Here is a 57,671-nt window from a genome sequence, read left to right on the forward strand (position 1 = left end):
CGTCATATCTGGGAAGATTACATTGAAGAATGTGAGGATATAAGGTACACAGAAGGAATGAAGGATCTCTATTCTCACAGAAAAGAAACAATAGAGAGAATCTTTGGAACAGCAAAAGAGAACCACGGATTCAGATATACGCAGATGTATGGCAAGGCGCGGATGGAAATGAAGGTCGCGCTTACCTTTGCGTGTATGAATCTAAAAAAGCTTGCAAGAATCAAGCATGAATGGCGGTTAGAGATGGCCTGATAGAGGACGTTTCTATCCTTTATTATCAATAAAACACTCGCGAAAAAGAAAAATGGTCTTGAGAGCTACGCTCTCAGGACCACTTTGTCTACAGTCTGAAGCCATAGCGAAGAATGCTATGGCTTTTTGCTACCCTCTTAGAAATTTACGTACGAAGGCGTACAATGATAAATTACATCTAAAGAGTGTAAAACGAATCTTGTTTTTGAAATCGGATTGCTTTGACATTTCTCTTGCTATCTTGCAAAACTCTTTATATTGCGTTTCCATCCGCTGCTTGGATTTGCTATCTTTTAGAATCTTGCGATAATCAATAAATTGTCTGGTTGTTCTCCCGAAATCTCGGTATGCCAGGCTATAGTAACCATGGGGAACCGTATAATTCAGGAGATTTATATATGCATCAAAGGCATCTAAACTTTTGTATGTTACTTTGCCACGCATAATACTATCAGCCGATAATTCCTGCTTATATACCAGTTTGCTGGACACATAGATTTTTGAACAATTAGAGACAAGTTGAGGAAGTATATAAGTATCTTCATTGTTCTTTCCTACAGGATAACGAAGGTTTTGCCACACTTCTTTTTTATAAAGCTTGCCCCATGCGACTGTGGCCATGTATAGTTTTTCGGATTCTCTTATATGCCATAGACCTTTTTCATCTACAACTGTATCTTTGTATCCTTCAGGAATTTCGGATATATCAACAAGTTCTCCTTCCGGAGTGAGTCTGGCAAAGCTCCCTATGCAATAGTCAACATCATATTTTATGCATGCTTCCAAAAGATATTGGAGAGAATTCTCATAAAGATAATCGTCACTATCAAGGAAAAAGAAATAGTCACCATGGGCATGATCCATACCATAATTGCGTGCATCACTAAGGCCACCATTTTTTTTATGGAGAGTGATTATATTGGGATATTTTAAAGAGTAATTATCACATATTTGACCGGAGTTATCAGAACTGCCATCATCGACCAAAATAATCTCAAAATTGACATTTTCTTGGTTAATTACACTTGATATGCATCTGTCTATGTATTTTTCTCTATTATATATTGGAATGATAACTGAAATTAGATTTGATGACATTTTTATACATCCTGTTTCTAAGTATCTAAAATTAGTAGTATTTATCATACATACTTGGCTCTAGATATTATAAACATGATTGAATGACGTGTAAAGAAAATGACTATCAAATGTTTCCAAAGAGTACACGCTTTGTAAATACAATAATTCAATTGAAAAGAATAATTCTGTAGGGTATTATTGTGTTTTGTGAGGAGTGATGGATATGGATTTGATAAGAACGCACTTAATGATAATTAAGGGAAAAATAAAACAAAAAATCATTAGATTTCGAGAGAAAGTCTATTTAAATGGGATTAGATTAGAAAAAGAAATCATAACCTCAATCCGACAATAGTTTGCAATAACTGTGTTGCAGGAGTGATTTATCATAATCTGGGTCTTCAATTTCAGTCTCCTACGATAAATCTTTTTATTGGATCGGAGGATTACCTGGAATTTGTTAAGAATTTCGAGTATTACAGTAAATGTGATGTTGTGGATATCTCTGACGAAAAATATCCATATCCAGTCGGCAAGATAGTTCCTATTGATGATGAGCATAAGGAGATCAAGCTCTTTTTCCAACACTATAAGACGTTTGAAGATGCTAGAGAAAAATGGATCGAACGTTATAGAAGAGTTAATTGGGAAAATGTTTATTTCCTATGGGAATTCTATGATACTTTGTTTGACAATAAATTGATGTATGAGTTTGACGAGCTTGATAATATAAATCATCTTTTGATCATGCATAGATATTTTCCGGGGCTTAAGAATGCTGTGAGAGTTTCCTGTTATGATAATGACAAACCAACAGCAAAGATTTTGAAATACGATGGAATTACTGGAAAACGCTATTTGGAAGAGTTTGATTATGTAGCTTATTTGAATAATCGCGAATTATATTTGTAATATGTATAATTTGTATTTTTGGGATGCAACCTAAACATAGGTTGCATCTTTTTTAATTTCAAATGTAATCCCTTCCAAAAATCAATTGTCTATATTGAACAAAAATCTCTATATATTTTCTCTGTAACCGCTTACACAAAATCATTGATTCTCCTATGACTAAAACGTATGATTAATAGGCAAACAAAGGGCTGCTCTGCAACGGGGATTGAGGGTAGCTCCGTTATAAAATTCTATTATTCATAGGGAGGTAATATGTTGGGGAAAAGTTTTAAATCCGGACTTGGGCTTGCAATGGCAGGAGTTCTTTTGGCTACTTCTGCGTTTGCGGGTAGCAAGGTGAATGCTTTGGCAGCAGCTGAAATGCCTGCAGTGACGGGAACAGGGGCATGGCTTGAGTCTGCGTATGTTACTTGGAATGCATCAGGAGATGCAAATGGCTACAATGTTTATGTTAATGGGGACAATGGACAGGTACAGCTTGATGATGAGCTGATTCGCTTGTATTCTGACGGCGCAGGCAATCAGTACTACAGAGCTGATGCCCTGGGTCTTTCTGCAGGCAATTACTCTTTTACCGTGGTTCCTGTTGAGGATGGCCAGGAGCAGAGTGATCTGTCTACATCTACAGATTCTGTTTATGTACAGAGCCATGACAGATCAGGCTTTGCTTTTGTAAACGGTACCTCTAACGGTGCTTATAATTCTGACGGAACACTTCGCAGTGATGCGGTAGTTCTTTATATTACAAAGGATACCAAGGACACTGTATCTATGGATGTTGTGACAAACGCCAAGGGTGCAACCACATCTGCATCCGGACTTCAGAATATTCTTAATTTGTATAAAAAAGGATACGATTCACGTCCACTTGATGTGAGATTTGTTGGTCAGATCACTGACTTTGCCACAATGGAAGGCGGCGACATTGTTATCAGTGGATCCGGTGATAGCAAAAGAGTATCCTGCGGCATTACCTTTGAAGGTGTCGGCGAGGATGCTACAGCTGACGGATGGGGACTTAGAATCAAGAATGCTTCTAATGTTGAGGTAAGAAACCTTGGATTTATGAACTGTGACAGCTCAGAGGGTGATGACCTTGGACTTCAGCAGAGTAATGACCATATTTGGGTTCACAACTGTGATTTCTTTTACGGATATGCCGGCGGAGATTCCGACCAGGCTAAGGGTGACGGCGCGCTTGATACAAAGAAGTCTACATTTGTAACTCATTCTTACAACCACTTCTACGATACCGGTAAGAGTAACCTTCAGGGAATGAAGTCAGAGTCTACAGAGAACTACATCACATACCACCACAACTGGTATGACCACTCTGATTCAAGACATCCACGTATCAGAACCTGCAGCGTTCATATTTATAACAACTACTACGATGGAAATGCCAAGTACGGTGTTGGCGTTACAATGGGTGCTTCTGTATTCGTGGAGAATAACTATTACAGAAACTGCAAGTTCCCTATGCTTATTTCCGAGCAGGGATCAGACGTAATGGCTGATTGGGAGACACTTACTAGAAATGAAGATTACGGCACATTCTCAAGTGAAGCCGGCGGTATCATTAAGTCTTTTAACAACTATATTGAAGGTGCTCAGTCATACGTAACATATCAGGAGAACAATACAGAGTTCGATGCTTACGAAGTATCATCTGCTGACGAACAGGTCCCTTCTGAGGTTGTTGCATACAAGGGCGGTTCAAGTTACAACAATTTCGATACATCAGGAATTATGTATTCATACTCTGCGGATTCTCCAGAGGAGGCAAAAGAAAAAGTTACAGCCTTCGCTGGTAGAGAAAATGGCGGAGATTTCAAGTGGGAATTCAACAACGAGGTAGACGATACTGACTACAGCGTAAACCGAGAGCTTAAAGCTTCTCTTAATTCATATCAGACTAAGATGATTGCAGTTGGTGGTGGTTCTGCCACAGGTGAGAACTCCGGTTCAGAGAGCTCAAGTGAAGCTTCTTCAGAGAGCTCAAGTGCTTCAGAGGCTTCATCAGATAACTCAGGAGCAGGAGAGGCTTCTTCAGAAGGAAGTTCAGAGGCAGCAGGTGAAGCATCAAGTGAGACAGCATCAGAAGCTTCCAGCACAGAAACAGAGGAGACTCCTGTAAATGTAAGTAGCTATGTTCAGAACTTTACAGCATCCGGAAAGGTTAGTGATTTCTATACTATAGAAGGAAACCTTTCTACAGGAAAGGGAACTGTAACATATGGTGGTAAGCTTCTTACTCAGTGCCTCAAGATTGAGTCTAAGACCAGCATCAAGTTCACAGCTCCTGAAGATGGACAGCTTATTCTTGTGTTTGGTGACAAGGATTCATCAATAAAGCTTGATGGAAAGGCAGTAAAAGAATCATCTAATGTTATGACACTGGATATAACTGAGGGCACTCATGAGCTTACCAAGAAGGATGTTGAGAATCTTTTCTATATTGAATATGTAAGCAAGACTGAGGCTCCATCAGAAGAGCCTGGAAATGATGACCCTGCAAGTGAGGCATCAAGTGCAGCCAGTGAAGCATCGAGCGAGGCATCAAGCGCAGCCAGTGAAGCATCGAGCGAGGCAGCATCAGAAGCATCAAGTGAGAGTTCTGAAGAAGTTGACGAGCCTGAAGAACCTGAAGAACCAGCTGTTTTATCCGGAGAATGGCAGAATAAATGGGGCGTGGTATCATACGTTTATTCAAATGGAGCCAAGGCAATTGGCATTAGGGAGATTGACGGTGATATTTACTACTTCAATGAAAAAGGAGTTTTAAAGAAGAACCTTTTTGTTGAAGATAATGGATATACATATTACTTTGATGGCAATGGTAAGATGGTGACAGGATGGATGACCAAGAATTTTGCAAGATACCATTTTGCAGAAAATGGCAAGATGGACAAAGGCCTTACCTACGTAGATGATGACTACTATTTCTTCAAAGATAATGGTGCGATGATCAAAAATGATTTCGTGAAAGTAGCTACAAACACCTATTATTTTGACGATAATGGTAAGATGATAACAGGATGGCTTAATAAGTGGACTGTTACCTACTATTTAGATGAGCTTGACGGATTGGTTACCGGAATGAGGGTAATTGATGGTGCGACCTATTTCTTTAATGAAAAAGGTCAGATGAGTAAAGACAAGTTTGTTAAACTTGATGGCAAAACCTATTTCTTTGGTAAGGACGGTAAGATGGTAACCGGTGAGATGACCAGATGGTTCCATAAATATGTCTTTGATGAGAATGGAGTTTTGATTCAGGGCTGATGAATACTTGCAGCACCAAATTTACATCGAACCTAAATAATCGTTTTTGCAAATTTGGTGTTGACAATAAAAAAAGAATATGATAATTTATACAAGGTTGTCAGATAAAACCATGAGACAACCAGCCGAAGACAGCAGGTGTTCCTTTATGAGGAACATAATGAGAAATCGCCTGCCGAGGAAAAGTTTGATTAGACTTTTTTACCTCTCGATGTCTTCGAGAGGTTTTTTTTCGGCGGTACATTCTATAAGGAGGTAAAAAAATGGCAAAGGTTGAACTTAAACAGCCTGTAGTAGCTGAGATTTCAGAGAAAATCAAAAACGCTCAGGCAGTCGTACTTGTAGATCACCGCGGACTTACTGTAGCACAGGATACTGAGCTTCGTAAGAAACTTCGTGAAGAAGGCGTAACTTACAAGGTTTACAAGAATACGATGATGAACTTCGCATTCAAGGGAACAGACTTCGAGCAGCTTTCAGACCTCTTAAATGGTCCTAGCGCAATGGCTGTATCTGAGACAGATCCAGCAGCTCCAGCTCGTGTACTTTACGAGTTTGCTAAGAAGGCTAAGGCTCTTGAGATTAAGGGTGGTGTTATAGAAGGAAAGCTCTATGACGCAGCAGCAATGACAGACATTGCACAGATCCCTTCAAAGGAAGTTCTTCTTTCAAGATTGCTTGGTTCTATGCAGTCACCTATCGCAAACTTCGCTCGCGTTATCAATCAGATCGCAGAGAAAGGTGGCGAGGCAGCTCCAGCTGCAGAGGAAGCTCCTGCTGAGGCAGAGGCTCCAGCTACAGAAGAAGCTCCTGCAGAAGCACCTGCAGCAGAGTAATCTGTACAAAATAATAAGTAATACTAACAAAACAAATTTAGAAATTATACTATATGGAGGTATATAATAATGGCAAAGTTAACAACAGCAGAATTTATCGATGCTATCAAAGAGCTTACTGTTCTTGAGTTAAATGATCTTGTAAAGGCTTGTGAGGAAGAGTTCGGCGTATCTGCAGCAGCAGGCGTTGTAGTTGCAGCAGCAGGTGCTGGCGCAGCAGCAGCTGGTGAGGAGAAGACTGAGTTCAACGTAGAGCTTACAGAGGTTGGTCCTAACAAGGTTAAGGTTATCAAGGTTGTTCGTGAGCTTACAGGTCTTGGACTTAAGGAAGCAAAGGATCTCGTTGATGGAGCTCCTAAGATGGTTAAGGAGAACGCTGCTAAGGCAGAGGCTGATGACATCAAGGCTAAGCTTGAGGCTGAGGGCGCAAAGGTTACTCTTAAGTAATTGATATACGAGTTAAGAGCAAAAGGCTTACTACATGCTTGCATGTGGTAAGCCTTTTATTTTTAACCGTAACATATATGAGGAAGTAGCACGATAGTGCGGATTCCGAATATATGTAGAATTGCGAGAGTGCAAAGCACAGAGCAATTCGTATATCAATTACGTGTGGTGAGATTTAAATTTCGAGTCTGCTTGTCGTTAAAAAAAGTTCTTGACATTCAAATTTCTTTGCAGTATGATTTAGGGTGCACTATTGTGGTGTGGTGGGCCTTTTTGCGCACTTTTTTAAAAGTACTCTAAAATTCCCATTTCATCGCAAAAAATAAAATTTAGAACGGGGTGAATGTCAATGGAAAAAAACAGATTACATCCTACCGGCTCTGGTAAAAACATTCGTATGAGTTTCCAGCGTCAGAAGGAAGTCCTGGAGATGCCAAACCTGATTGAAGTACAGAAGAATTCATATCAGTGGTTTCTTGACGAAGGCTTGAAGGAAGTCTTTGACGATATTTCTCCAATTGAGGACTACAGCGGCAAGCTCAGTCTGGAATTTGTTGATTTCAAACTTTGCGAGGATGAGATTGACAAGAACAAAAACACGATTGAGAAATGCAAGGAGAGAGATGCAACATTTGCTGCACCTTTAAAGGTAAAGGTTCGTCTTCATAATAAGGAGAAAGATGAGATCACAGAACATGAGATTTTCATGGGCGATCTTCCTCTTATGACAGCAACTGGTACCTTTGTTATTAATGGCGCGGAGAGAGTTATCGTCAGCCAGTTAGTTCGTTCACCCGGTATTTATTATGATATTACATACGATAAGATCGGTAAGGAGCTTATGGCTTGTACTGTTATCCCTAACAGGGGTGCATGGCTTGAGTACGAGACTGATCCTAACGATGTATTCTATGCAAGAGTTGATAGAACAAGAAAGGTTCCTGTAACTGTTCTTATCAGAGCTCTTGGTATAGGTACAAATGAAGAGATTCTTGAACTCTTTGGTGATGAGCCTAAGATTCAGGGAAGCTTTTCTAAGGATTCTTCTACTGATTATCAGAGTGGTCTTCTTGAACTCTATAGGAAGATCCGTCCTGGTGAGCCACTTAGTGTTGAGAGTGCTGAGTCTCTTATCAACGCTATGTTCTTCGATCCTAGAAGATATGACCTTGCTAAGGTTGGTAGATACAAATTTAATAAGAAATTACATTTCAAGAACCGTATTAATGGACATGTTCTTGCTGAGGACGTTGTTGATGAGACAACAGGCGAGATGATCGCATCTGCAGGTACTAAGGTTGACCGTGCACTTGCTACAGAGATTCAGAATGCGGCTATTCCTTATGTTCTTTTGCAGGAAGAGGAGAGAAACGTTAAGGTTCTTTCTAACATGATGGTTGATATTACACACTTCATCGAGTGTGATCCTGCTGAACTCGGAATTAATGAGGACGTTTATTATCCAGTGCTTAAGGAAATTCTTGACGAGTACACAGTTAAGAATGATCCTGAGGGACTTGCAGATACAATTAAGAAGCGTGTTCATGAGCTTATTCCTAAGCATATTACTAAGGAAGATATCATTGCTTCTATTAACTACAATATCCATCTTGAGTATGGTATTGGTAACGATGATGATATCGACCACTTAGGAAACAGACGTATCCGTTGCGTAGGTGAGCTTCTTCAGAACCAGTACAGAATCGGTCTTTCAAGACTTGAGAGAGTAGTTCGTGAGAGAATGACTACTCATGATACAGAAGAGGTATCTCCTCAGACACTTATCAACATTAAGCCTGTACAGGCTGCTGTTAAGGAGTTCTTCGGATCATCACAGCTGTCACAGTTCATGGATCAGAATAACCCTCTTTCTGAGATTACACACAAGAGACGTCTTTCTGCCCTTGGTCCTGGTGGTCTTTCACGAGACAGAGCCGGATTCGAGGTTCGAGACGTTCACTATACTCACTATGGACGTATGTGTCCTATCGAGACACCTGAAGGTCCTAACATCGGTCTTATCAACTCACTTGCAAGCTATGCAAGAGTTAACGACTATGGTTTCGTAGAGGCTCCATATCGTGTAGTTGACAGAACAGATCCAGAGAACCCAAGAGTAACTGATGAGGTTGAGTACCTTACAGCTGATGAAGAAGATAACTACCATGTAGCTCAGGCTAATACTCCACTTGATGAGGAAGGCCACTTCGTTAAGAAGACTGTATCAGGACGTTTCAGAGAAGAGACTTCTGAATATCCTAAGACAGCTGTTGAGTACATGGACGTATCACCTAGAATGGTATTCTCAGTTGCTACAGCACTTATCCCATTCCTTGAGAACGACGATGCTAACCGTGCTCTTATGGGATCAAACATGCAGCGTCAGGCGGTGCCACTTCTTATGACAGAAGCTCCTGCAGTAGGAACAGGCATGGAGAAGAAGGCAGCTGTTGACTCAGGTGTTTGTGTAGTTGCAAGAAAAGCCGGAACTATCGATTTCGTTGATAGTAAGCTTATTCAGATGACATATGATGATGGTGAGAAGGAAGAGTTCCATCTTATTAAGTTCCAGAGATCTAACCAGAGTAACTGCTACAACCAGAGACCTATCGTATTTAAGGGCGATCATGTTGAAGCAGGACAGGTTATTGCAGATGGTCCTTCAACATCACAGGGAGAACTTGGTCTTGGTAAGAACCCTCTTATCGGTTTCATGACTTGGGAAGGTTATAACTACGAGGACGCTGTTCTTCTTTCAGAAAGACTTGTACGTGATGATGTTTATACATCTGTACATATTGAAGAGTACGAGGCAGAGGCTCGTGAAACAAAGCTTGGACCTGAAGAAATCACTCGTGATGTTCCAGGTGTAGGTGATGACGCACTTAAGGATCTTGATGATCGCGGAATTATCCGTATCGGTGCAGAGGTTCGTGCCGGTGATATCCTTGTTGGTAAGGTTACACCTAAGGGTGAGACAGAGCTTACAGCAGAGGAGAGACTCCTTCGTGCAATCTTCGGTGAGAAGGCTAGAGAGGTTAGAGATACATCTCTTAAGGTTCCTCACGGTGAATATGGTATTGTTGTAGATGCTAAGGTATTTACAAGAGATAACGGCGATGAGCTTTCACCTGGTGTTAATCAGGCAGTTCGTATCTATATCGCTCAGAAGAGAAAGATCTCTGTAGGTGATAAGATGGCTGGTCGTCATGGTAACAAGGGTGTCGTTTCACGTGTACTTCCTATTGAGGATATGCCATATCTTCCAAATGGTAGACCACTTGATATCGTACTTAATCCTCTGGGCGTTCCTTCCCGTATGAATATCGGACAGGTCCTGGAGATTCACCTTTCTCTTGCTGCTAAGGCACTCGGATTCAACATCGCAACACCAATCTTTGATGGTGCTAACGAGATAGATATTCAGGATACACTTGAACTTGCTAATGACTATGTAAATAGCACATGGGAAGAGTTCGAGAAAAAATATAAGGATCTTGTACATCCTGAGATTATGGATTACCTCTATGAGAACAGAGATCACAGAGAACTCTGGAAGGGTGTTCCAATCAGATCAGACGGAAAAGTACAGCTCCGTGATGGTAGAACAGGTCAGAAGTTTGATAGCCCAACAACTATCGGACACATGCATTACCTTAAGCTCCATCACCTGGTTGACGATAAGATCCACGCTCGTTCAACCGGTCCTTACTCCCTTGTAACACAGCAGCCTCTGGGTGGTAAAGCTCAGTTCGGTGGACAGCGTTTCGGAGAAATGGAAGTTTGGGCTCTCGAGGCTTATGGCGCAGCTTACACACTTCAGGAAATTCTTACAGTTAAGTCTGATGATGTTGTAGGACGTGTTAAGACCTACGAGGCAATTATTAAGGGTGATAACATTCCTGAACCAGGCGTTCCTGAGTCATTCAAGGTTCTTCTTAAAGAGCTTCAGTCACTTGGTCTTGATATCAAGGTTCTCCGCGAGGATAACACTGAAGTTGAAATTATGGAAAGCGTTGATTACACAGATTCAGATTATCGCTTTGAGATGGAAGGCGATAACTCACGCGATTACAGCCAGGAATCTTTTGAGGCTAATGGCTATTCCAAGCAGCACTTCGATGAGAGTGGCGAGCTTGTAGCAGAAGCTGAAGAAACAGATGAATTCGAAGCAGAGGATTCTTTTGACGATTTTGATTCATCTGATGATGAGTAATCAGAAATAAACTGTTTGGCCGGGACAACCCGGTCAGACAGATTGCTGTAACTTAAACTCACATTAACATATAGAAAAGAGGTTACGAATGTCTGATTCAACAATGAATAAAGCAATAAATGAAGCTTCAAATGGCAGAGGCAGCACACTTCAGCAGACTTATCAGCCAATGACATTTGATTCTATCAAGATAGGACTTGCATCACCTGAAAAAATTAGAAGCTGGGCTCATAGAAACGATAATGACCCACATAGCGGTGAGGTTACCAAGCCAGAGACAATCAACTACAGAACACTTAAGCCAGAGAGAGATGGTCTGTTCTGTGAAAAGATATTTGGACCTACCAAGGACTGGGAATGTCACTGTGGTAAGTACAAAAAGATTAGATATAAGGGCGTTGTCTGCGATCGTTGTGGCGTAGAGATCACAAAGAGCAGCGTACGTCGTGAAAGAATGGGATACATTGAGCTTGCAGCTCCTGTATCACACATTTGGTATTTCAAGGGGATACCTAGCAGAATGGGTCTTATCCTTGACCTTTCACCACGTGTACTTGAGAAAGTTCTTTACTTTGCTTCATATATAGTACTTGATCCAGGTGAGACTACTCTTGAGTACAAGCAGGTTCTTTCTGAGAAAGAATATCAGGATGCAAGAGAAGAGTGGGGCGGCAAGTTCCGTGCAGGAATGGGTGCTGAGTCCATTAAGGAACTTCTTCTTGATATCGACCTTGAGAAGGAATATGCAGAGTTAAAAGAAGGACTTGATACATCAAGCGGACAGAAGAGAGCAAGAATCATCAAGAGACTTGAGGTTGTAGAAGCTTTTAGAGAATCCGGAAATGAGCCAGCATGGATGATCATGGATTGCATCCCTGTAATCCCACCGGATCTTCGTCCTATGGTACAGCTTGATGGTGGTCGTTTTGCAACATCAGATCTTAACGATCTTTATAGAAGAATTATCAACAGAAATAACCGTCTTAAGAGACTTCTTGATCTCGGTGCTCCTGATATCATCGTACGTAACGAGAAGAGAATGCTTCAGGAAGCTGTTGATGCTCTTATCGATAATGGTAGAAGAGGAAGACCTGTAACAGGCCCTGGTAACAGAGCGCTCAAGTCTCTTTCAGATATGCTTAAGGGTAAGTCAGGTCGTTTCCGTCAGAACCTCCTTGGTAAGCGTGTAGACTACTCAGGACGTTCAGTTATCGTAGTAGGACCAGAACTTAAGATTTACCAGTGTGGTCTTCCTAAGGAAATGGCTATCGAGCTTTTCAAGCCTTTCGTTATGAAGGAACTGGTTTCAAGAGGAATTTCTCAGAATATTAAGAATGCCAAGAAGCTTGTAGAGCGTCTTGATGAGCAGGTTTGGGATGTACTTGAGGATGTAATTAAAGAGCATCCTGTTATGCTGAACCGTGCCCCCACACTTCACAGACTTGGTATTCAGGCATTTGAGCCTATTCTTGTAGAAGGTAAGGCTATTAAGCTTCATCCACTTGTATGTACACCTTTCAACGCCGACTTCGATGGTGACCAGATGGCTGTACATCTTCCATTGTCAGTTGAAGCTCAGGCTGAGTGCAGATTCCTTATGCTCTCACCTAACAATATTCTTAAGCCTTCAGATGGTGGCCCAGTTAATGTTCCTACACAGGATATGGTACTTGGTATCTACTATCTTACACAGGAAAGACCTGGAGCTCTTGGAGAGGGTAAGTGCTTCAAGAACATTGATGAAGCTATTCTTGCTTATGAGAATGGATACATTACACTTCAGTCAAGAGTTAAGATCAGAATCAACAAGAAGGATGCTGATGGTGTAGAGTCTACAGGTATTGTAGAGTCAACACTCGGAAGATTCCTCTTTAACGAGCTTATTCCTCAGGATCTTGGTTTCGTAGACAGATCAGATCCAGAGAACTTCTTCAAACTTGAAGTTGACTTCATGGTTGGTAAGAAGCAGCTCAAGCAGATTATTACTGCTATTATCAATACACATGGTACATTTGCAACTGCAGAAGTACTTGATAAGATCAAGGATACAGGTTATCACTATTCAACTCGTGCTGCCATGACTGTTTCAATCGCAGATATGACAGTGCCTAAGCAGAAGCAGGCAATGCTTGATGAAGCACAGGCTACAGTTGATAAGATTGCTATGAACTTCCGTCGTGGTCTTATTACAGATGAAGAGCGTTACCGTGCAGTTGTTGATACTTGGATGGAGACAGATAAAAAGCTGACAGAAGAGCTTCTTGCAGGTCTTGATAAGTACAACAACATCTACATGATGGCTGACTCCGGTGCCCGTGGATCTAACCAGCAGATCAAGCAGCTGGCAGGTATGCGTGGACTTATGGCTGATACAACAGGTCGTACAATCGAACTTCCTATCAAGTCAAACTTCCGTGAAGGTCTTGACGTTCTGGAGTACTTCATGTCAGCTCATGGTGCTCGTAAGGGTCTGTCAGATACAGCTCTTCGTACAGCCGATTCAGGATACCTGACACGTCGAATGGTTGACGTATCACAGGAGCTCATCATTCGTGATGTTGACTGCTGTGCAGATAAGGAAGTAATTCCTGGAATGACTGTTAAGGCATTCATGGATGGTAAGGAAACAATCGAGCCATTAAAGGATAGAATCACAGGAAGATATTCTTGCGAGACTATTAAAGATAAAGATGGAAATGTAATCGTTAAGAAGAATCACATGATTACTCCATCTCGTGCAGCTAAGATCCTTTCAGTTGGTGTTAATGCTAAGGGAGAGCCGGTTGAGGCTGTTAAGATTCGTACAATCCTCACATGCCGTTCACACAATGGTATCTGTGCTAAGTGCTACGGTGCTAACATGGCTACAGGTGAGGCAGTACAGGTTGGTGAGGCAGTTGGTATCATCGCTGCTCAGTCAATCGGTGAGCCTGGTACACAGCTTACAATGAGAACCTTCCATACCGGTGGTGTTGCCGGTGGCGATATCACTCAGGGTCTTCCTAGAGTAGAAGAGCTTTTCGAAGCTAGAAAACCTAAGGGACTTGCTATTATCTCAGAGCTTGATGGTAAGGTTGAGATCAGAGATACCAAGAAGAAGCGTGAAGTTATCGTTACTAACGATGAGACCGGTGAGTCTAAGGCTTATCTGATTCCTTATGGATCAAGAATTAAGGTTCAGGACGGTGTTACAATCGAAGCCGGTGACGAGCTTACAGAAGGTTCAGTTAACCCTCATGATCTTCTTAAGATTAAGGGAATCCGTGCTGTACAGGATTATCTACTTAGAGAAGTTCAGAGAGTTTACCGTCTGCAGGGTGTTGATATCTGCGATAAGCATATCGAAGTTATCGTACGTCAGATGCTTAAGAAGGTAAGAATCGATGAGAGTGGTGATACAGAATTCCTTCCAGGAACTCTTGTAGATGTTCTTGATTTCGAGGACAGCAACGAAGCACTTGTTTCAGAAGGCAAAAAGCCTGCTGAAGGTAAACAGGTAATCCTTGGTATTACCAAGGCAGCTCTTGCTACTAACTCATTCCTTTCAGCTGCTTCCTTCCAGGAAACAACTAAGGTTCTTACAGATGCAGCTATCAAGGGTAAGGTTGATCCGCTTATCGGACTTAAAGAAAACGTTATCATTGGTAAGCTGATTCCTGCAGGAACAGGTATGAAGAGATATAGAAACACAACTCTTAATACTGATGTTAACTTCAAGGATCCTGAGAAGCTCATCCTCAAAAAGAGAAGAAGAGACTTCGATGATGAATTCGCTGATACTGTAGAAGACATCGATGATGATGAGCTTACAGTAGCAGATGACGAAGAGTAATTCATAAAGTTTTACTAAAGCGGTTGTTATAAATATTTTAGTTGACAACCAAAATGATAGTATTTATAATTCATAATTGCGTGTATCGACAAAGGGGTGAAATTCTGCCCCTTTGTCGTATGCATATAAGTAAAATAGGAGGTAAAAAGAATGCCAACATTTAACCAGTTAGTTAGAAAGGGTCGTCAGACATCTGTTAAGAAGTCTACAGCTCCTGCTCTTCAGAAGGGCTTCAACTCTCTTCACAAGAAGGCAACAGCTACAGCTTCTCCTCAGAAGCGTGGTGTCTGCACAGCTGTTAAGACAGCTACCCCTAAGAAGCCTAACTCTGCTCTGAGAAAGATCGCCAGAGTACGTCTTTCTAACGGTATTGAGGTAACAAGCTACATTCCTGGTGAGGGACACAACCTTCAGGAGCACAGCGTTGTTCTTATCCGTGGTGGAAGAGTTAAGGATTTACCTGGTACAAGATATCACATCATCCGTGGTACTCTTGATACAGCAGGTGTAGCCGACAGAAAACAGGCTCGTTCTAAGTATGGCGCTAAGAGACCAAAGGCGTCTAAGTAATCTATTAATTTGATCTAATTTTATAGTGTTGGGATTCTTTTAACATAGTTATAAGTAACACCCCATTTTATGGGTAGTATTATTTTTTCTAAGTTAGAAAACCGCACGTACACTAAGATTAGTGAGTACCGATGATTTATAGTAAGCAGTGACTTATTTTAATCATTGCAATTCTAAAGGAGGGAAGAACCGTGCCGCGTAAAGGACATATTGTAAAACGTGACGTATTAGCGGATCCTTTATACGATAACAAGGTTGTTACTAAGCTTGTTAACACAGTTATGCTTGATGGTAAGAAGGGCGTAGCTCAGAAGATCGTATACGGAGCATTCGCACAGGTAGAGGAGAAGGCTGGTAAGCCTGCTCTTGAAGTATTCGAAGGAGCCATGAATAACATCATGCCTGCTCTTGAGGTTAAGGCTAGACGTATCGGTGGTGCTACATATCAGGTTCCAATCGAGGTTAGACCAGACAGACGTCAGGCTCTTGCACTTCGCTGGCTTGTAAACTTTTCACGCGCTAGAGGCGAGAAGACTATGGTAGATAGACTCGCTTCAGAGATTATGGATGCATACAATAACACTGGTGCAGCTGTAAAGCGTAAGGAAGATATGCACAAGATGGCAGAAGCAAACAAGGCGTTCTCACACTACAGATTCTAATCTGCAGCGTAGAGATGTGTGTTTAGATTTAATTAGGAGGAAGAACCTTTGGCTGAAAGACAATACCCATTGGAGAGAACCAGAAACATCGGTATCATGGCTCATATTGATGCCGGTAAGACTACTCTTACAGAGCGTATTCTTTACTATACCGGTGTAAACTATAAGATTGGTGAGACTTACGAAGGTACTGCTACCATGGACTACATGGCTCAGGAGCAGGAAAGAGGTATCACAATCACATCTGCAGCTACAACATGCCATTGGACACTTCAGCAGAATGGTAAGACAAAGCCAGGCGCTCTTGAGCACCGTATCAACATCATTGATACACCTGGACACGTTGACTTTACCGTTGAGGTTGAGCGTTCACTTAGAGTACTTGATGGTGCTGTAGGTGTATTCAGCGCTAAGGAAGGCGTTGAGCCTCAGTCTGAGAACGTATGGCGTCAGGCTGACGGATTTAATGTTCCTCGTATGGCATTCATCAACAAGATGGATATCATTGGAGCAAACTATTTCGGAGCTGTTGAGCAGATCCGTAATAGACTTAAGAAAAATGCAATCATGATCGAGATTCCTATCGGAGCTGAGGATCAGTTCATGGGAGTTATCGACCTTTTCGAGATGCAGGCTTACATCTACAATGGTGATAAGGGTGAGGATGTTCAGATTGGTGAAATACCTGCTGATCTCAAGGATGATGCTGAGCTTTATCACTCAGAGCTCGTTGAGAAGATCTGCGACCTTGATGAGGATCTCATGATGAAGTACCTTGAGGGTGAGGAGCCTTCAGTTGATGAGCTTAAGGCTGCACTTCGTAAGGCAACTTGCGAGTGTAAGGCATTCCCTGTTTGCTGTGGTTCAGCCCACAAGAACAGAGGTATCCAGAAGCTTATCGATGCAGTTATCGAGTTCATGCCTTCACCAGTTGATATCCCTTCATGTAAGGGTACAGATATGGATGGCAACGAGATCGAAGTTGAGTCAACAGATAATGGCCCATTCGCAGCTCTTGCATTCAAGATTGTCAGCGATCCATTCGTAGGAAAGCTTGCATTCTTCCGTGTATATCGTGGTACTGCAAATTCAGGTTCTTATGTACTTAACAGTACTAAGGATACTAAGGAGCGTCTTGGACGTATCGTTCAGATGCACGCTGACAAGCGTACAGATATCGAGAAGGTTTACTCAGGAGATATCGCTGCAGCTGTAGGTCTTAAGAATACAGTTACTGGTGATACACTTTGTGATGAGAAGAACCCTGTAATTCTCGAGTCTATGGAATTCCCTGATCCTGTTATCGAGCTTGCTATCGAGCCTAAGACTAAGGCTGGTCAGCAGAAGCTTGATGAGGCTCTTATGAAGCTTGCTGAAGAAGATCCTACTTTCAGAGCTCATACAAACCCAGAGACAGGTCAGACAATCATCGCTGGTATGGGTGAGCTTCACCTTGATATCATCGTTGACAGACTTCTTAGAGAGTACAAGGTTGAGGCTAACGTAGGTGCTCCTCAGGTTGCTTATAGAGAAGCTCTTACAAAGGCTGTAGACGTTGAGTCTAAGTATGCTAAGCAGTCCGGTGGACGTGGTCAGTACGGACACTGTAAGGTTCGTTTCGAGCCTATGGATGCAAACGGCGACAACCTTTACCAGTTCGATAGCGAAGTTGTTGGTGGTGCTATTCCTAAGGAATTCATCCAGCCAATCAGCGAAGGTATCGAAGAGGCTATGAAGGCTGGTACACTTGGTGGATATCCTGTTGTTGGTGTTCATGCAACAGTTTACGATGGATCATACCACGAAGTTGACTCTTCAGAAATGGCATTCCACATCGCTGGATCTATGGCGTTCAAGGATGCTATGCAGAAGGGTGCTCCTGTTCTTCTTGAGCCTATCATGAAGGTTGAGGTTACTATGCCTGAAGAGTACATGGGAGATGTTATCGGTGACGTTAACTCTCGTCGTGGACAGGTTGAAGGTATGGATGACCTTGGCGGCGGTAAGATCGTTAGAGCACATGTTCCGCTTGCTGAGATGTTCGGTTATGCTACAGACCTTCGTTCTAGAACACAGGGACGTGGTAACTACTCAATGTTCTTTGAGAAGTACGCTCCAGTTCCTAAGAACGTACAGGATAAGGTCCTTTCAAATAAGGGCTGATAATTAAAAAGCAAATGTTTTGCCGTATAAATCAAGCAAAATGCTTGATTTAGCGGCTGACATTTAATATAATCGATATAGTCGGTTAAATTATGTATGAAAATGTTGGATAACATTTCACTTAAGGAGGATATTTAGAAATGGCAAAAGCTAAGTTCGACAGAACCAAACCACATGTAAACATTGGTACTATCGGTCACGTTGACCATGGTAAAACAACTCTTACAGCTGCTATCACAGCAGTACTTGCTGATAGAGGATTCAGCCCTGCAGTAGCATTCGATCAGATCGATAAGGCTCCTGAAGAGAGAGAAAGAGGAATCACAATCAACTCTGCTCACATCGAGTATGAGACAGAGAAGAGACACTATGCTCACGTTGACTGCCCAGGTCACGCTGACTACGTTAAGAACATGATCACTGGTGCAGCTCAGATGGATGGTTCTATCCTCGTTGTTGCTGCTACTGATGGTGTTATGGCTCAGACAAAGGAGCACGTTCTCCTTTCTCGTCAGGTAGGTGTTCCTTACATCATCGTATTCATGAACAAGTGCGATATGGTTGACGATCCAGAGCTTCTTGACCTCGTTGAGATGGAGATCAGAGACCTTCTTACAGAGTATGAGTTCCCTGGAGATGACACACCAGTTATCCGTGGTTCAGCTCTTAAGGCTCTTGAGGATCCTAAGTCTGAGTGGGGCGACAAGATCATGGAACTCATGAACACTGTTGATGAGTACATCCCTGAACCTACTCGTGAGAACGACAAGCCTTTCCTTATGCCTGTTGAGGACGTATTCACAATCACAGGACGTGGAACAGTTGCTACTGGTAGAGTAGAGAGAGGTCACCTTAACCTCAACGACGAAATCGAAATCGTTGGTATCAAGGAAGAGACATCTAAGTCAGTATGTACTGGTATCGAGATGTTCAGAAAGACTATGGATTACTGCGAAGCTGGTGACAACGTTGGTCTTCTTCTTCGTGGTGTTGACCGTGACGGCATCCAGAGAGGTCAGGTTGTAACAAAGCCTGGCACAGTTACATGCCACACAAAGTTCACAGCAGAGGTTTACGTACTTACAAAGGATGAGGGTGGCCGTCATACACCTTTCTTCACAAACTACAGACCTCAGTTCTATTTCAGAACAACTGACGTTACAGGTGTTTGCCACCTTCCAGAGGGTGTTGAGATGTGCATGCCTGGTGACCACGTTACAATGAATATCGAGCTTATCCACCCAATCGCTATGGAGCAGGGTCTTAAGTTCGCTATCCGTGAGGGTGGACGTACAGTTGGATCAGGTAAGGTTGCTACAATCGTTGAGTAATTCTTATCGGATTGCATAAACACAGAGTTTATAAAGAGCTTCAAGCCTTGTGCTTGGGGCTCTTTTTTCGTACAATAAAGAAACGTATTGAGTATATTGGGGAGTAAAAAGCCTATGCGTATCATTATTTGTGGTTTAAATGGAGCTGGTAAAAGTACTTTGGGGAGAGCATTGGCAGGGCAGCTTCATTATGAATTCAGAGATATCGAAGATTATTATTTCCCGAAAACAGACGATAAATATGAATACAGTGTTCTAAGAACAGAGGAAGAAGTGGCAGCTCGTTTGCTAAAAGATCTGGAAGAGAATGAAAACGTTGTTCTTGCTTCAGTTCGTGGTAATTACAGTAAGCAGATAGAAAAACTATTCGATCTGGCTGTATGCATAGATATACCAAAAGAGATAAGAATGGCAAGAGTAAGAAAGCGTTCAAATGATAAGTTTGGAAACCGTATGCTACCGGGGGGAGACCTTTACGAGAGTGAAGAACGTTTCTTTAAAATGGTTGAGGCGAGATCTGATGATCATGCAAAAGGTTGGCTGAAGGATTTAACATGTCCTGTAATTAGTATAGATGGAACTGCCGAAATAGCTACTAATGTTGAAACACTTTTAAATGTTATTTCTTGATTAGTGAATGCGAGTCAAATAGTAAAGGTAATGGTAAAAAGATGGATGGAATAAAATGGCTATTTTTTGATATAGGCTCTACGTTGGTAGATGAGAGCTTAGTTTATGACGATATTTACAAGAAGATAGCAAAGGTAGCGAATAAGACATATGATTTTGTCTATGATAAAGCACTTGAGTATTATAAGCAGAACAAGCGAGGAGATAAAGAGGTTAGTAATCTTTTGGGAGTGGAAAGGCCTATTTGGGAACCACAGTATGAAAGATTATATGATGATGCAGAAGAATGTCTTGAGCAACTTAGTAGAAAATACAAAATAGGCATTATTGCGAATCAGATACCTGGCACAGCGCAGAGATTGGAAAAGTTTGGGATAAGAAAGTACTTTGACGTTATAGTGGCATCAGCAGAAGAAGGTGTTGCAAAACCAGATAGAAGAATATTTGAGATTGCTCTTGAGAGGGCAAAATGCTTAGCTGATCAGGCTGTTATGATTGGCGACCGGATTGACTATGATATTGTGCCTGCTAAGAAAATGGGTATGAAAAATATTTGGATTAAGCAGGGAATGGGGAAATATTGGACCTTTTCCGATGAAAGCGAAAGACCTGATTATGAAGCGACAAGCTTATCAGAACTCTTGGGAGTACTATAAAATAGGGGAATTGTACTACGAAAATAGCAGTATTGGCTGATGTTCACAGCAATTATATTGCATTGTCTACATGTTTGGATGAGGCAAAGAAAAAAGGGGCTGAGGAGTTTATTTTCCTTGGGGATTATCTTGGAGATTTAGCTTACCCAAGAAAAACATTGGATATTCTGTATGAGCTTAGGAAACAGTATCCATGCACATTTATTAGAGGCAACAAAGAGAATTGCTGGATTAATCATCGTAAAGATACGGAAGAGGTTTGGGAATATGGAAAGACCACGCAGGGAATGCTCAAGTATAACTATGACCAGCTAACAGATTCGGATATAGTTTTTTTTGAAGAAATGCCTATTGTTAAGGAAATGAAATATGCTGGAATGCCTGAATTTACAGTTTGTCATGGTTCGCCCTTTAAGGTTAATCAGAGTATGCGGAAAGACTATGATTACATTGATGATCTGGTAAAAGAGCTTCCTAATGAACTTACTATATGTGCGCATTTTCATATTCAGTCGATATATGTACGGTTTGGAAAGACTGTCATTAATCCTGGTGCAATTGGAGTGCCGCTTCATAGTGGAGGAAAAGCTCAGTTTATGATGCTTGAGTCGGGTGAAATAGACTGGAAATATGAATTTGTTACGCTGGCTTATGACGTGCCAAAAACATTAGAAGGCATGGACAAAGAAGAACTGTTTACGAAAGCTCCTGGGTGGTACAAGATTACTAAACATCTTTTAACCACGGGGGAAGTGTCTCATGTGGCTGCACTTTCTCATGTTGCAGATAGTTACTGCGCGTCACATGGAGAGTGTACTTGGGATGATATTCCTGAAGATTATTGGTCAAAGCAGCTAGAAGTATTACTTGGGGAGAATGCTACATGTTAAGACTTGAGAAGATAAATGGTAAAAATGTTTGGGATATTTTAAAACTATCTGTTAATGACGACCAGAGAGAATTCGTTGCTTCTAATGAGGATAGTATCATTGAGGCTTATACAACCATCACAAATAATGGTTATGCTTTTCCTTTTGGCATCTATGATGAGGATATTCTGGTTGGATTTGTCATGATCGGATATGACAAAGATGATTATTGGGACGATGCTCCAGCAATTGCAGACAACAACTATAATCTTTGGCGGCTGATGATAGATAAGAGATATCAGCAAAAGGGCTATGGCAGAAAAGCAATTGAACTTGCTCTTGAGTTCATAAAGAAGTTTCCTTGTGGCAGAGCAGAATATTGTTGGCTATCATATGAACCAGACAATAAGGTGGCAAAAGATCTTTATGAATCTTTCGGATTTGAAGAAACCGGGGATGTGGACGGAGAAGAATTAATTGCAGTTTTAAAACTATAAAGCATAAGCATGATGAGGAAAACATGAGCAGAACAGAAATAGTAGAATTAACAGTTCTTTGCCTTATTTCAAATGGTAACAAAGTACTGCTTCAGAATAGAATCAAAGATGATTGGAAAGGGTATACTCTTCCCGGTGGACATGTCGAACCAGGCGAGTCTTTTGTTGACGCGGTAATACGTGAGATGAAAGAAGAAACAGGACTCGAGATTAGTAATCCTAAGCTGGTAGGAGTCAAGCAGTTCCCAATCAAGGACGGCAAATACGAAAATGGTAGATATATAGTTTTTCTTTTCAAAACATGCGAGTTTGTCGGAAATGTTATCTCCTCAGATGAAGGCCAGATGGAGTGGGTAGAGAAAAGTAAACTGTCAGAATTTGAAACAGTTGATGATCTGGAGGAGCTTTTGGAAGTAATAAATAATCCGGAACTTACTGAGTTTCAATATCTTGTTGAGAGTGATAACTGGATGGTATCTGTTAAATGAGAGTACTCATGTATCGGTAATCTTTCGTGAAGAGTACAATACAAAGTAATTGAGATGATTATGAGGAATTTGAACTATGCTCCGTGATGCGGATATCAGAGACGGTCTATGTGACTATCTTGAAACAGAATATGGGAAAATCCGCTTCTTTGAAGAGCTTACCATGGGTAAATCAAGGGCGGACATAGTCATGGTTACAGAAACTGGGCTGTATGGTATAGAAATCAAGTCAGATGTTGATACCTATGAGCGGCTCACAAGGCAGGTTAGGGACTACGACAGATTTTTTGACTATAACTTTGTTGTTGTGGGAAGTAGTCATGCTGGCCATATAAAAGAACATGTTCCGAACCATTGGGGAATTATTACTGTGGAAGATGTGGACGGAAATCTTGATTGTTACCAGATGCGTTCGCCAAAGCGTAGTCCAAAGGTGAAGCTGAATAACCAGATGGGTCTTTTGTGGAGAAGTGAACTGGCTATTTTGCAGGAGCAGAATGGGTTGTATAAGTACCCTGATAAAAGCAAGATGTATCGCAAGAAGTACCTGATGGAGAGCGTCGACAAAGAACTTCTTAGGAAGCAAATGTTAGACGTCCTTTTTGAAAGGGACTATTCTATATTTGAGGATTAACAATGATGAAAATAGATTATTATGATACAATTCCGGATTTAGATACATATTATGATGTCGAAAAAGCAATTAGGAGATTACTGTGATCATAGAATTATTTTTTACGTTTGCCAGGATAGGGCTTTTTACTTTTGGTGGTGGTTATGCCATGATCTCACTTATACAGGACATCTGTGTAGAAAAGAAAAAGTGGATTACTCATGATGAGATGATGGATATTACGATTATTGCTGAATCCACACCTGGTCCGATAGCAATAAACTGTGCAACTTATGTTGGATATAAAAAGAGAGGAATGATAGGAGCTGTAGCTTCTACTATAGGAATGGTGTTGCCATCTTTTATTATCATCTATCTTATTTCGCTGTTCCTGGACAGTTTTTTGGAAATAGCATGGATATCCAGTGCATTTAAAGGAATAAAGATAGCAGTAGGGATACTTATATTGGATGCGGCACTTAAGATGATAAGAAAAATGCCCAAGAAACCGTTCCAGATGACGGTTCTCATAACTGTTTCAATTCTTATGATGGCTGTAAATCTTTTTTCCATAAAAATATCATCTATTACGCTAATGGTGGCAGCAGCTCTTTGTAGTCTAATAGCATTTTGTATCAGGAATTTCATGAAAACAGGGGGAAGGAACTTATGATATATATTGACCTTTTTCTTGGATTTCTGAAAGTGGGCATGTTTTCTTTTGGCGGAGCCTATGCTGCAATACCACTAATAAGAGATGTGGTTTTGCACTATGGATGGATTGATGATGAGAAGCTTGCCTACATGATTGCAGTAAGCGAGAGTACTCCGGGACCAATTATGGTTAACATGGCTACATATATAGGCAGCGTGACAGCAGGGATTCTCGGTGCTTTGATAGCGACTTTTGCTGTCGTTATGCCAGCGTTCATAATTATCATACTTATTATGATTATGCTGAAGGGATTGTTAAAGAATCCCTATGCGCAGGCTGTGCTCAGAGGGTTGAAACCATGTATTATGGGAATAATCCTGGCCATGGGTATAAGCATGATCATGCAGAACACTATTATTAAAAATGCGATATTCTCTCCGGATTTAAAAGCAGTAGTGGTATGTTTGGTTTTAGCCGCTGTTTATTTTGGCTCCAGGAAAGTGTCAAAATCTGGGATATCCCCAATTAAGCTGATTTGTATTGCTGCAGTAATCGGAATAATAGTGTATTAACAAGGGAGTATATGTACTGAATTTAGAAAACAGAAAGTAGTTTATAAGAGGATAAAAATGGGTTCTTTATTATTAGCAGTAATATATTTAATATTCATAAGTCTTGGACTTCCGGACTCCCTTTTGGGATCCGGATGGCCCAAAATGCAGGTGGTATTTGGAGTTCCATCTTCATATGCAGGATATGTGTCAATGACAATATCCTTTATGACCATTATTTCGGCGCTTCTAAGCCCCAAATTCATCAAGAAATTTCACACTAAATGGATTGTGATCTTCTCGATATTCCTGACAATTTTAGGACTTCTTGGATTCTCAATATCAGGCCAATATGCGATGCTTTTCTTATTTGCTGTTCCGTATGGACTTGGAGCAGGAGCTATAGATGCGTCGGTTAATCACTATGTAGCCAACAATTATTCCGGTTCAGTAATGAACTTTTTACATTGTTTCTATGGTGTGGGAGCAGTGATAAGCCCGTCAATCATGGCGCTGGCTCTAAAGAATGCAAGATGGAATGAAGGCTACAGATGGACTGCGTTTCTTCAGATAGGTATTCTTTTGGTGTGCATTTTATCACTTCCTCTATGGAAAAAGAATGAAGCTGAAAGCAATGAAGAAGAAATAAAAAACAGTGCCGGCATAAGGGAAACTATGAAAGTTCCCGGAGTAGTGCTGACACTGATTGCATTCTTTGCATATTGCGCAGGTGAGGCAACGTGCTTTTTGTGGACACCAAGCTATTTTGCCGGAACAAAGGCGGGGCTTTCTGACGAGGTTGTAGCTTCCTTTGGATCACTTGTTTTCGGAGGTCTTATGCTTGGAAGGCTTATATCTGGTTTTGTTTCAAATAAGCTTGGAGACAGACTCCTTATAAGAATTGGAATAATAGTAGAGCTTGTGGGTATACTGATGGTATTTATGCCGGCACCAGGGTATCTACTGGCTGTTGCTGGCTTTGTAGTAATTGGCACCGGTATGGGACCAGTATATCCCGCAATTCAGCATATGGCGCCAACTAATTTTGGTAAAAGATATTCTGCAGCCGTTATAGGATTGCAGATGGCTTCAGCTTACGTCGGAAGTACCTTTATGCCAATGGTTTTCGGACACCTTCAGCAGGCGGTGGGAATAGCAATAATGCCTGCGTATTTACTTATTTTTGCAGTGATGAATATAGCCTTTTTAGAGCTGACCTATAAAGTGATCAAGGAGTGATGGAGAGCGCAATAATCAATACTTATTGTGGACCTTCTCAGCAAAACACATCATATCTTTGACCTGAATTTTCGTGCCGTCGTCAAGAATTGCTGTTCCGCTCATCCGTCCAAAGACCTGGTGCTGGTCTGAGACAATGAGCTTATAGTCCAGGCAGGCAGCTCTGTCCAGAACAGGAACGAAGTCCATTTCAAAGCGGCCGTCAGAAGACGTAAAGGTCCAAGGGTCCATGTAGGAACTTGCCGGGATATTAAAAGTGATATCATCCAGCTTGTGGACCTTCCCGTTATAGAATAGAACATTTTCGGTTGCGGCCGCGGTATTACCAAAGCCGTAGCCTATATTAAATCCAAAAGAATTACCATCTAAATCAACATTACCTGAGCCCCAGTGCCAGGTGTTGTCATAGGTCCAGACACCACGTCCCCAGTCAAGGGTGCCAAAATCAGTGTCAGGATTGAATTCATATTTTTTCCCATCAAAAGACATATAGCCAAAAGCGCGCATGCAGTTGATCTTCTGATTATAGTAAAAGTGGTGCTCTTCATCCCATGGTGTTGCAATTACCATGGAATCCATCTGGGGCTGCTTAAGGTAAATATCGCAGTCAAAGGGTTTTCCCTCATAGAAATTATCGAAATGGCAGGTGATATGTCTTTTGCCATCAATAACTTCGAACTTCATATGAAGACGCTTATCGGCGTAGGAAGTGATCCCGGATTCAGAAGAGGAAGGCAGACCCAGCTTGCCAAGAGGAAAGGCATTCAGCACGGTTTCCGTATGCTCCCAGGGATTATCACCAAATGTCAAAAGAGATACAGACTGAAGGCCAATGTAGCCATCATCGGAAATAGTGAAGGCGCCGGCAAAAGAATCGGAAAGAACCAGATAGTAGTCCCACTCTTTTATTCTCCACTTTGGGGCACGGATCATTGACCTGTCGTAGGTTTGGACAAGACTCCTGCTCCAACCCGGCTCAGTTAACTGACCGTTATTATCAAGAAGTGGATGAACTGTAGTGACTTCGTGATTTCTTCCCATAGGACGCCTCCTGTGATGTGATTTATTTAGATTGCTTCATAAGAATATTATAAGCGTTTTATTGGGAAAAATGTTAACATTGACTGGAAATCCTATGGCAACTTATAATCGATGAGATGTGTTTATAAAGTAAAGAGTTACATATTGTGGTTGAGTAATGTGTAGTAATTAAATTTAATAGGAAATAACTCTAAGTGAGGGAGCAGTAGAAAATGAGTATGATGAAGTTTGTTAATAGAAGCAAGAGGAAATGCGTAATAGCAGCGTTAGTGACCGCAATGGCTATTTCAGGTTGCGGTCTTAATGGGCTTGAAAGGCTTCCCGAAATAATCAAACATCAGGATAAGGCTAGCGAGGCTTCTTTTGAAGATACTCAGGCAGCAGTCGAGGATGTTTCACTAGAAGTTGAAACGGATCAGTCTGCAGCCGAAGATACAACAGATCAGCAGAATCAGGAAAAAGAACCATATCCCTACGAAGAAGACTTACCTGACCAGTACCTTGTGAAGGCAACTGACATTTCTAATAATCTCTACATTCTTGACGAAAACGAAGAGCTTCTTAGGACATATGATCTTAATGAGATCAAGGAACAGGTTAAAATAGAAAATGTAGTCCTGGAGCCATATAGCGTGGTGGCTGAAAAAAACGGTGTTTTGATCTATAGGATATACATAAGCGGAAAAGATTACACTGGATACTACATCTTTGCTGTTAAACCACAGACCGGTGAATACAAGAAGATATCGCAAACTCCAAACGGTGGTGATGCTTACGGATTTGATATGTACAAGGGAAGACTTTGTATGACTGTTTCCACCGGTAACGATGCAGGGGAATGGTCTGTTAAGTGCTTCCAGATAGATGAGGACAAATTTGAGTTTACGGAAGTACCTGCCAAGTATGCGGATGCATACAGCTCTTTTGCCGGATATAACAGCCAGTATATCTATAGGAATGAAAGCGAAGGCGAGAGCCCTGAAAGAATTCTTGATGAGATGGATTTTATCCTGGCCAAGAGAGATAAGAGCTATTACAGACTCTATAAGGATGGAACAATCCAGAAGGTTCTGAAGTTATTTGGCGATGAGATAATCATTATGGCTTATGACGAAACCTCAGTAATCTATTACCAATATGAAGATGAATCTTATACAAACAGAAAGTTCTATTGCTTTAATCTTCTCAATATGACCAGCGACAGAATTGACGTACCAAACAGTGCCAATACACTTGCCTATATGGATAAAAAGCTTCTGATGGCAGATAAAGAAGAAACAGAGTATGGTGTTTCTACCACAAAACTTATTTCCTACGATGTAGAGAAAGGTAAGTACGATGTCCTGGCAGAAAGACAGATGAAGCCGGGAATGCACTATTACTATCCACTTAGAGACTGCTTCATTGCGGCTCATAACAAGATCTTTTTCGCAGACATTGTGGGCAATAAAGAACAGCTTTTCTGCGGACAGGTTTCTTCAAACAACGAGTTATCAATAAAAGACCTCAATGTGGTCTTAAGAGAGAGCGATGTATTTGAGTATGGAGAAGTTAAGTACCTGTCTAAGAGTAGGAACTGTCCTTTCTGTGATATACCGATAGATAATGCATATGCTGAGTACTATGTTCCATCAGCTGATAAGGTAAGAAACAGCGAACTTATCGCAAGTGATCTCTTTGATATGGCACAGACCAGCATAAACTATGGAAATCCTGATGCTGAAGAATATATACATGAGGATGGCTGTGATCATGATCAGGAGTACTCACAGATGTATAACATGACTGATGATGAGGTAATCGACTCAGTTGGAATCATTGATGACAGATACTTCTATGTGAACTATCAGGGCTACTGGTATAATGGCGGAGCCCATGGAATGCCAAGTAAAGACCAGTATCTCTATGACATGGATACAGGAAAGAGAGTGAGTCTGACTGACTTCTACACAGGTACAGAGAATGAACTGAAGGCTATTGTTGCACAGAAGGTAAAAGAGGACTACGAAAGCTATGCCTTTGGAACTGCACCTTACTGGATGGAAAACTCAAAGATTGCCTACGAAAAGGCATATGAATACAGTAGTTTAAATGGATGCATATTCTTTGGTGAAGATGGAATTGACTACATCTTCTATCCATATGACCTTGGATCCTATGCCGATGGCTTCAAGACATATCACATAACTTATCAGGAGCTGTTTGGTAGAGAACATCTGGTGCAGTAAGGCAGAATAGAATTTTGCAGTATGAATGTTGTGCAACACACATTATATATTTGAATTATAAAAAAATGACACCTAAATAAAATAGGTGTCATTTTTTTATGCCCACATCAAAATTAGAATAATCTCATAACAAACAACCAATGAACCAATATGTAATTGGAGGGAGGCTATTATGAGATTTAAAAAAGTTTTGGCAAGTGCTCTTGCAGGCGTTATGACGCTTTCTCTTGCAGCTTGCGGAAGCGATGGCTCTGCAGCAGCACAGACTTCAGCAAATTCTGAGACAGCACAAGCAGCTGACAACACAAATACTGAGTCCGTAGGAACAAGCGGTGAAAAGCTTGTTATCTGGACTTTGGCAAAAGACCTTCAGACCTTCGCAGAGAAGTATGTTGAAGATCATGATGTTCAGATTGAGACAGTAGTAATTGAGCCGGCTGACTATGTGACCAAGGTTCAGACAGCTCTTAACGGCGGACAGACCACACCCGATATCATTGTAGGTGAGCCTCAGATGCTTGAGGACTTCTATGATGCAGGATATTTTGAGGACCTTAACCAGGCACCTTATAACGCTCAGGATTATGCTGATCAGATTGTTGATTATGTATGGGAAGTAGGACAGGATGCAGAAGGTATTCAGAGAGCTATTTCTTATCAGATCACACCAGCTGGTATCTACTACAGAAGAGATATCGCACAGGAAGTATTCGGCACAGATGATCCTGCAGAGGTTGGTAAGCTCTTTGCTGACTATCCAACAATACTCAGCACAGCACAGAAACTTAAAGACAACGGCTACAGAATCTTTGCTTCAGATGCAGAGATGGGTTACTTCTCAGGAGATACAGCATGGGTAGTAAATGACAAGCTTAACCTTGATCAGGCTCGTCTTGATTACATGGATCTTGTTTGTGATCTTTATCAGAACGACCTTACAGCTTATGCTAACCAGTGGTCAACACCTTGGTATCAGGCTATGGCTGGAGAGGTTCCAATTCTTACAGCAGAAGTTCAGAGCTATGCTGATGATTCAGTTAACGTATGGGATGCAGAAGCATTCGCAGAGGCAACCAAGGATCTTGCTACAACACAGGTATTTGCATTTGGACTTCCAAGCTGGGGAGTACTTACTCTGAGAGACAATGTTGGTGAAACATCAGGCAAATGGGGAGTATGTTCAGGACCAGCTTACGGTTTTGGAGGGGGCACTTTCATCGGCATTTCAGCGATGTCAGAGCACAAGGACCTGGCTTGGGACTTCCTTAAGTGGGTAACACTTGATGAGAACACTGCAGAGTGGTGGATCGAGAAATCAGAAGGTGACACAGTTTCACTTGTATCTGTTCTTGAGAAGCACAAAGACGACGAGAATGCAGTATATGGCGGACAGCACCTCTACAGCTTCTGGCAGGAGCAGGCAGCAGGCATCGACTACTCCAAGGTTACACGTTACGACAAGATCGTTAACGATGCATGGGGAGCAGCTTGCACAGCAGTTAAGACAGGCGAAGCTGACAAGGAAACAGCTATAAACGAATTCTACGATGTAGTTGAATCTACATACCCAGAAATTCAGATTGAGCGCTAATCCTTAAAACTTAATCTATACATTCGGGGCACTGCTGTGGTTGGCGGCAGCGCCCCGAAAATTACTATGAATGGAGAGAGTTAGTAGTAATTTACTTGGGAGGAAAATATGGCAGTAGCAAAAAAGAGAATGAAGAATAGGAACAACGCAGCATATCTGTTTGTGCTTCCTTTCATCATTGTTTTCCTGATCTTTAGTGTTTATCCTGTTTTCAGGACACTTTTTCTAAGCTTTACCACTTATAAAGGCTATGGCGAACCAGGGTTTACAGGCCTTGCCAATTATATAAGAGTGGTAAAAGACAAATTCTTCTGGCGTTCACTTTATAACACAGTCAAAATGTGGTCTCTTAACATCGTTCTTCAGCTGGGACTGGCATTTCTTCTGACAATTGTATTTAGTGACATCAAGTACAAGATTCGCGGACTTGCAATCTTCCGTGCAGTGTATTACCTGCCTAACTTAATAGCAGCAACATCAGTTGCTTTCCTGTTCAAGACACTTCTTGACTGGAAATACGGAACAGTTAACCAGATCCTTCTTGCATCAGGCCTTGTATCGGAGCAGATCAACTGGCTTGGACAAAGATCTACGGCCTGGGGAGTAATATCTGTAATTCAGGCATGGATGTGGTTTGGAAATTCATTCATTATTTTGATGGCCGGAGTTCAGGGAATTCCAAGTGATTACTTCGAAGCAGCAGCAATAGACGGAGCCGGTAGATGGAAAGTTTTTGGAAGCATCACCCTTCCTCTTTTACGGCCTATCCTGTTGTATGTTGCAGTCACATCCCTTATCGGAGGCCTTCAACTTTTTGACCTGCCATTTCTTATGAACGGCGCAGGAGGCCCTTCTACTGCAGGTGATCCCGGCGGATCACTTCAGACAGTAGTAATGTATTTGTACAAATTTGGATTTGAAACACGTCAGGTCGGCTTTGCGTCTGCAATTGCCTATACCCTGTTCTTTATAATACTTTTTATTTCTGTAATGGAATTTAAATTCCTGGGTGGAAAGGAGGAATAACAAATGGCCAAGAATATCAAAAGAATAATTCTCTATGTTTTACTGATCGGTCTTGCCTTTATGTGCCTTCTTCCCTTCTGGCTTATGATCGTCAATGCCACCAGATCAGGTGTAGAAATAACACATTCATTTTCCTTCCTGCCGGGAAAGAGCCTAAAGGACAACTGGGTAGTGTTATTTGATTATGTAAATCTATTTTTAGGACTGTTTAACAGTGTTAAAGTGGCTTTCCCGGCAACTCTCCTTACTGCATACTTTTCTGCCATTACAGCCTTCGGAATGGCTATGTATGAGTGGAAGGGAAATAATCTTTTATTTAAGATTATTGTTGTTTTCATGATGATACCAGGGCAGCTTTCGCTCATTGGTTTTTATAACCTTTGCCAGAAGCTACATCTGATTGATTCCTATATTCCGCTTATTATTCCGGCTATGGCTTCTCCCGGTATAGTGTTTTTTCTTCGACAGTATGTTAAGGCTACACTTTCCAAGGCACTTATGGAAGCAGCAAGAATTGACGGAGCTTCAGAAATTCATATTTTCCATAGGATTGTGTTACCAATTATGGCACCGGGTATAGCAACAATGTCAATCGGAGCTTTCATCGGTAACTGGAATTCATATCTGGTTCCTCTTATCCTTCTTAATACGCCAAGGAAAATGACGCTTCCTGTTATGATATCTACTCTTAATGCAGCTACAGATCTTCAGAAAAATCAGGGAGCAATCTACCTGGGAGTAGCAATTTCGGTTGTTCCTATAATGATCGTGTTTGCATTCTGCTCCAAGTACATCATCAGCAGCATATCTGCTGGAAGTGTAAAAGAATAAATAATACATAAGCTAAGATAGGCACATGCCTGTCTTAGCTTTTAGTGCTTTATCACGATGACTTTCTATTATCCAGATGAAATGCTATTATGTTTAGATAAAAAATGATAGTTTCCAAAATAATGGTATGCAATTCGAGGCTTTTTTATGAAAAAAATGATTCAATGTAGCCTTGCAATCTTTGCTGCATCTGCATTTGCACTTGCTGGTTGCCAAGGCACCATGCAAGCTTATCAGGGCTCTGAGAATACTGAAATAAATAATGAAGTTTCCAATTCGGACAAGGTGACATTGGACTGGTATATCAACTTCTCCTGGTTTAATACCAAGTGGGGAGATAATGCCGTGTCCCAGGCAATCACAGATCAAACAGGGGTAAATATCAACTTTATTTCGCCTCTCGGAAACGCGGAAGAAAAGCTTAATTCACTGATTTCATCCGGAAATCTCCCTGATCTAATAACTCTCGGATGGTGGGAACCCCAGGTCAATGAAATGATCCAGGGTGATATGGTTTATGCTCTTAATCAGCTTGCAGATGAGTATGACCCATATTTTTACGAGGTTACAGATCCTCAGGCTATTTCCTGGTACACTCAGGCCGATGGAAATGTGTATGGCTACCCTTGTTCCTCTGTAACTCCGGATGACGTGGATGGGAATGACAATATCGGATCCAATCAGACCTTTCTTGTGAGAAAAGATATATATGAGGCCATAGGAAGTCCTGATATGACCACGATCAGTGGGTTTGAGGCTGCAGTTAAAAAGGCTGCCGACATTTTCCCTGAAATAGACGGAAAGCCCCTTATTCCTGTGGGAGCCCACATATTTGATGATACTGGAAATGTTTCTTTTGACTTATATCTGCAGAACTTTTTGGCTGTTCCCTATGAAAAGGACGGGCAGTTATATGACAGGGATACTGATCCTGAGTACATCGAATGGCTCAAGATGTTCAGAAGACTTGGAGAGCAGGGATATTTATCAACTGATCTTTTTATAGATCAGAGAGTACAGATGGAGGAGAAGATTGCTGAAGGCAGGTATTTCTGCATGCTCTATCAGTACACAGATATGTCAGCTCAGCAGAAGGCCCTTTATGCCAAGGATCCAGGCAGCATCTATATCGCTGTTGACGGTCCCAAGAACAGAAATGGAGATGACCACGTACTTCCCACCAACACAGTAAGTGGATGGACCATTACCATGGTGAGTAAGAACTGCAAGCACCCTGACAGGGCTATAGAGTTCATAGACTATATGCTCTCGGAGGAGGGGCAGAAAACTGTTTACCTTGGTATAGAGGGAGTCACTTACGACGTGGTTGATGGAAAAGAGGTAGTTAAGCCTGAAGTCCAGCACCTACTTGATACAGACAGAGGACAATATGACGCATTGTATGGGGCAGATGATGCCTACTGGATGTTCCAGGATAATGTAATGCAGCTCAAGTGGAAACAGGAAACAACAGGGCCTACAGATCAGCTTGAAAAGTGGACTTACCCCTATGCCACCTACACCGGAGTTTATGACATAATCTTGCCGGCAGACACTGAGGATGCCTACACTAACGCGAGGATAGAAAAGCTCTGGAGCGAGACACTTCAGAATCTCCTGTTATCCAGAAGTGAAGAAGAATTTGATGAGATATTGGATAAGTTCATAGCGGACAGAAACGCCATGGGCTTTAAGCAATTGCAGGAAAAGAGATACAAGTATGTCGAAAGCGCAAAAGAAAAGCTGGGGCTTGAATAAAGGTTTAAAACTAAATACCAGACTTACGGGCATTGTGCTTATCTTTGTCATGCTGCCTATCGCTATCCTTGGAGGAATTGTCTTTTACAATATGGAGCAGTCTTCCATAAGAGAAAACGTCAGTTTCATGCAGTCTACCATGGAGAGGCGAAGAGACAGTATTTCCAACAATATTGATTCTATAAATATGACCACACAGTTCTTTTTGACCAATGACACCATGAACAATGTGCTTATATGCGCCGCACAAAATGGACAGTACAGCACAAGACAGCTCATTGACATATACAGGAATGATGTGGCAGCTCTGGAGAGACTGATAAATAACAACCCGGTACTTCACGGAGTGAGGTACTATGCCATAAATGACAATGTTCAGGAAATGATGCCTGTATTATTTACCCACAGCAGAATGAACAATCAGCAGTGGGCACCGATTGCAGCTACTGGGGGATGGTTCTTTGACTACAAGGATAATCTCTTTGCAGGCTACGAAGATGCGCCGATGATAGGACTAATAACACCTATATCCGACAGGCAGCACGGGAGAATCGGAGTCATAGAAGCAAACATGGCGATGCAGACTATGTTTCCCTCAATGTACGAGGATGTGAAGGGCGAAAGCAGCTGCTTTGTAACAGATGATGGCAGGATTATCTATGGAAGCAATGAAGATGACAGCATTGCACGGATAGCAACAGAACTTGCAGATATCCTCAAAGAGTCTTCTGAATCAGGAGATGCATCCAGAATATCAACAAGCTACAAGAAGGAAAAGAAAAGTGTCATATCCGGAATGTATATACCTGAACTTGACGGAACTTTGGTTTCGGTAGATGACATCTCAGAGAGCCTTAGCGAGGTATATAAGCTTCGAACAAACTATATCATAGGAATGCTTATAATTCTGGCGGGAATGGCTTTTGTAATAGACGTTGTGGTCAACCATGTCCTTAAAAAATTCTATGAGGTTCTTGCAACCATCAGAAAAGTCAGAGGCGGTGACCTTGAGATCAGAACCAGGGAAAGTGGAAGAGAAGATGAAATGGGCGAACTGGCTCATCAGGTCAATAGGATGCTTGATAATATTCAGGAGCTGCTGAAGGAAAACATTAACAGGGAAGTCCTGGTGAAAGATTCTCAGATCAGAGCTCTTCAGAATCAGATAAATGCGCATTTTATTTATAACGTCCTTGAGTCCATTAAGATGATGGCAGAGATAAAAGAAGATTATGACATCTCAGATGCTATAACAAGTCTTGGTAAACTTCTTAGATACAGCATGAAATGGACCTCGGATACAGTTATGGTCTCAGAAGAAATAGAGTACATAAAGAATTACATGGCTCTAATTAACCTTAGATTTGACTATGAGATTTTCTTATCACTGAATATTCCTGATGAGATTATGCAGCAGAGAATTCCCAAGATGTCTTTGCAGCCTATTATCGAAAATGCCATAGTTCACGGCATTGAAGAACTGGCAGATGACACCACAATTTATGTTAAGGGTATTCCTGATGGTGACTTCTGTACTATAGAAATTACCGACAATGGGAAGGGAATGACACCGGAGGAGCTTGATATTCTTAGGAAAAAGATATCCGGAGAGATTAAGACAGCAGGCGGATCAAGCAACGGAATCGGTCTTAAGAATGTTCAGGACAGAATACGTATGGAATATGGTGATTATTGCGGAATAGGTGTGGCCACTATGGAAGGGTGCTATACCAAGGTTTATGTTAAGATTCCTATGAAAAGAGGTTTGTTAAATGCAGACAGTACTGGTGGTTGAGGATGAAAAGCTTATAAGACAGGGCATATCAGCTATGATAAAAAGGTGTGGTGTTCCTGTTACAGAAGTAATCGAGTGCGCAAACGGTCTTAAAGCCATGGAGATTTTGAGACAAAAGGAAGTGGACGTAATGTTCACTGACATAAGAATGCCCAAAATGAATGGAATAGAATTGGTGAAGACAATGCAGGAGCTTGAAAGGCTTCCGATTACAATTGCCGTTAGCGGTTATGATGACTTTTCTTATGCTGTTGAGATGATGAGGCATGGTGTAAGGGAGTATATCCTAAAGCCTGTGGAGAGAGATAAGCTCAGAGAAGTGATGGAGAAGCTTGAAAAAGAAATAAGTCAGAAAAAGGATACTGAGCAGAAGACTGAAAAGCTTGGAAAGAAATTCCTTAAATATATTCTGACAGATGGTGAAGATAATCGCGAAGATATGGAAATTCTGGGCAAAAGAATAAAAGCGGATGCCGGAGATTCTTTCAACGTCCTTGTGACTACAAGAGATGACGAGGTTCAAAAAGAACTGGTTGATATTGAACCGATAGCCGAGATCGAAGGGATGGACGTCTTTATTATCGGAACAGATAAGCTTCAATGCATAAAGAAGAGAATCTGCGATGAGGAGGATGGTTTTGTTTCCTATGCAGGAATAAGTGATACCTTCAGTGACGTCGGTATGCTTAAAAATGCCTATTTGCAGGCTAAAACAAGAAGAGAAAAAGCTTTTTTTGCAGAAGAGCCTGTGCTATCCGATAAGGAGATCAAGGTACAGGACGCACTTGCTGAAAACGGCAGAAAGCTTTGCGAAAAGACTGCTGTCAGTGCCAGAGTTCAGCTTACTGGCACAGATAGGGTAGGAGCAATTGAAAAGGAATGGAATGCCTTTTTTATCGCGGCCAAAAGAAGACTTATAATGCCGGAAGATTTTATATCAGCAATGACTCGTTTTACTCAGGAGTATCTTGCTGTATATAAAAGAGATCTGCATGAGAAAATAGGAAATCCCTACTTGCATAATAATTTGTCTGTGTATAAAGAAATTGTACTTGAGACCATATTTGAAGAAAATAGCAGACTGCTTGATAGAGCTAGTGAGGGTCAGACAGAAAAGAAAATGCTTAAGGCAGTAAACTACGTCAGGGAGAACTATAACACAGATATCAATATGGCTGTGGTTTCTAACTACGTATCAATGAATTATTCACTGTTTTCGACTGCATTTAAGAATTTTACCGGGAAAAACTTTGTTTCTTACATCAGGGAACTTAGGATTGATGAAGCCAAGAGGCTCCTAAAAGAAACAGAAATGAGAGTAAATGAGATTGGCCTTAGGGTTGGGTATGAAAATGACAAGCATTTTATGAAGAACTTCAAAGCATCAGTTGGGGTATCTCCCAGTGAGTTCAGAAGAAACATTCAATTACAAGCTTCCAAGTGACAGCACCATCTCTGCAGCTTCGACCATATTACAGCCGGATTCCATTGAACATTTCTGAAGGTATTTGTGGGCCTCCGGCTCAGTCATATGGTGCTTTTCCATTAGAATATCTTTGGCCTTGTTAATGGTCTGTTTATCAGCATCGCTTCTGTTGAGGCGATGCTGTTTGGCTTTCTTACGGGCCCTTGAAACGCCCTCCATCATCATATTGATGGTGGAGTAGAGGTTGTCCTTGGTTATAGGCGTAGGAAGGTAGATAAGACGGTCATTGTCTATTCCACTGGGGGCCTTGTCCGGGGAGGCAATCATGAGCATTTGAAAGTACCCGGGCAGGTCCAAAGCCAGGTCGGAATAGAGCATGTCACTTAAACGGTAGCCACACACGATGACACCGCTTCCTAAATCTTCCATGGCGGAAAGCGCCTGCATACCTGAGGTGACAGCAGTAATACTGTCAAATCCGCTACGGAGCAATATGCTTTTGAATTTCTGGGCATCCTCTGCCTTGGCAAAAGCAACAATAATGTTCACAAGCTAAATCCTCTGATTAAAAGTTATTGAGATACTTATCAAGCTCCCACTTGGTTACGCAGGTACGGAATTCCTTCCATTCTGCCTTTTTGGCTTCAAGAATCTTGCTGTATACAGATTCGCTAAGGACCTCTTTGCCAAAGGGGTCAGCCTTAAAAGCATTGATGGCTTCCCCAAGTGTCATCGGCAGAACATCTACATTACTGTTTTTTGTCTGGTCAAAAGAAACGCTCTTTATGTTTTCTGCAAGCTCCTGTGGAGGAGTAAGTTTTTTATCGATACCTTCAAGACCTGCAGCCAGGATATATGCTATGGCAAGATATGGATTGCAGGTTGCATCAGGGTTACGAACTTCAACTCTTGTGGCAGAACCCTTCCTTGATGGAATGCGAATAAGGGCGCTTCTGCCGTTTGATGACTTGGACCAGGAGATATTAACAGGAGCATCGTATCCCGGAACAAGTCTTTTATAGGAATTAACAATAGGGTTAGTTATAAGTGTCATTCCCTTGGCGTGGGAGAGAACACCTGCAATAAAGCTTCCTGCTGTATCTGAAAGAGTGCCATCACCCATGGAAAAAATATTCTCGCCTGAAGAATCCTGTGCTAAAAAGCTCATGTGCATACCACTGCCGCTGATACCTTCTACAGGCTTGGGCATAAAGGTTGCATAGAGACCATGCTTTTTGGCAATTGTCTTAACGGCCATACGGAAGGTCATGATCATGTCAGCTGCTCTAAGGGCGTCTTCTTCCTCAAACTGAATCTCGTGCTGAGCAGGAGCAATCTCATGATGAGAAGATGAGATATTAAATCCCATTTCTTCAAGGTTCAGGATAATCTCACGTCTGACATTTTCGCCCTGATCAAGGGGAGCAACATCGAAATATCCGGCTCTTTCCTTGGTATTGGCAGTTGGATTGCCGTTATCGTCATAATCAAACAAAAAGAACTCAAGACGTGGATTTACCTTGAAGGTAAGTCCCATCTTTTTTGCTTTATCAATTACTTTTTCCAGAATGGTTCTTGGATCGCCTGAGAAAGGCTCATTGTCTGAGGTATAGACATTACAGAACATTCTGGCTACCTTTCCGGACTGAGGTCTCCAGGGATATATCTCGAAGCTGTCCAGATCAGGATACAGATACATGTCACTCTCATCATCTCTTGTGAAACCATCGATTGAGATTCCATCAAACATGCACTCGTTATTAAGCGCTTTTTCAAGCTGGCTTGATGGAATGGCAATGTTCTTGGGAACACCGAAGAGATCGCAGAACTGAAGTCTGATGAAAGCAACATCTTCTTCCTCTACAATTCGGAAAATATCTTCTCTTGTGTATTTGCTCATGATTTCCTCCTAAAACTATTGCTACAAAAAAGAGCGCTCAAAACAAAGGACAATAATTGTCTCTGTCTTGGCGCCCTTGCCACTCATTGCTATAAACAGTGACTCTTGTCACTATACAACCTATGTTATTTGTTTTGACAGATACTGTCAATTAAAAAATATCAATAAATATCACAATTCGATGAAGTTTTTAAGCATCTCTTTTCCTCTTGGAGTGAGGATGGATTCGGGGTGGAACTGAAGTCCGTAAATAGGATATTCTTTGTGCTGAACGGCCATGATTTCGCCATCTTCTGTAGTTGCGGTTACGTTCAGACAATCTGGGAGAGTATCGGGATCAAGAGCAAGAGAATGGTATCTTGCAACATCTCCTTCACTTCCAAGTGCTTTGAATATTGCACAAGACTCATTAAGTTTTACATGAGACTGCTTGCCATGCATGAGCTCTTTGGCATAGGTTATTACTCCGCCAAAGGAAGCGCAGATTGCCTGATGCCCAAGACATACTCCGAGAATAGGAATATCTTTTCCAAGCATCTTTACCACATCTATAATGACGCCTGCATCCTCAGGTCTTCCGGGTCCGGGAGAAATGATTATCTTATCCGGGGAAAGAGAACGAATTTCATCCACAGTAAGCTCATCGTTTCGAATTACTTTGAGAGTATTATCAGATACTATTTCTCCAACCATCTGATAAAGGTTATATGAAAAACTATCATAGTTATCTATTAGTAGAATCATAGGTTGTCCCTCTCTTCCGCAACGGTGTTTTCAAGGGCTGTAAGAGCAGCCTTGGCCTTATTGATTGTCTCTTCATATTCTTTCTCGGGATTTGAATCTGCCACGATTCCGGCGCCGCTTCTGACAAATACCTTGCCGTTTTTCTTGTAAAGAAGCCTTATGGCAATGCAGGCATCCATATTTCCGGAAAAATCTATGTAGCCAACAGCTCCGCCATAGACGCCTCGCTTGTTGTCTTCAAGTTCTCCGATGAGCTGACAAGCTCTTATCTTGGGAGCTCCTGAAAGGGTTCCTGCAGGAAGTACAGCTTCTATAGCATCCAGAGCATCCTTATCTTTTCTGATAACACCTCTTACTGTAGAACCGATGTGCATTACATGTGAGAAGCGCTCTATTGAGTGGAGCTTTTCAACCTCTACGGTGCCGAATTCACTTATTTTACCCAAGTCATTTCTTCCAAGATCCACCAGCATGTTGTGCTCAGCAAGTTCCTTTTCGTCAGCCAAAAGTTCTTTTTCCAGAGCCTCATCCTCAGCCTGGGTGGCGCCGCGCTTTCTGGTTCCAGCTAAAGGGAAGGTGTGGAGAATACCATCTTCAAGCTTAACCAGAGTTTCAGGAGAAGCTCCTGCCAGCTCCACATCGGTTCCTGAGAAATAGAACATATAAGGCGATGGGTTGATGGTGCGAAGCCTTCTGTAGGTCTCAAAAAGACCTCCCTCGTAATCAGCAGAAAGAACGTTGGACAGCACTATCTGGAAAATATCTCCTTCAAAGATGTGCTTCTTTCCTCTAACAACCATGTCAGAGTATCTTTCTTTATCAAAAAGAGGAGTGACAGGACTAAGAAGTTTTCCAATCGGCTCAACAGCTTTTTCGCCATTAACAATTATGTCCTTGATGTGCTCAAGCTGAGAAACAGTTTTGTTATAGCTCGCTTCAAGGTCAGAACTTTTAAGGTCAGCATTGGCAATAAGGATTATCTTTTGGCGCACATTATCAAAGGCTATAACCTTGTCAAAGAGCATCAAATCTACGTCCTTAAATTCCTCGTTGTCTTTGACCTTAACCTTGGCAGTGGGCTCTGAGTAGGTCAGATAGTCATAGGAAAAGTATCCCACCAGTCCTCCTGTGAAGGTTGGGAGATCGTGAATTTTGGGACTTCTGTGGGTACTAAGAACTTCCCTGATGTGAGCAGACGGGTCAGTTGTGTCAAAAGACCTATCGCCAATCTCCATGTGTCCGTCTATGCAGGTGATCAGCAGCTTTGGGTCAAAACCAAGGAAAGTATAGCGGCCCCATTTCTCGTTGGCCTGGGCAGACTCCAAAAGATAGCAGTGAGTAGATACCTTTTTGAGTTTTCTCATTACTTCAATTGGTGTTGTGAAGTCGGAGAGAAGTTCGCAGCTAACGGGGGCAATGTCGTAGTTGCCACTTGCTGCGTACTCTTTGATTGTTTCAAGATCCGGATAGTAATGCATGTTTAAGCCTCCTTTGTTGTTCTATCAAGGAGGAATAAAAAAGCCCTTGATAGAAACGATTAGTTTCCATCAAGGACGAAATGTTTGAATAATAATATTCCGCGGTGCCACCTTGAATTCATAGGATAAACCTATGCTCTTTTCAGGATACCAACATATCCCTGGCAACTGACGTGTGCCTTACGTCGCACCATACTCTGCATATAATAAATATCTGCATTTCCATGCGCCCTCAGGAGTCCATTCCCAAGTCACTATCCTACCGCTTCCCAGCAACACGGCTCTCTCTTAGGCATCATGAAAAGGTACTCCTCTCCTTCATCGGTTTAATGTGGTATTCAGTTAAAGATAATTTACAATAATGCAGGATATGTTGTCAACAATAAAATGCTATCAAATACTTGTGATAAACCTTATAATATATTCATGAAAAGGAGATATGCCTATGAATAATGAAGGTTTTCTTGACAGTATCTAATCAATAGAATACAATCAAATTTGATTAAGACAAGGGCGTCTTAGAGAGTATTCTCTAAGGCGTCTTTTTGCATTTTTTTATGTAAACTTATATCGGGAAGGAGAACCAGAAATGGCAACTATAAACAAGAATTACTTACGACTTCAGGGAAGCTATCTTTTCTCCAGAATTGGTGAAAAGGTCAGAAACTTCCAGAGTGAGAATCCGGACAAAAAGATAATTCGCCTTGGAATTGGGGATGTAACAAGACCTATAGCTCCTGCAATCATCACAGCTCTTCATAGTGCTGTTGACGAGATGGGGCAGGAGAGCACCTTTAAGGGTTATGCTCCTGACCTTGGCTATGAGTTCCTTAGAAATGCAATTGCTGATTATGATTTCAAAGCAAGAGGCTGCGACATTTCTCCTGATGAGATCTTCGTTTCCGACGGAGCAAAGGGAGATTGCAGTAATATTCAGGAAATATTCGGACTTGATAACAAGATTGCAGTGTGCGATCCGGTTTACCCTGTCTATGTGGACTCTAACGTAATGGCTGGAAGAACAGGCGAGTACGATGAAATAACAGAAGGCTTTAAGGATGTTATTTACATGCCCTGCACCAAGGAAAATGACTTTGTACCTGAGCTTCCTGCCCAGGTTCCTGATCTGATTTACCTTTGTTTTCCCAATAACCCTACCGGAGCAGTGATCAAAAAAGACAAGCTTCAGGAGTGGGTTGACTATGCAAGGAAAAACGGCTCTATCATTCTCTATGATGCTGCTTACGAATCTTTCATTACTGAGGAGGGTATTCCTCACAGCATTTATGAATGTGAAGGGGCAAATGAGTGCGCTATAGAATTTAGATCTTTTTCTAAGACAGCCGGCTTTACAGGCCTCCGCCTGGGATATACTGTTATTCCAAAAGACCTTAAGGCTGACGGTGAGAGATTATGGCCACTTTGGGCAAGAAGACACGGAACCAAATATAACGGAGCTCCTTACATTATTCAGAAGGCAGGAGAAGCCTGCTACCTTCCTGAAGGAAGAGCTCAGATCAAAGAGCAGGTGGCATACTACCTTGAAAATGCCCATTACACCTATGATGGACTTAAGAGCGCCGGCTACGAAGTATACGGCGGCGTAAATGCGCCATACATCTGGCTTCGCACTCCTGATAACATGACAAGCTGGGAATTCTTCGATTATCTTCTTAATGAGGTCAATGTTGTAGGAACTCCCGGATCAGGCTTTGGACCTCACGGTGAGTATTACTTCAGACTCACAGCCTTCGGCAGCAGAGAGAACACAATAGAAGCTGTAGACAGAATCAAGAATCTTTGATTTCGAGAAAAACAGCATAAAAATACCGCGCCACATATCTCATATCGGATTGTGGCGCGGTTTCTTTTTGTTCTATTAAGCAAGATCTGCTGCGATGTCGATGTTTTCGCCTGTAATTCCAACCCAGGCGCCGTTCTTAGCTTCCTTAGCATCAGCGTGAGCAAGGAGCCACTTGTTGGTTGCTGTAAGCATACGGTCTTCCTGATTGCGAGCTTCGAACTCAGGCTTACCTACGTTTGTTCCCTTAGGAAGTCCAACAAGAACCTGGAATCCGCTGTCCTTGCGAGCCTGGCAAGGAGCATAGTGAAGAGCTGTAGCATAAACTTCGATCATTGTACCTGCTGGGCAAAGGAAAGCCTTAACCTTGCTGGAATCAAGCTTGTAATCTACGATTTCTTCTCTCTTGGCAAGAAGCAGAATAAAGTCTGTTGAGCCAAGGTTGATCTCTGATGAACGATGATACTCAAGGCAGTTAAGCTTGGTGTTGTGTCCGTTGCACCATCCAAACTGCATGTCTGATCCACCAAAGAGGCTGTTTGTGATCGCTGTTGCCTCAGGAAGAGACTGAATTGCAGCTTCCTCTGCAACATACTCTGTAGCCTCAGGAACAGGAGTGTGAGCCTTAAGTGCTTCTACGATAGCCTTCTTTTCCTCCTCGTAACCTTCGATGATCCTGCCGTAGTTGGTGAACTCAGGATCTGTAACATTATATATTTTCATACCCGTCTCCTTTCAACTGCATTTAATGCAGCTTATGCCTAATTCTTATGTCTATATTACTGCTGTTTCCCCTGCTTTTCCTATCATTTGACAACCTTTTCTTTTCAAAAGTTGCTTGTCCCAAAACTTATGAATTGGTTTTAACATCGTAGACGTGAAGAATAGCCTTTGTGATCCCAATCATAAGGGCATTTGGATTCTTCATGCACATGTACAGCAGCTTATTGGCTTTGGAACTAACTGTAATTTTTGTTTCCAAAACCTTCTTCCTGATATCTTCTCGTAAAAAGATATTTCTAACTCTTTTTACTGTGTCCTTATCCGGGCATCTAAGCTCATTTTTAAGTACTACAAAGAGCATGATGACATATTCTCTGTCCAGCTGCTCCTGCCCGTTAAAAATCCCCTTTTCCTGCATGATCTTACGGTAGGTAGTATCTGTCAGATTAAGGTTATTCAGGAGGTTTTTATCATATCCATGAACAATTGAATCACCCACAAGTCTGTAGTGATAAAAGTACCCGCCCTCAACAATGACAAGGCGCCTGCAATCACATAGGCAGGGGAGCATGATGTTTACATCTTCCGCCATCTTAATCTTTTCATTGCAGTATTTAATGTTGCCAAGGACCAGCTGTCTTGTGATCAGCTTCATACATCTTGACATGGTAACCGGGCGGACTTCATTTCCAAGGAAGTTGGAACGAATAAGGTCCAGCTCTTTATCCACGTATTCTCCCGGAGCCTGAGCCTGGGTCTCTTTTCTGCGCTCACCGGCTTTTTCTACTATATAGTTACTTGAAATAATCTCAGCAGCTGCAAAAAAGTCCTCGGCATATTCAGTAGAGGAATTCTTATCATTTTCAAGCTGATATAGCCTTGTGTGCTTGTAAAGAGATTCCACCATATCTGCGTCAATCCAGTCATCGCTGTCTACATAGCAGACGTAAGGCGAGCAGGCTTCCCTGGTTCCTCTTATCCAGGCTGACATAAGTCCGCCGTTTTCCTTGTGAATTACGCGGATCCGGTTATCCTTGGCTGCGTAGTCATCGCACATCTTGGGGCTGACATTATCAGTTGATCCGTCATCAACGAGAATAATCTCTATTTCGGGCATGGTCTGCTCAAGTACAGATTTTATGCAATTTTCAAGATATTTAGCTGTGTTGTAAACAGGGATTATTATACTGACCTTAGGTGTGCTCATGTTCTACTCCTAGTATTTGTGTTGATTCCAAGCATTATCATTTTAGCATATCTGCGCAAATTATTGGCATCATACATTTTTATTAATGGATAAACAATTGTTGGAGTTTCCTGAAAATTCTGATAAAATCAATATTCAGGGCTACTAAAATGATGAGTAGTGTTGAGTTTTTGTTTTAAAAACATTTTTTATATGGGAGAAAAGGTATGGCATTTGAAGTAAGACATTTACAAAAAAAGTTTGGAGAGAAGCAGGCGGTTGAAGACTTGTCTTTTAAACTGGATAATCCGGGGGTATACGCCCTTCTTGGAACAAACGGCGCAGGAAAATCAACTTCAATCCGTATGATGCTTGGCATCTTATCAAGGGATAACGGAGAAGTTCTCTTAAACGGAGAAAACTTTGACACTCGCAAGGTTAATGTGGGATACCTGGCGGAAGAAAGAGGCCTGTATCCTAAATATCCGATCATGGATCAGCTCTTGTATTTTGCGTCCCTAAAGGGCCTGACCGCTGATGTGGCCATGGAAAGAATCAAATACTGGGGAGAAAGACTCAATGTTACGGAATATTTTTTCCCTGAGAGAAAGCCCGGCAAGAAATTTAAGCCAACTCTTGCAGACCAGATGTCCAAGGGTAATCAGCAAAAGATACAGCTTATGGCGGCACTTATTTCCGATCCTGAATTTCTCATTCTGGATGAGCCCTTATCAGGTCTTGACCCTGTAAATACAGATCTGTTCAAAAGCGTAATTCGCGAAGAAATAGATAAGAACAAATACATTATCATGTCATCTCATCAGATGCCTGTAATTGAGGAGTTCTGCGAAGACATCACCATCCTTAACAGGGGAAAGGCTGTTGTCCAGGGTAATCTTAATGAAATCAAAAAGAGCTACGGACGAGTAAACCTTTTTGTTAAATGCGATGAAGATATTTCCGATACCATCAGTACTCTCGGAATCAGTGTCGTAAATGACACTCCTGCGGGAATCCAGCTTAGGGTAAAAGATGAGTCGGAAGCCAAAAATCTTTTAAAGCAGCTTAGCGATGCCAATAAGACTATCGTAAGATTCGAACTTAGAGAGCCTTCACTTCACGAGATATTTATTGAAAGTGTCGGCGAGGCAGCTGATGATGACGGTCAGAATACCGGAATTAACAAGGTGGAGGACGTGGTAAGTGAATAAAAGTGATTTCAGGGGATTTAAGCAGGTCTTCATTTTTGAGTTCCTGACAGGCATCAAGAAGACAAGCTTTAAGATCTTTATTGCGGTATTGTGTGTTATGGGATTTCTTACGTTGCCTGTCATGACAATTATCGGGAATATCAAGAGTTCAGATAATGGCAAAGATAAGACAATAGAGAAATCGCCTATTGCGACTGTGTACGTTTACGATAACTCAGGTGTTTCCGTTCGCTATGAAGAACTGAATAAGTCTGAAGAGTATTCAGAGGTTTTATTTGTTACGGATAACAGCATTTCTTATGATGATGCAATTCAAAACCTTAAAGAAGATAACCATTCCAATAACATTGTTGTCAAAACTGAGTATGACAGTGAAGATGGATTCGATATCACTATCGTCTATGCAGAGAATTCCGGTATAAAATCCAAAGATTTGGATGATTTTGAAGAGGATTTCCGCAAGTTTTACAGAGATGAAATGCTGGGTAATCTCGGGGTAAGCGAAGAGGATTATAAATATCTTTCGAAGGACATAAATCTGTCTATCATGACCATGACAAAGGACGGAACCTTTGGTGAGGATCCCGGAAGAATTTCAATGGATGACTACTTCCTGATGCTTGGCGGCCTTATGGTTGTGTTTATTTTCGTTAACATGGCTGTGGGCAATGTTGCCACTTCTGTTGCTACAGAAAAGTCATCAAGGGTTATTGAATATCTTTTGACCGGAACCAAGCCAATGGCGCTTTTATCAGGTAAGATAGCAGCAAGACTTCTTGAATCTGTAATTACTTTTTTTGCTGTTTACTCATGCCACTATCTGTCTCAGATTGTGTGTCTGTTTCTTACTGCCGGTAATACAGTTTCTGACAGCGCTTCTAACAATATTATCGTTGTAGCTTCCATCTGGGAGACAATTACTTTCTCCAAGATTCTGGTAGCGACTTTGTACTTCCTTGGAGGCCTTGCTATCTATGCCATTATCGGAGCAGTTACAGGTGCCAGTGTATCCAAGCTGGATGAACTCCAGGAGGCTTATAAATTCTACAGCTTTGTGCTGGTTTTATGCGTGTATGTTGATTTATTTCTTGTGATCATGATGCTTTATGCAGGAGGAAATGCGGGTATTATGAATTTCTGCGCGCTTTTCCCTCTTACAGGAGCTTTCCTTACTCCGGCGCTTCTTCTGACCGGAAAAATAAGCATTGTTACGGGAATCATAGCTCTGATCATTATGATAATTACTGCGGCAATAGTCTTTGTATTTGCAGCAGCAGTTTATGAGTCCATGCTTCTGTTCCAGGGCAAAAGGCTTAGGCTTAAGGACATTATCGCAATCATGAAAAAGCAGGTGGTAGCATGAAAAACTGGCATAAAATACTTAAATTTACACTATTACAGGCTGTGAAGGGATCCAAATTCGTTATTTCCACAATTGTGGTAGGAATAGTGGTTCTGGTTGCAGCGGCTGTTACAAACATATTTGTTTCGGGTGCTTTTGACAAAGGCTCCGAGGTAAAAGACCTTACATATGTATGCGTAATAAACGAGACAGGTCTTACGATTGATAATGAGACATTTATTAAAAAGCATCAGGAAAAATATCCTATGCTTCAGATAAAGGAATTGGCAGATGTGACTGCGGAAAAAGCAGCATCAAATGAAGCTTTTCTCGGAGAGACTCCAGAGAAGTCACTGGTACTTAATATTTCAGAGGATGAGGATACATGTAATCTTACAGTTTATATCCCGGATATGAGCAGTATCAGCGTTGGTGACAGTGAAGACTTTGCAGAAGACTATTCACAGATGGTTAAAAATGCCAAGATAAAGAGCCTTGGAGCTTCCGAAAATGAAGTGAATATGGCTGTAAGTGATATAAGGATAGATCAGGTAAAGGCCCAGGAAGCCGATGAATCAGAAGAGAACTTTCTCTTGTCCTATATGACTTCCATGATAGTCATCATGCTCATATATTTCCTTGTAATTTTCTATGGGCAGAGTATCGGCCAGATCGTCAGCATGGAAAAGACTTCCAAGTTAATGGAATATATGCTGACCCTGACAGGACCTTCCGGAATTATATTCGGTAAGGTAACAGCTATTTTCTGCGAGGCAGTCTCACAGCTTGTAATCTGGGCATTATGCGGCATAAGCGGAGTTCTTATAAGCAATGCCTTTATTCTTAATCTTACCGGCAAACAGGGTAAAAACATCATGGCTCTTTTAGCGGAAGTGTTGCCGGAGGGAGGGGCATCTCATAATTTTGCGCTGCTCCTTGTACTTACTGTAATTGCAATGCTGGCGGCATTCCTTTTTTACTGCTTCGTTTCAGCTTTGTTTGCATCCTTTGCAGCAACTGCAGAGGACCTTACACAGACCAATGGTCTTACCATGATGAGCATGCTGGCAGGATTCCTTGTGTCACTTTATGTACCTCTTTTTACGGATAATTCCAAGATCGGAATGATAATTATCAGGCTTATTCCCTTTACAGCCGCCTTTTCACTTCCGGGAGATGTAATATCCGCCAAAATAGGCATTGTAGAGTTCTTACTGTATCTGGCACTTTTATTGTTCTTTACAGTTATGCTGGCGATCCTTACAGGAAGAGTTTATAAGAACAGACTCTTTAAGCGCGGAACAAAGGGAATCTTCGGCGAGATTCTTTCTGCTATTACAGGAAAAGAAACTTCCAAAGAGGAAGAGACTTCAGAAGAAGATAAAAAGGCTAAAGCTTCAGTTAATTTCGAAAACTATGATAATGCCAAGAAGACCTACACTATTGTTGGATTTGCGCTTCTTGCACTCATACTGGGAGCCAATGTCCTTGGTGGTCTTGTTGGAAATGTTATTGCCAATATGACGGCAGTAGGCAGGCACATTGGACTTTCAGATGTTTACGAGGATAAGACCTTTTTGACCATCTACAATATTGTGAGCATGTATTTGGTTGCTGTTCCTCTTTGCACCATTACCATGAAGCTGTCGAATGACTCAATATCCAAGGTTAAGGGGACAATCAGCAAGAACCAGTATATAAGGCTTATGTTTATCATATTCCCGATAACCTATGCTCTTTCATATTTGAGCATTAACCTTGCTTCGGCTATTTCAGGTGGAACTGCAGAGAACCCTATTATCAACAACTTCCTGTCTGATAAAAACATTCCGGCTATGATAATGGTATCGGTACTTGCGCCAATATTTGAAGAACTGGTATTCAGAAAGCTTATCATTGACAGAACCAGACGCTATGGCGAGCTTGTTGCGATTTTGTATTCATCACTGGCATTTGGTCTTTTCCACTGCAATTTGTATCAGGTGTTCTATGCCTTTGCTATTGGCCTTATCCTGGGCTATGTATATGTTAAGTCAGGAAATATAATATTGCCTATCATCATGCATATGATCGTGAATACATCATCATCGGTATGGTCACAGCTTGCGCCCACAAGTTATCAGTACTTTGTGTACGTAATGATCGTACTTGGCATTGGTTCAATTATTTATACCTTGATAAAAAGAGATATTAAACTGGAACATGTTCAGAATGAAATGCCGTCAAAAGAGCTTTCGGCTATTGCCTTTACAAATACAGGTACAATTTTATTCTGTATTGTATGCTTTTTCCTTATGATTTATTCATTATTTGCACCTATGCTTCTCAAATAATTTAGTTGGTAAAAACCATAAATTATTAGTAAAATAGATGTATAAAACTATATATGGAGGTATAGGCATGGGTAAGGTATTTCATGTAGATAAGCAGATCGCCAACAAGAATGTTGAGGACTCCATCACAGAGTGGACCAAGGTTGTCAAGTATGATGACATCAACGCTGAGAACAGACTTTTTGGCGGAAGGCTGATGGAATGGATAGATGAGGTTGCCGGTACTGTTGCCATCAGACATTCCGGAAATCCTATTGCTACAGCAGCAATTGACAATATGCAGTTCAAACAGGGAGCAGTTCTGGGGGATGTTCTTGTTATGATCGGCAAAATTACATATGTTGGAAAGACTTCCATGGAAATCAGAGTAGATACCTATGTTGAGGATGTGAGGACCGGAATGAGGCACGTTCTTAACAGAGCATATCTGACCGAGGTTTGTATCGATAACGATGGCACAGCATGTACAGTTCCTTATGGACTTAATGTTCGCACTGAGAATGAGAAGGCTGAGTGGGAGGGTGCTATCAAGAGAAGAGAACTTCGTAAACAGCGCAGAATGGAAGGCTTCTGATCAAACTTGTAAGCTTTAGATAATGAGGACCTAATTTATTGAAATTATCAGTAAATTAGGTCTTTTTTTGTTGTTTCTTTTTTACATAGATTTAAGTTTTACTTAATAAAGTTGTGCGCCATTGCATGTTATAATTTAGACGTAATATTGTGCACAATTATTGGCAGATGGCGTGAAAAAATGAAGGATACAACAATATATTCCGTCAAAAGAATAACCTTCACAAGATGTAGAAGAGTAGCGGCTCTTCTGCTTTGCGCTGCCCTTTTGTTTGTGGCCGTAGTTAGCCTTTGTTCTCTGCCTGGTGTCAGCTCTTTTGCCAAGGAAAATGAGGGTAAGGTTGTCAGGGTTGGCTGGTATGAATCTCCCTATTGCTACACAGACAGATTCGGAAGAAGAACCGGAATGGCCTATGAATACCAGCAAAAGATAGCGACCTACACCGGATGGGCCTATGAGTACGTGACGGGAACCTGGCCACAGCTACTTGAAATGCTCTTAAATGGCGAGATAGATATTTTAAGCGATGTTTCCTATATGCCGGAGAGGCAGGATTTCATTTGGTTTTCTTCACTGCCTATGGGAACTGAGTCTTATTATATGTTTGTTAAAGCTGGCAATGAAGAAATGACACTGGATGATCTGTCTACTTTCCAAGGCAAAAAAGTTCTTGTGGATAGAGGCAGTATTCAGGAAAATCTTGTCCGTCAGTGGGCAGCTCAAAACAATATAGAAATTGAGATCATCGAAAATGTTGTAAGTTCTCCGGATATTTGCATTGGCTGGCTTAATCACGGGGACGTGGATATTTATGTCACTCTGGATACCTATGGAAGTAGTGAGATATGTTCTCCTGTATGTAAGATTGGCTCCTCCGATTTCTATTTTGGTGTGAATAAAGAGCGCAGCGACTTGTTAAAAGAAATTAATCACGCCATGACTAAGATTCAGAACGAGGATCCGTTCTATAACCAGAGAGTTTATCAGAAATATATCTGGTCTGTTAATTCGACTTCTTACCTGACGGAAGAAGAACTGAATTGGCTTGAGAAGCATGGAACCATAAGGGTGGGCTATAGAGACAACTATATGCCTTTCTGCGAGAGTGGTGACGATGGATTAACAGGAGCTCTTGGAGACTTCCTTGACAGGGCTTCTGTCAGCATGCGAAATACTGAAATAAATTTTGAAGCAATTCCCTATAAGACTACAGAAGAATCTCTTGAAGCGCTGGATAGGGGAGAGATTGATGTAGTATTCCCGGTTAGTATGGGCCCATACGATAGTGAAAAGGCAGATCTTTTTACCACTGATTCCATTATGGATACCGAGATCTATGCTGTGGTTAAGACTCGGGGAAAAGATATTTTTGAAAAGAAAGTCAACACTGTGGCACTTCTTGCCGGAAATATCAATTTTGATAATTTCGTAAAGGATTATTTCCCTGACTGGATGATAGTCTGGTACCCGACATTGGATGAAGTCTATGCAGCCGTTGCCAGAGGTAATGCGGATTGCGCAATGGTTAACGGAAACAGAATCAACAAGACCGATGCCCTCAGGAGACAGTATAATCTTTCTCTTCTGTCTACAGGAGAGGAAATGGGATTCTCTTTTGGTGTAAAAAGAAAAAACGGAACCCTGCTTGCCATCATGAACAATGCAGTAAACCGCATACCGGAGGCTTCGATAGATGCCATGCTTTCCAAGTATGCAAACCAGGCTGAGAAGGTATCCTTTGCGGACTATCTGAATGATAACCTTCCATCTGTTATAGCTATGGTGGCCGTTGTGGCATCGCTGATCCTATTTCTTCTTCTTTTGAAAATGAGATCGGATAAGGCAGCCAGCGATCGCCAGAAACTTATTGCTGCAACAGAGCGAGATTCGCTTACCAAGCTGTACACAAGAAATTTCTTCTTTGAGTATGCCAAGGAAAAGTTTGATGGAAATCCGGATAAGAGATTTGATGCCATGGTAATGAACATTGAACAGTTTCATGTAATCAATGCTCTATATGGCTGGAACTTCGGAGATACAGTACTCAAGGCTCTTGGAGATGAAATATCCAAGTATGTAAAAGAAAATAATGGAATTGCCTGCAGGTCTCAGGCAGACAGATTTGATGTATATGCTTCGACCACCGGTGATTATCAGAGCATATATCAGCGTTTCCAGGATAGGCTGGATAAGTGTGCAACAAATGTTAATATCAGGCTTAGAATGGGAGTTATGCCGTGGCAGAAGGATATTGAACCGGTTCAGTTGTTTGACAGGGCAAGAACTGCCTGCAGTATGATCCGTGGTGGCTATCATAACAGAGTCATGGTCTTTAGCGAGGAGATGAGAGAAAGAGAAATCCTGGAAAACAGGCTCATCATTGACCTAAAACGTGCTATTGATAATCATGAATTTTTAGTATATTTCCAGCCCAAGTTTGATATTCAGGCTGATCCTCCCAAGCTGTATAGCGCAGAGGCTCTTGTCAGATGGGAACATCCGGAGCTTGGCATGATTCCACCGGGATCTTTTATCTCAGTATATGAAAAGAGTGGACATATTGGTGCTCTGGATAAATACGTTTGGCTAGAGACAGCAAAGCAGATAGCAGACTGGAAAAAGAGGCTTGGTATAACTTTACCGGTTTCGGTGAACTTATCAAGAATAGATATCTTTGATCCGGAGATTGTCGATACTATTGATAATCTGGTAGAAGAATGCGGAATAGATCGAGCTGACCTTCATCTGGAGGTTACAGAGTCTGCCTACACAGAAAACGAAGATGTAGTTATTGGCGTTATTAAAGTTTTCAGAGAAAAGGGCTATCATATTGAAATGGATGATTTCGGCACCGGTTATTCATCACTTAATATGCTGTCCCATATGCCTATAGATGTTCTTAAGCTTGATAGAAGCTTTATTAAAGATATTGGTGTAAACAACAGTGATGATAAGGATAGCCGAATGGTAGAACTGATTCTGGATATTGCCAAGAGCCTTAAGCTTTTGGTGGTGGCAGAAGGAGTAGAAACTCAAACCCAGCTGCAGTTTCTCAAGGAACGTGGTTGTGAGTTTATCCAGGGATATTATTTCTCACCGCCTTTATCTGCAGCTGAATTTGAAAATAAGTTCTTAAAATAAGTTTTTAAAATAATGCAGAGGCTGAATATACTGACACCGGACCTATGTAGGATTCTTTATCCGAAAGAGTAGTATATATAAGCCTGTTACTGTTATAAGAAGGGTCATATGATGTGCATGCACTTATCAGCTTTTCTCGGATGTCAGCATCCTTGAAAAGACCTCCATACAGGACAATCCTGTTTGGAGCGATGATGGTGCATGCATTTACTATGCTCCTTGCAAAAATGTCAAGGGAATCATCAACAGGTAAAAGAGATCCAAAGGCACCGGAAGACAGATATGTTTCCAAACATCCTCTTCTTCCGCAGCTGCAAAGCGGGCCGTCCTTATCAATGATAAAATGGCCAAGTTCGGCAGTTTTGCCGTGCCTTCCCTGATAAACCTTGGAATCAACAACTATGGTGCTTCCGACACCCGGTCCCCATTTGATAACAAGAAGGCTGTCATAGGTCCTTCCCGCTCCGAATAGAATTTCCGCAGTGGCAAAGGCATCCACATTGTTTTCTACTATAATCGGAACTCCCAGGGGAAGTTCTCCTGACAACATTTCCTTAATAGGAACTGGGCTGTCCCATATGCCATAGGCGTGAGTAGATATGCCGCTTTCTTTGTCTACAAGTCCCGGGATACTAACACTAATGCATCCCAGCTTATTTCTGTATTCATCTGAAAGACTTTGGAAAAGACCTAAGGTTTCCTGGCAGATATCATGCAAAAAGAGCTGTGGTTTTAATTTCTTTTGAGTTTTGAATTCTTTTATACAGGGCTCTTTTTTGATGCTTTGGACAATGTCTCCCCTAAGGTTACAGATGGCTATAGTGGTTTTCTCCACTTCTATACTGATGGCGCAGACGAAGCCTTTTTCATAGTTGATGTCAAGGAGAACCTTTTTTCTGCCTTTTGCTCCTGTACTTTCAGGGCAGGCACCAAGCTCTTTGAGGATTCCATCTTCTATAAGTGAAGTGGTTATCTGTGTCACAGAAGCAGCAGTAAGACTTGTCTTGCTGGCAATATCTTTGCGGGACATAGGGCCATTACTGCTTATGCATTTGATTATAAGGGATTTATTTTCTTTTTTTACCTGTTCCAGGTTTATTCCTTCTTTTCGCATATCTTTTACCTATTATAGTTTAAGGGTTTTCATTCCCAGCATATGAGCAAGGATCTCAAGCTCATTTGCAACGTCACCATAAATTACAACATAGTGGGGCTCCCAGCCCTCTTCAACAGTTTTATAGATGATTTCTTCTGCGCTGCCGTCGGTTTTAACAACAAGAGAAGTTCCAAGGAACTGCTGTGGTTTATCCAGGATTTCACCTGATGCAATAAAGAATCTGAAGTTTCCTTCGCTGTCTCTGCCAATTCTGAAGATTGTTGCTCTTTCACAGGGCTTACAGCCAAATTCAAGAGTAGGACCAATGTGCCTGTTGCAGTGTTCTCCGGCGCAGGCTCCGGTGTCTGTACGGGCCAGTGAGCAGGCAGCAGTACCACAATGCCAGAAGGAAATAGTATTTTCTTTTTCATCCATTGAAACAGGATCTCCAAAGAAGGTTGCACTTCCTGTCAGCTGCATTCCAAGGTACATGGAAAGGGCTCCGTAGGTATCTGCTTCGCAGCTGGCAGCAACTCCAAGATCGTTGAGCATGGCAAGAACTGCGCACACCGGGGTGCCAAAGGCTGTGAAAAAGTCAGGCCAACAGCGGGAGGCGATAGCTCCGATGTTATTATCCTTAACGTATTCTTCGTAGGCTTTGTACAGGCGGGCAAAGTCATTACGGTTTTGCTCCGGAGTCTTATCAAGGCCTTTTATTCGCTGTGAGGCGTCTTTAAGATAATCGGCACATTCTTCCTCGGTAAAGGCTTTAGCCTTATCGATAAGCTCTCTGGTCTCTATGGATTCAAGTCGGACACCGAATTTTTCCAGCATTTCCAGATCAAGGGCTCTTCCGAATCCAAAGCCCTGTGGTGTGTGACCTATAGCAGACAGCTTAAGGTTTCTCATTTTGAATTTAAGCTTGGCTGCTCTTATGGTGGCTCCAACTTTTTCTTTTACCTTATCTTCCGTAGGCCCTCCAAAGATGTACTCAAAAGGTTCTTTTCTGAAAGCCTTGATAGTGTTGGCTGCTGAGTAAGCTCCCGTGAGAGAGTTAAGACGAAGGCGTCCTCCATCTATAACAGGCTCTCGCAGCGTCCAGAGAAGAATGGGAACATCCTTGAATCTATGCAATACCTCGCTTGCATAGGCTGCGTTTGCGAAGGTTATGTTCTGAAGTACGATAAGATCAGGCTCTATGGTGTCAAGAAATGCGTTTAACTTATCGATGGATAGAAGCATTTCCTGTGGAACTGCCACATTTTCTGCAAGCTCCTTTAAAAGAGCTACTGATTTATCGAATTCTTTTTGTGCACTCTCCAGGTGGAAGGTTGGCACGCCTACAGGAATATAGGCTACTTGAAACTGTTTCATTATGGTGCTCCTTAATATACATAAATATTTGCTATTATTTTAGGAATAAAGAAATTCCGGCTATCAGAAGTAGTATGTATGTGAGTGTTACAAAAAACTCCTGGCTCATCTTGGAATAAAGCTTTCCACCGATGAACATACCACCTAGGAGAAATGGGATGGAGATGGCTCCGCTTTTTATTACTCCCGGTGTCCATAAGCCCTGAAAAATATGGGTTACCAGAAGAAAACCATTTAAGAATATCCACACTGTGGAAATGGTGGCTCTAAAAGAAGCTTTCTCAGGAAGCTTTCTGGTCATATAGCTGATAAGAAGTGGCCCTCCGCAGACAAACATGCCGTGTACTATGCCGGCTGCTATCAGTAAGAGAGTAAGCAGAGCGTTTTGTAGTGGGCTGTGTTTGCTTCTTTGCTCATTGGAAGGATTATCGCTTTGCTTATTTGCTTTCTCTATAAAACTTACAATCATTCCTTTGATTGCCACGAAAAGAACGATGCAACCAAGGATCATGTACAAAAGCTTGGGATTTCCGGACAATGAGCTTTTAATATGGATTCCACAGAAGAGTGAAATACCCATTATTACAACAACTCGTTTTAGGACAACCCAGTTTATTTTTTTGTAGTTACCTGCGCATACATATATTCCTGACAGTAATCCCAGGAAGTTCAGCACAGGAACTGCGGTGTCCATTCCCACCAGCTTAATTGAAAAGGGCATGGCCAGAATGGTTCCTGCAAATCCTGTGATTCCCTGGATTATGTTGGAAAGAAGTATAACGATGTAAAAGAAAATTTCTCGCATTTGGTTTTATTATTCTCCGCGAACAACCTTGATTGTGGCAGAGAAGTCCTCTTTTCCAAGACCCATTTCAAGGGCTTTGTCATATACTCTTGCCGCATTCTCTTCGCCGGGCATATTAAAGCCGCATTCTTTTGCAAGATTTAAGCAGATGTGAACATCCTTGTGCTCATTCTCGATAGAGAAAGCAGTAGTGAAATCCTCTTTTTCCAGGACTTCTTTCTTGGAATCAAGATACCAGTTTCCGGCACCGCCATAGGATATAGCTGTGGCATAGGCAGGAATATCAATGCCGTTTTTCTTCGCCAGAGTCATGGTCTCGTTAACGCCGTTCTGAATCTGGGAAACAAGAGCATTGTGGCAGATCTTCATAACAAGACCTTTGCCGTTATCACCCATGCGGATTACGTTTTCGCCCATGTAGAGCAGGATAGGACGGATCTTTTCGTAAACTTCTTCTGATCCTCCTACGTAGATTCCAAG

Annotated in this window: 44 protein-coding genes, 1 pseudogene and 2 other annotated features (1 of these 47 running past the window's edge); of the genes and pseudogenes, 33 read left to right on the top strand and 12 right to left on the bottom strand. The window is 41.7% G+C overall.

All coding sequences use genetic code 11. The annotated features are described in order from the left end of the window. Positions 1-234: pseudogene (locus tag G613_RS0115275) on the top strand (transposase); the annotation flags it as partial. Between the two features lie 147 nt (positions 235-381). On the opposite strand, the gene G613_RS0115280 reads toward G613_RS0115275, so the two are convergent. Next, positions 382-1,350: a glycosyltransferase family 2 protein gene (locus tag G613_RS0115280; protein WP_029233452.1), complete on the bottom strand. Its 969-nt coding sequence runs from the start codon at positions 1,348-1,350 to the stop codon at positions 382-384. A gap of 300 nt (positions 1,351-1,650) precedes the next feature. Here G613_RS0115280 and G613_RS0115290 point away from each other — a divergent pair, with 300 nt between their 5' ends. From G613_RS0115290 to G613_RS0115385, 19 genes are all read left to right on the top strand, one after another. After that, positions 1,651-2,244, top strand: a complete 594-nt coding sequence (locus G613_RS0115290; protein ID WP_081647917.1) for a DUF1919 domain-containing protein — start codon at positions 1,651-1,653, stop codon at positions 2,242-2,244. Between the two features lie 255 nt (positions 2,245-2,499). Further along, the gene (locus G613_RS0115295) at positions 2,500-5,532 is read left to right on the top strand and encodes a pectate lyase family protein (RefSeq protein WP_029233454.1); all 3,033 of its coding nucleotides are present in this window, start codon (positions 2,500-2,502) and stop codon (positions 5,530-5,532) included. Between the two features lie 107 nt (positions 5,533-5,639). Beyond that, positions 5,640-5,772: a sequence feature (ribosomal protein L10 leader region), on the top strand. Positions 5,773-5,795: 23 nt separating this feature from the next. Continuing rightward, positions 5,796-6,368 (top strand): 50S ribosomal protein L10, encoded by a 573-nt coding sequence (rplJ, locus tag G613_RS0115300; RefSeq protein WP_029233455.1) that lies wholly within the window; start codon positions 5,796-5,798, stop codon positions 6,366-6,368. A gap of 69 nt (positions 6,369-6,437) precedes the next feature. Next, positions 6,438-6,815: a 50S ribosomal protein L7/L12 gene (rplL, locus tag G613_RS0115305; protein WP_026488801.1), complete on the top strand. Its 378-nt coding sequence runs from the start codon at positions 6,438-6,440 to the stop codon at positions 6,813-6,815. A gap of 349 nt (positions 6,816-7,164) precedes the next feature. Next, a complete protein-coding gene (rpoB, locus tag G613_RS0115310; RefSeq protein ID WP_029233456.1) occupies positions 7,165-11,031 on the top strand; it encodes a DNA-directed RNA polymerase subunit beta in 3,867 nt (1,288 codons plus the stop codon). A gap of 169 nt (positions 11,032-11,200) precedes the next feature. After that, positions 11,201-14,863, top strand: a complete 3,663-nt coding sequence (gene rpoC / locus G613_RS0115315; RefSeq protein ID WP_442852307.1) for a DNA-directed RNA polymerase subunit beta' — start codon at positions 11,201-11,203, stop codon at positions 14,861-14,863. A gap of 150 nt (positions 14,864-15,013) precedes the next feature. Next, on the top strand, positions 15,014-15,433 hold the full coding sequence (gene rpsL, locus G613_RS0115320; protein WP_013281753.1) for a 30S ribosomal protein S12: 420 nt from the start codon (positions 15,014-15,016) through the stop codon (positions 15,431-15,433). 191 nt (positions 15,434-15,624) lie between these two features. Then, positions 15,625-16,095 (top strand): 30S ribosomal protein S7, encoded by a 471-nt coding sequence (gene rpsG / locus G613_RS0115325; RefSeq protein ID WP_013281752.1) that lies wholly within the window; start codon positions 15,625-15,627, stop codon positions 16,093-16,095. A 48-nt stretch (positions 16,096-16,143) separates the two neighbouring features. Continuing rightward, a complete protein-coding gene (gene fusA / locus G613_RS0115330; RefSeq protein WP_029233458.1) occupies positions 16,144-18,258 on the top strand; it encodes an elongation factor G in 2,115 nt (704 codons plus the stop codon). Between the two features lie 140 nt (positions 18,259-18,398). Next, the gene (gene tuf, locus G613_RS0115335) at positions 18,399-19,589 is read left to right on the top strand and encodes an elongation factor Tu (RefSeq protein ID WP_029233459.1); all 1,191 of its coding nucleotides are present in this window, start codon (positions 18,399-18,401) and stop codon (positions 19,587-19,589) included. A 114-nt stretch (positions 19,590-19,703) separates the two neighbouring features. Beyond that, positions 19,704-20,219 (top strand): AAA family ATPase, encoded by a 516-nt coding sequence (locus G613_RS0115340; RefSeq protein WP_029233460.1) that lies wholly within the window; start codon positions 19,704-19,706, stop codon positions 20,217-20,219. 41 nt (positions 20,220-20,260) lie between these two features. Next, positions 20,261-20,875, top strand: coding sequence for an HAD family hydrolase (locus G613_RS0115345; protein ID WP_035774821.1), 615 nt, complete (start codon positions 20,261-20,263; stop codon positions 20,873-20,875). Positions 20,876-20,907: 32 nt separating this feature from the next. Beyond that, entirely contained in the window at positions 20,908-21,765 is an 858-nt protein-coding gene (locus G613_RS0115350; protein ID WP_029233462.1) for a metallophosphoesterase family protein, read from the top strand. Further along, positions 21,759-22,241, top strand: coding sequence for a GNAT family N-acetyltransferase (locus tag G613_RS0115355; protein ID WP_029233463.1), 483 nt, complete (start codon positions 21,759-21,761; stop codon positions 22,239-22,241). The genes G613_RS0115350 and G613_RS0115355 overlap by 7 nt, the downstream gene beginning before the upstream one ends. Before the next feature lie 23 nt (positions 22,242-22,264). Further along, positions 22,265-22,729 carry an 8-oxo-dGTP diphosphatase gene (locus G613_RS0115360; protein WP_029233464.1) on the top strand — a complete coding sequence of 155 codons (465 nt, stop codon included), beginning with the start codon at positions 22,265-22,267 and terminating at the stop codon, positions 22,727-22,729. A gap of 76 nt (positions 22,730-22,805) precedes the next feature. Next, on the top strand, positions 22,806-23,363 hold the full coding sequence (locus G613_RS0115365; RefSeq protein ID WP_029675003.1) for a sce7726 family protein: 558 nt from the start codon (positions 22,806-22,808) through the stop codon (positions 23,361-23,363). Positions 23,364-23,445: 82 nt separating this feature from the next. Then, positions 23,446-24,015 (top strand): chromate transporter, encoded by a 570-nt coding sequence (locus G613_RS0115375; protein WP_242826161.1) that lies wholly within the window; start codon positions 23,446-23,448, stop codon positions 24,013-24,015. Further along, the gene (locus G613_RS0115380) at positions 24,012-24,569 is read left to right on the top strand and encodes a chromate transporter (protein WP_029233466.1); all 558 of its coding nucleotides are present in this window, start codon (positions 24,012-24,014) and stop codon (positions 24,567-24,569) included. Before G613_RS0115375 ends, G613_RS0115380 begins: the two co-directional genes overlap by 4 nt. Positions 24,570-24,626: 57 nt before the next feature. After that, on the top strand, positions 24,627-25,787 hold the full coding sequence (locus tag G613_RS0115385; RefSeq protein ID WP_029233467.1) for an MFS transporter: 1,161 nt from the start codon (positions 24,627-24,629) through the stop codon (positions 25,785-25,787). Positions 25,788-25,802: 15 nt separating this feature from the next. On the opposite strand, the gene G613_RS0115390 is transcribed toward G613_RS0115385, so the two are convergent. Then, positions 25,803-26,828 carry a DUF2804 domain-containing protein gene (locus G613_RS0115390; protein WP_029233468.1) on the bottom strand — a complete coding sequence of 342 codons (1,026 nt, stop codon included), beginning with the start codon at positions 26,826-26,828 and terminating at the stop codon, positions 25,803-25,805. 212 nt (positions 26,829-27,040) lie between these two features. Between G613_RS0115390 and G613_RS0115395 the strand changes: the two genes are divergently transcribed. The 7 genes from G613_RS0115395 to G613_RS0115425 all read left to right on the top strand — a co-directional run bounded on the left by G613_RS0115395 (position 27,041) and on the right by G613_RS0115425 (position 37,501). Further along, a complete protein-coding gene (locus G613_RS0115395; protein WP_029233469.1) occupies positions 27,041-29,056 on the top strand; it encodes a hypothetical protein in 2,016 nt (671 codons plus the stop codon). A gap of 172 nt (positions 29,057-29,228) precedes the next feature. Further along, entirely contained in the window at positions 29,229-30,647 is a 1,419-nt protein-coding gene (locus G613_RS0115400; protein WP_029233470.1) for an ABC transporter substrate-binding protein, read from the top strand. Between the two features lie 108 nt (positions 30,648-30,755). Beyond that, positions 30,756-31,673 (top strand): carbohydrate ABC transporter permease, encoded by a 918-nt coding sequence (locus tag G613_RS0115405; RefSeq protein ID WP_029233471.1) that lies wholly within the window; start codon positions 30,756-30,758, stop codon positions 31,671-31,673. Between the two features lie 3 nt (positions 31,674-31,676). Continuing rightward, positions 31,677-32,504, top strand: coding sequence for a carbohydrate ABC transporter permease (locus G613_RS0115410; RefSeq protein WP_029233472.1), 828 nt, complete (start codon positions 31,677-31,679; stop codon positions 32,502-32,504). A gap of 147 nt (positions 32,505-32,651) precedes the next feature. Continuing rightward, complete coding sequence (locus G613_RS0115415; RefSeq protein WP_029233473.1) at positions 32,652-34,262, top strand: extracellular solute-binding protein; 1,611 nt, start codon at positions 32,652-32,654, stop codon at positions 34,260-34,262. Further along, on the top strand, positions 34,225-36,057 hold the full coding sequence (locus tag G613_RS0115420; RefSeq protein ID WP_029233474.1) for a sensor histidine kinase: 1,833 nt from the start codon (positions 34,225-34,227) through the stop codon (positions 36,055-36,057). The genes G613_RS0115415 and G613_RS0115420 overlap by 38 nt, the downstream gene beginning before the upstream one ends. Continuing rightward, positions 36,035-37,501 (top strand): response regulator transcription factor, encoded by a 1,467-nt coding sequence (locus tag G613_RS0115425; protein WP_029233475.1) that lies wholly within the window; start codon positions 36,035-36,037, stop codon positions 37,499-37,501. The genes G613_RS0115420 and G613_RS0115425 overlap by 23 nt, the downstream gene beginning before the upstream one ends. Here the strand turns inward: G613_RS0115425 and G613_RS0115430 are convergent. The 4 genes from G613_RS0115430 to trpE form a co-directional block, all read right to left on the bottom strand. Continuing rightward, positions 37,484-38,032 (bottom strand): ANTAR domain-containing response regulator, encoded by a 549-nt coding sequence (locus tag G613_RS0115430; RefSeq protein ID WP_029233476.1) that lies wholly within the window; start codon positions 38,030-38,032, stop codon positions 37,484-37,486. The two genes, G613_RS0115425 and G613_RS0115430, sit on opposite strands and share 18 nt — an antisense overlap. Positions 38,033-38,048: 16 nt before the next feature. Next, complete coding sequence (locus tag G613_RS0115435; RefSeq protein WP_029233477.1) at positions 38,049-39,383, bottom strand: glutamine synthetase family protein; 1,335 nt, start codon at positions 39,381-39,383, stop codon at positions 38,049-38,051. Between the two features lie 171 nt (positions 39,384-39,554). Beyond that, a complete protein-coding gene (locus G613_RS0115440) occupies positions 39,555-40,127 on the bottom strand; it encodes an anthranilate synthase component II (protein ID WP_029233478.1) in 573 nt (190 codons plus the stop codon). Next, a complete protein-coding gene (trpE, locus tag G613_RS0115445; protein WP_029233479.1) occupies positions 40,124-41,605 on the bottom strand; it encodes an anthranilate synthase component I in 1,482 nt (493 codons plus the stop codon). Before trpE ends, G613_RS0115440 begins: the two co-directional genes overlap by 4 nt. 68 nt (positions 41,606-41,673) lie before the next feature. After that, positions 41,674-41,936, bottom strand: a binding site (T-box leader). Between the two features lie 258 nt (positions 41,937-42,194). Between trpE and G613_RS0115450 the strand changes: the two genes are divergently transcribed. Continuing rightward, a complete protein-coding gene (locus tag G613_RS0115450) occupies positions 42,195-43,409 on the top strand; it encodes an LL-diaminopimelate aminotransferase (protein WP_029233480.1) in 1,215 nt (404 codons plus the stop codon). Between the two features lie 75 nt (positions 43,410-43,484). On the opposite strand, the gene G613_RS0115455 is transcribed toward G613_RS0115450, so the two are convergent. Further along, a complete protein-coding gene (locus G613_RS0115455; RefSeq protein WP_029233481.1) occupies positions 43,485-44,129 on the bottom strand; it encodes a DUF4867 family protein in 645 nt (214 codons plus the stop codon). A 127-nt stretch (positions 44,130-44,256) separates the two neighbouring features. Continuing rightward, a complete protein-coding gene (locus G613_RS18855; protein WP_029233482.1) occupies positions 44,257-45,336 on the bottom strand; it encodes a glycosyltransferase family 2 protein in 1,080 nt (359 codons plus the stop codon). 206 nt (positions 45,337-45,542) lie between these two features. Between G613_RS18855 and G613_RS0115465 the strand changes: the two genes are divergently transcribed. From G613_RS0115465 to G613_RS0115485, 5 genes are all read left to right on the top strand, one after another. Continuing rightward, positions 45,543-46,526 (top strand): ABC transporter ATP-binding protein, encoded by a 984-nt coding sequence (locus tag G613_RS0115465; RefSeq protein ID WP_029233483.1) that lies wholly within the window; start codon positions 45,543-45,545, stop codon positions 46,524-46,526. Further along, entirely contained in the window at positions 46,519-47,889 is a 1,371-nt protein-coding gene (locus tag G613_RS0115470; protein WP_029233484.1) for an ABC transporter permease, read from the top strand. The genes G613_RS0115465 and G613_RS0115470 overlap by 8 nt, the downstream gene beginning before the upstream one ends. Then, positions 47,886-50,201, top strand: a complete 2,316-nt coding sequence (locus G613_RS18860) for a CPBP family glutamic-type intramembrane protease (RefSeq protein WP_029233485.1) — start codon at positions 47,886-47,888, stop codon at positions 50,199-50,201. The genes G613_RS0115470 and G613_RS18860 overlap by 4 nt, the downstream gene beginning before the upstream one ends. 67 nt (positions 50,202-50,268) lie before the next feature. Then, positions 50,269-50,775, top strand: coding sequence for an acyl-CoA thioesterase (locus G613_RS0115480; RefSeq protein ID WP_029233486.1), 507 nt, complete (start codon positions 50,269-50,271; stop codon positions 50,773-50,775). A gap of 180 nt (positions 50,776-50,955) precedes the next feature. Continuing rightward, positions 50,956-53,916 carry an EAL domain-containing protein gene (locus tag G613_RS0115485; RefSeq protein WP_029233487.1) on the top strand — a complete coding sequence of 987 codons (2,961 nt, stop codon included), beginning with the start codon at positions 50,956-50,958 and terminating at the stop codon, positions 53,914-53,916. Positions 53,917-53,920: 4 nt separating this feature from the next. On the opposite strand, the gene G613_RS0115490 is transcribed toward G613_RS0115485, so the two are convergent. The 4 genes in view from G613_RS0115490 to G613_RS0115505 are tightly spaced (at most 34 nt apart) and all read right to left on the bottom strand, a layout consistent with a single transcriptional unit that may run on beyond the window. Continuing rightward, a complete protein-coding gene (locus G613_RS0115490; protein ID WP_029233488.1) occupies positions 53,921-55,030 on the bottom strand; it encodes an ROK family transcriptional regulator in 1,110 nt (369 codons plus the stop codon). A gap of 12 nt (positions 55,031-55,042) precedes the next feature. After that, positions 55,043-56,386, bottom strand: coding sequence for a fucose isomerase (locus G613_RS0115495; RefSeq protein ID WP_029233489.1), 1,344 nt, complete (start codon positions 56,384-56,386; stop codon positions 55,043-55,045). A 34-nt stretch (positions 56,387-56,420) separates the two neighbouring features. Continuing rightward, positions 56,421-57,191, bottom strand: a complete 771-nt coding sequence (locus G613_RS0115500) for a sulfite exporter TauE/SafE family protein (protein ID WP_029233490.1) — start codon at positions 57,189-57,191, stop codon at positions 56,421-56,423. Between the two features lie 9 nt (positions 57,192-57,200). Then, on the bottom strand, positions 57,201-57,671 hold the 3' portion of the coding sequence (locus G613_RS0115505) for an NAD(P)-dependent oxidoreductase (RefSeq protein WP_029233491.1). The gene runs 387 nt beyond the window's last position; the window shows 471 of its 858 coding nt (coding positions 388-858); its start codon lies beyond the right edge, outside the window; it ends in the stop codon at positions 57,201-57,203.

The sequence above is a fragment of the Butyrivibrio sp. VCB2006 genome, from assembly GCF_000420945.1.
In the GTDB taxonomy this organism is placed as follows: Bacteria; Bacillota; Clostridia; order Lachnospirales; family Lachnospiraceae; genus Butyrivibrio.

Bases quoted from the DNA above. Each gene is read 5' to 3' on its own strand.
- G613_RS0115280 (WP_029233452.1), bottom strand. From the start codon at position 1,350: ATGTCATCAAATCTAATTTCAGTTATCATTCCAATATATAATAGAGAA.
- G613_RS0115295 (WP_029233454.1), top strand. From the start codon at position 2,500: ATGTTGGGGAAAAGTTTTAAATCCGGACTTGGGCTTGCAATGGCAGGA.
- rplJ (WP_029233455.1), top strand. From the start codon at position 5,796: ATGGCAAAGGTTGAACTTAAACAGCCTGTAGTAGCTGAGATTTCAGAG.
- rplL (WP_026488801.1), top strand. From the start codon at position 6,438: ATGGCAAAGTTAACAACAGCAGAATTTATCGATGCTATCAAAGAGCTT.
- rpoB (WP_029233456.1), top strand. From the start codon at position 7,165: ATGGAAAAAAACAGATTACATCCTACCGGCTCTGGTAAAAACATTCGT.
- rpoC (WP_442852307.1), top strand. From the start codon at position 11,201: ATGACATTTGATTCTATCAAGATAGGACTTGCATCACCTGAAAAAATT.
- rpsL (WP_013281753.1), top strand. From the start codon at position 15,014: ATGCCAACATTTAACCAGTTAGTTAGAAAGGGTCGTCAGACATCTGTT.
- tuf (WP_029233459.1), top strand. From the start codon at position 18,399: ATGGCAAAAGCTAAGTTCGACAGAACCAAACCACATGTAAACATTGGT.
- G613_RS0115340 (WP_029233460.1), top strand. From the start codon at position 19,704: ATGCGTATCATTATTTGTGGTTTAAATGGAGCTGGTAAAAGTACTTTG.
- G613_RS0115345 (WP_035774821.1), top strand. From the start codon at position 20,261: ATGGATGGAATAAAATGGCTATTTTTTGATATAGGCTCTACGTTGGTA.
- G613_RS0115355 (WP_029233463.1), top strand. From the start codon at position 21,759: ATGTTAAGACTTGAGAAGATAAATGGTAAAAATGTTTGGGATATTTTA.
- G613_RS0115360 (WP_029233464.1), top strand. From the start codon at position 22,265: ATGAGCAGAACAGAAATAGTAGAATTAACAGTTCTTTGCCTTATTTCA.
- G613_RS0115365 (WP_029675003.1), top strand. From the start codon at position 22,806: ATGCTCCGTGATGCGGATATCAGAGACGGTCTATGTGACTATCTTGAA.
- G613_RS0115380 (WP_029233466.1), top strand. From the start codon at position 24,012: ATGATATATATTGACCTTTTTCTTGGATTTCTGAAAGTGGGCATGTTT.
- G613_RS0115385 (WP_029233467.1), top strand. From the start codon at position 24,627: ATGGGTTCTTTATTATTAGCAGTAATATATTTAATATTCATAAGTCTT.
- G613_RS0115390 (WP_029233468.1), bottom strand. From the start codon at position 26,828: ATGGGAAGAAATCACGAAGTCACTACAGTTCATCCACTTCTTGATAAT.
- G613_RS0115395 (WP_029233469.1), top strand. From the start codon at position 27,041: ATGAGTATGATGAAGTTTGTTAATAGAAGCAAGAGGAAATGCGTAATA.
- G613_RS0115400 (WP_029233470.1), top strand. From the start codon at position 29,229: ATGAGATTTAAAAAAGTTTTGGCAAGTGCTCTTGCAGGCGTTATGACG.
- G613_RS0115405 (WP_029233471.1), top strand. From the start codon at position 30,756: ATGGCAGTAGCAAAAAAGAGAATGAAGAATAGGAACAACGCAGCATAT.
- G613_RS0115410 (WP_029233472.1), top strand. From the start codon at position 31,677: ATGGCCAAGAATATCAAAAGAATAATTCTCTATGTTTTACTGATCGGT.
- G613_RS0115415 (WP_029233473.1), top strand. From the start codon at position 32,652: ATGAAAAAAATGATTCAATGTAGCCTTGCAATCTTTGCTGCATCTGCA.
- G613_RS0115420 (WP_029233474.1), top strand. From the start codon at position 34,225: ATGTCGAAAGCGCAAAAGAAAAGCTGGGGCTTGAATAAAGGTTTAAAA.
- G613_RS0115425 (WP_029233475.1), top strand. From the start codon at position 36,035: ATGCAGACAGTACTGGTGGTTGAGGATGAAAAGCTTATAAGACAGGGC.
- G613_RS0115435 (WP_029233477.1), bottom strand. From the start codon at position 39,383: ATGAGCAAATACACAAGAGAAGATATTTTCCGAATTGTAGAGGAAGAA.
- G613_RS0115440 (WP_029233478.1), bottom strand. From the start codon at position 40,127: ATGATTCTACTAATAGATAACTATGATAGTTTTTCATATAACCTTTAT.
- trpE (WP_029233479.1), bottom strand. From the start codon at position 41,605: ATGCATTACTATCCGGATCTTGAAACAATCAAAGAGTACGCAGCAAGT.
- G613_RS0115450 (WP_029233480.1), top strand. From the start codon at position 42,195: ATGGCAACTATAAACAAGAATTACTTACGACTTCAGGGAAGCTATCTT.
- G613_RS0115455 (WP_029233481.1), bottom strand. From the start codon at position 44,129: ATGAAAATATATAATGTTACAGATCCTGAGTTCACCAACTACGGCAGG.
- G613_RS18855 (WP_029233482.1), bottom strand. From the start codon at position 45,336: ATGAGCACACCTAAGGTCAGTATAATAATCCCTGTTTACAACACAGCT.
- G613_RS0115465 (WP_029233483.1), top strand. From the start codon at position 45,543: ATGGCATTTGAAGTAAGACATTTACAAAAAAAGTTTGGAGAGAAGCAG.
- G613_RS18860 (WP_029233485.1), top strand. From the start codon at position 47,886: ATGAAAAACTGGCATAAAATACTTAAATTTACACTATTACAGGCTGTG.
- G613_RS0115480 (WP_029233486.1), top strand. From the start codon at position 50,269: ATGGGTAAGGTATTTCATGTAGATAAGCAGATCGCCAACAAGAATGTT.
- G613_RS0115485 (WP_029233487.1), top strand. From the start codon at position 50,956: ATGAAGGATACAACAATATATTCCGTCAAAAGAATAACCTTCACAAGA.
- G613_RS0115490 (WP_029233488.1), bottom strand. From the start codon at position 55,030: ATGCGAAAAGAAGGAATAAACCTGGAACAGGTAAAAAAAGAAAATAAA.
- G613_RS0115495 (WP_029233489.1), bottom strand. From the start codon at position 56,386: ATGAAACAGTTTCAAGTAGCCTATATTCCTGTAGGCGTGCCAACCTTC.
- G613_RS0115500 (WP_029233490.1), bottom strand. From the start codon at position 57,191: ATGCGAGAAATTTTCTTTTACATCGTTATACTTCTTTCCAACATAATC.